We start from the raw sequence: 57671 nt of genomic DNA on the forward strand, positions 1-57671 counted from the left end.
CCGCTTTTGCGAAATATTTACCGTCTTCGATTACGAATTGTTCTTTCGCGATTTCGAAATTCTGAGGCAATAATTCGGAACCTGTTTTAGTATTTGCAAAAACATTCAATAAATATTCTGTTCCTTCTTTTGAATCAATTTTAGGCAAATCAATTTTAAATTGTTTTTTAGATTTCGGATCTAAAGCAACATTTAAATTTCCTTCTTTAATTACTTTTCCGTTTTCTAAAACTTCATATCTAAAGCTATATTTATTCAAATTGGTAAATCCAAAGTCATTATTAATTTCAATGATTCCGTTTTTGATGTCGATCGCTTTAAATAAAATATTCTGATAGACTTTTTTCACTTCAAAAGCTCCTTGATGTGGCGTTCTATCGGCATAGACCAAACCGTTATGACAGAAGTTTTCATCATTTAAATAGTTCTGACTTCCCATATCGCCACCGTAAGCCCAATATTCTCTGCCTGCATCATCTTTTCTTTTATAGCCTTGATCAACCCAGTCCCAGATAAATCCGCCCTGCATATTTTTGCTTCCGCGAATTATATCCCAATATTCCTGAAAGTTTCCGCTGCTGTTTCCCATTGCATGCGAATACTCACACATGATGTAAGGGCGGGTAACTTCTTTTCTCGCCGCGTATTCTTTCATGTATTCAATCGTTGGATACATCGGGCATACGATATCTGTATTTTCGTTTTCTTTTGCCTGCTCAAACTGAACCAATCTTGTATTATCTCTCTTTTTGATCCATTTGTACGCGTCATGAAAAACAGGTCCGTTAGCGCTTTCATTACCTAAAGACCAGATAATTACAGACGGCATATTTTTATCTCTTTCAACCAGACTATAAATTCTGTCCAAATGTGCTTCTCTCCATTCTGGAAGATAGCCTGGATTGGTTTTTGGATTCATCCATTTTAAAGGTTGTCCTTCTACTCCCATTCCATGACTTTCGATATTAGCTTCATCCACCAAAAACAAACCGTATTTGTTGCATAGTTTTACCCATAAAATATTGTTCGGATAATGACTGCAGCGAACGGAATTGATGTTCAGCTGTTTCATCATTTTGATGTCTTTCATCATTGTAGCTTCGTCCTGATAATGTCCCGTTTCTGGATTATGTTCGTGAATATTAACTCCATGAACCATTAATCGAACTCCGTTTACCAATAATTGACCACCTTTTAATTCGACTTTTCTGAATCCGATTTGTGTACCAACGGTTTCTACAATGTCTCTTTTTGCATTTTTTAAAGTCAGTACTAAAGTGTATAAATTTGGCACCTCACTGCTCCATAATTTAGGACTAGAAACACTCTGATAAAAATTTAAAGTCTGAATTTTTGAAGCTTCTAAATTGACATTCAATTCTTTTACAAATACATTTTTTCCAGAAGCATCAACTAATTTTGCAACTATTTTTTGATTGTTCACCGAAGTTGAAGTCAGATTTTTTAAAGTAATATCAACATTCAAACTTCCGTTTTTGTATTTCGCGTCTAAATCTGGTTTAGCAAAAAAGTCTGAAATACGAACATTATCTGTACTGTATAAATAGACATTTCTATCAATTCCAGAAAGTCTCCACATATCCTGATCTTCAAGATACGAACCGTCACTCCATCGGTAAACTTCTACGGCAAGATCATTTTTTCCTGGTTTTAAATATTTCGAAATGTCAAATTCTGCCGGACTTTTGGTATTTTCGGTGTAACCTACTTTTTCACCATTCACCCAAATGTACATAGCCGCTGTTCCTGCTTCAAAATGAAGAAAAACATGTCGGTCTTTCCAGTTTTCAGGCAACACAAAATCTTTTTTATAAGATCCAACCGGATTATCCCAATGATTAATAAAAGGCGGATTTTTTTCAAAAGGATATGTAATGTTCGTATAAATTGGCACTCCATATCCATTGAGTTCCCAATTAGAAGGCACCTGAAGTTCTTTCCAATGCAGTGTGCTAAAATCTGTTTTATAAAAATCCTTTGGGCGCTCATCTGGTGTTGGCGACCATGAAAATTTCCATTTGCCATTTAAAGAAAAATACCAAGGTGAGTTTTCATACTTATCTAAGATCGCCGAAGTTTCATCTGCATAAGGAAGAAAAGCTGCTCTTGCGGGTTCTCTATTTATTTGAAATACTTCGGGATTTTCCCAATCGTTACGATCTTTTTCCTGTCCTGAAACTGTTGTTAAACAAAGTACAAGAAGGCTTATAAAAAATATTTTGGTTTTGGTTTTCTGCATTATTTTGGTTTTAGATAGCAGGCAATTATTTTTCTAACACATAGAAACATAGTTTTTCTTTGTTTTTAAAGGCGTATCACTTATTTCAAAAAACATAGCTATGTGTGGAAAACTAGTTTATTTTAATAACTATTACGCTCAAAAAAAAATCTATGTTTCTATGTGTTTATATAAACTTTTAAAACTTCAACTTCTCAGGCAAATATTTAGCAACTAATTCTTTGTAGTATGGAAGTAGTGCTTTTACATCTGGTTTAACCGGAGCTTTTGTATACAAGTCATACGGATTGAATTTTCTAACCCAATCAAACATTTCGATGTCTTTTTCATTCATTAAATGTGCATAAGCATTTTCTTTATGCTGCGAATAAAATGAATGGTAACGAATCATATATAAAGCTGGTTCTGGCAAGTAGTCTTTCATAATCTGGTAGAGATATTCATCGTGACCCCAGCTCATTTTTACATTATCCAATCCGCAGTTTTCTGTATAAATTCCAAATTTGGTATTGAATCTTGGATCGGTATAATCAGGGTTCTCCTTAAAGAATTCTGAGTAAACAATTTTATCGGAATACGCACATCCAACTGGAAAAGTATCGCCAACAACTGCCCACTGCGGTTCTCCAAAAAGGCATAAAACTTTACCTAAATCATGAATAAAACCAGTAAGTACAAACCAATCTGGGTGACCATCTGCACGAATGGCTTCTGAAGTCTGCAAAAGGTGTTGTGTTTGATCTAAGTCAATATCCGGATCACTGTCGTCTACGAGTGTGTTTAAAAAATCAACTGCTTCCCAGATCGACATTTCTTTTCTGTTGAACTGTAAAAATTCTTGTTCTTTACTACATACAAAATCATACGTCTGATAGGTATGGTTTATTCTATAAAACTCCTTAACTGTTTCTACCCTTTCTGAATCGACATAATTCCTGAATTCTTCTTTCTGCTTTTCTTTTAAATTTTCTTCAGAAGGATCAGGATATCGCATAAGCAAATCATCTTCCCACTCATCTAAATTTTTCAACGGATTATCTGTGTCTATATGTTTTTTCATAATTCTAAATAGTTATAAGTTGTTAGACAAAAATAAAATTACGTACTCCTTTCAAAATGGATTAATACATCAAAAACATGGATAATTTCGAATATGATAGGTTTTTTATGCTTTTAATACCCTAAAAGACTGTGTTTTGTCATTTAGGCGGTTGAGAAATCATACTAAAATTTCAATTAGATAGATAATCAGTTTTTGTCGAATTCTGCTTAAGTTTCTTCGTTCCTTAGAATAACAAACCGTTGCGCAAAAAAAATCTTTGTCAAAGTTTAAAACTTTGACAAAGATTGCGACCTATTTTAACATAGCCCAAGGTTTTAACCTTGGGGACGTAGAGAATGGAATACATTGTGTACCCAAGGTTAAAACCTTGGGCTATGTTTTTCTTTGTCGAATTTCGAATATGATTCTTCGTTCAGAATGACAAAACGTTGCGAAAAAAATCTTTGACAAAGATTAATCAAATAATTAGTAGAAATTCGTGAATTCGTGGCTAAAAAAAATCCTTTTTAATCTATGTAATCTGTGGCAAAAAAACCTAATTAATAAGTTTACTCGGCGGGAAACCAAACTGTTTTTTAAAGCATCGGCTAAAATATAACGGGTCATTAAAACCAACAAGATTGGTTACTTCAGAAACGTTATATTTTTTACTTTTAAGCAGTTCTGCTGATTTTTTCAAACGGATTGTTCTAATGAATTCGTTTGGTGCCAAGTCTGTAAGCTCTTTTATTTTTCTGTAGAGTTTTGACGAACTAACTCCCAACTTATCACATAAAAAATCGGTAGAAAGCTCTACTTCACTCAAATTGTCATTGATTAAATTAGTTATCTTTTCCATAAATTCCTCATCTATTGGCGAATGAGTAAGCATACTTACTTTGCTTTCTACTTCTCCAGAGAATTTCTGTTTGAGTTCTAATCTCGATTTAATCATGTTTTCGATTACCGTTTTAAGCAATAATGGTTCAAAAGGCTTCACCAAATAGCCATCTGCTCCAGTATCATAACCCTTCACTTTATCCATATTTTCAGAAAGTGCAGTAAGCATTATAACAGGAATATGACTGATGAATTCATCATTTTTAAGTTCGCGACAGAATTCCAATCCATCCATAACGGGCATCATGACATCTGTAACACATAAGATTGGCTTAATTTGGCGGCAGATTTTCAAGCCTTCCTGTCCATTTTCTGCGTCGTAAACTTTGTAATAATCAGACAAATAGTCTACTAGATATTTTCTGAGTTCGCTATTGTCTTCAATAACTAATATTTTTTCTTTTAAATCTGTATTTTGAATGATTTTCTTCGCAGCTTTTTCTGGAATAAGCATACTCAGATTGTCATTTTTAATGGCATATTCAAACACTTCCTTATTTTCATAAGAATCGCGGTCTATCGGAATTTCAACTCTAAAAGCACTTCCTTTTCCTGGTGCGCTTTCTACAGCAATAATTCCTTTATGAATCGATACCAGAGATTTTACTAGCGATAGCCCAATTCCCGATCCTGTGTTGTTGGCTTTACTATTGGAAGCCTGATAGAAACGTTTAAAAATCTTCTCTTGGCTTTTTAACGGAATCCCAATTCCATCATCGGTTACTTCTATTACCAAAATATCCTCAACAGTATCTTTAAGTCTGACAGACAAATCTACGCTTCCATTTTTATTCGTAAATTTTAAAGCATTTGATAAAAGATTGTAAAGTATTTTATCATACTTATCATTATCCAACCATCCGTTTATTTCTTGATCTTCCGTGGTAAAATTGAGCTTAATTTTTTTGTCGAAAGCCATTTCCTTAAACGAATCGAAAATATTTTTAGAATAAGAAAGTATATCGGTGCGTGTCACTTTGAGTTTTAATTCGCCCGATTGCGCTTTTCTAAAATCTAAAACCTGATTCACTAGATTCAAAAGTCGGCTTGCATTCTGATAAATCAGATTGTATCGGCTTTTTTCATAATCTGTAGCATTGCTGTTTTCTTCAAGAAGCTGTTTTGCAGGTCCTAAAATCAATGTCAAAGGCGTTCTCAATTCATGCGAAATATTCGTAAAGAAACGCAACTTCTCATTGTTGAGTTTAATATCGTGCTCTCTATTTACTTTTTCAGTAAGCAGTTCTTGTTTTAAGCGAATTCGATTTTTAATTTCTCTTCTGATGAAATAGAAAACGCCAAACAGAATCGCGAAAAACATTAAAAATGAAGTTGGAGTAAGCCAAAACGGAGGCAGAATTTTTATTTTATAAGAAACCGTTTTACTCCAATATCCGTCGCTGTTGCTTGATCGTATTTTAAAAGTATAATTTCCTGGATACAAATTCGTGTACTGCACTATTCTTGAAGTGCTATTAGCCGTAATCCAATGTTTATCAAAACCTTCGAGCATGTATTGAAACCTGTTCAATTTTTCATTGGCAAATGAAGGAGTAGAAAATTGGATTGAAAAATTGCGGTTTTTATGCGTCAACTCTATTTGTTTGCCATAGTTCAAGTCTTTTGAAAGCGGGATTTCTCCATTGATTTCCATTTCTGGAAAAACTTCTTCATTCTGAATCTTAAATTCGGAAATAACAGGCATCGGCGACCAGTTATTTCTTTTCAATGCCGGTGGCGAAAAAGAAATGATTCCGTTTTTGCCTCCCAGAAAAATATTTGAATTATTAAAATAAAAGAAGCCACTTGAGCTAAAAACGTCCAATCTGTTACCGCTATTTACGTGGTAAATGCTGATATCACTCAAATCGGCTTTAACAAAAGCAATGTTGTTATTATTGATATTGAGCCACAAATTACCTTTTGCATCTGAGAGAATATCAGTAATCCATTTTCCTGAAAGTTCTTTTAGCTTCTTTATGGGTTCAAATTCGTTCTTTTTCGGATTGTACAAACAGAGTCCAAAACGTGTTGAAGCCCAAATTTTACCTTTTACATCAACTAAAACATCACTCACATTCTCATCGTGGGGAACACCTTTTTCTTTGATAAAAAGCGAAGAATACGTTTCTATTTTGCCTGAATTGATATTGTATTTTACCACTCCGGTTTCTGTCGCAAACCAGGCATTATTTTTAGCATCTCTATCTATGGCATTGATCTGAAAGTTTGGCAATAGCTTGCTAGAAGTCTGCATCTGAAGCGTTTTTGTATTCAAGATTACAGCTCCTTCTCCAAACGAACCTACAATCATCGACTCTCCATCAATTTTTGAAAAAGCAAAAACAGGCGATTTTTCAAACCCTGTGTCTATTTCTCGAGAAGAATTTGTGAGATAATTGTACACTAAAATATTTCCATCCCAAAGACCGCAATAAAAAATCTTTCCGTCGTCTGAATAAATGCTGGCAATATCTTTTCCTGTATTGTGTAAAGGAATTGAGCCTTTTGTATTCGAGATAAAAAGTCCGTTATGATAGGTCGCTACAATTACTTTTTCATCGTATGTTTTAGCAAAACCTCTAATTCTAGGCGCTTGATTGCCAATAGAACGCGATATATCTTTGTTTAAAGTAAACTGATTTTCATAAGGATCGTACTTATCCAAACCGTCTTCGGTTCCAATCCATAATACGCCAGATTTGTCAAAATAAAGTGATGCAATTAAATTATCAACAAGCGAACTATCATCAGATAAAATGGAATAATACCATTTGTAATTTCCTTTCTGAATATCTTCTAACTCATTACAAACCAACAATCCGCCTAGAGTTCCAACCCAATATTTACCATCAGGAGCTCTTGCAACAGATAGAAAATAAGGACCTAAAGCACCTCTAACTTGCTTGTTATCGATGTACAGATTGACAAACTGATTTCTGGCTTTGTCCAATTTATACAAGCCTTCTCTAGTTCCAATGAAAATATCCGATTTAGCATCTTCGTAAATAAAATTAAGATAGGGATTTTTGATATTTGAATTTGGAACAGAAAGTGTGTAGGTAATAATTCTAACAATTGCCCCTTTTGCATCCATAGTAATTTTGGCAACACCTCCTTTTTCATAACTTCCAACCCAGATATTGCCTTTTTTATCTTCAAAAATGTCTTTGACGTAATCGAAACCTTTAAGTTCGATTTTCTCAAATCGCTTCTCTTTCAGAGAGAAAAGATAGACTCCTTTATTCTTGGTGCCGACCCAAACTCTATTGAATTTATCTGCATAAACCGATCTCACTTCATCATCTGGCAGGCTGTTTGGATCGTTCTTTTTATGAAAAAAAGTGGCAAACACATGGGTATCCATTTTGAAGAGTGTCAATCCTTTTCGGGTGCCAATCCATAGATTATTAGAAGCTTCATCTAATTCTAAAGCTGTAATATCATCATTGTATAATTTATTTTTTCCTACAGCAGAGCTCATGTAGTTTTTGAATTGATAGCCGTCAAAACGGTTTAATCCAGAGAACGTTCCGAACCACATAAAACCTTTTTTATCCTGTACAATATGGCGTACCGAATTATGCGATAGCCCATTATTGTCGTTATAATGCGCAAATTTTATATTCTGTGAATAAGAATTATAAAAGATAGCAGAAAACAAGAATAATATAAGGAATTTGAGTCTCATAAAAATAAATTATAAACGCAATTTAATCTTTTTTGATCTAATAAAAATAAAATTATTTAACAGATAAATTATCAATCTTATTACTTTTTAAATCAATTTTAAAATGATCAGAAGGTTCACCATTCATGGTTTTATAGAATATCTCTGACCATAAGACCAGTTGCATATCATCTGATTTTTTTAACTCCTTGCAGATCAACACATATTGCTTTAATCTCTTATTTCCAATCTCCGGTACAGCGAGTTCACCGGCATTTTTTAGACGATAAAAATCGAAAATCATGTCAAATCCGTTCCATGATTCAAAATCAGAACGAGTTAATGAATTTTCTTTCAGCCCTTTATCTAGGTCAGAACTATTTTTATTTTTTTCTAACAAATCCCTTCCAGAAAGATTTACAATTGAGTTTAAAAATTCAGGTGGAAAATCTTCTGGCAAAAAACGCAGTCGCACTAATTCTTTTAAATGCCAAGTGGTAAAATCTTTATAATCATCTGTCTTTAAAGTTTCTTTGTCCCAAATTTCATTATTCTTAATTGCTTTTAAGTGAGCATATTCTTCTTCATAAAAAGGAAATAAACTATTGTATTTGCTGACTTTTCCCACTACAATGGTTTCCACTTCAAGATCTGAATCAGAATGAATCGTCAATATTTTATAAGCGGGCATGTAGGCGGCGAGCGATGGGGTTTGAATATTGAATAGTGTATTTCCGTTTGCTGTTGTGCGGATACCAGTATCGTTGATGTGCATGTGTCCGCCAAAATGAACCTGAATTCCAGCATCTGCAAACTGCTGTGCAACTTCTTCATTTGGAACACGCTGCAGCTGCATTTTATTGGCGCCGAAAAGTTTTTTTAATTCAGGTGAAGCATTATCATTAAACTCTACCATTGGATAATGACTGAATGCGATCAGTATTTTTCCTTTCGCTTTGGCCTCTGAAGCCACTTTTTTCACCCAGTTTAACAGATGGCTTTTATAAATCAGAACGTTATTGTACCCTGTATTTGCTCCCGAAAAATCATGCGCATTATCTGCTTTCCCTGATAATTTTTCATTTGGAACATAAGCATTGGCATCGATTGCTAAGAGCCAGATTCCTTTAACTGGTTCGATCAAATAACTTGCATCCGGCAGAAACAAATTGGTGTTTTTAACCGCATATATTCTTTTTTCTAAAGCAGCTTCTTTTTTGGCTTCTTCAAAATTATATTGTGAATAAGTGTATTTTGAAAATGGCGTTTCCCAATATAAATCAGTCTTTTTTGGAAAGAAACCAAAATCTCGCATTTCATGAATCGTTTCTTTGTAACCCCAATTTTTTATATCGGCAGTTATGATCGGAACGAGTTCGCTTTTACTTTTATTGAAATTATTTTCAGAACTGCTGATAATCTGCTCTTTTCCGTCTTTTCCTAAAAAATCAGTCTTAACAGCATCTTGTGCAAAAGGTCGCACAACATCATGATTTCCTGTGGTTACATAAAATGAAATACCATATTTCTGAGAATATTGATCAAGAATTTTTCGCAATCCACGAACATACACCGGCTGTCCGTCATCGCTGAAATCACCAGGAAGAACCACCTGTTTTATACCTCTTTTTACAATATCATTTAAAGCTTCTAAGAAAGCGAAATAATTTTCATTAAAAATTCGGGTAGAATGCAGCTGGGCATTCATGGTTCTGATATTGGCGTATTCGCCACTTACAGGGTTTTGAATGCCCTGATAATCATTATCTTCAAATTTGGCAAAAATATCCTGCAAATGGGCATCGGCAATAAAAGCAATCTTTATTTTTTTGTCATGAGAATGCTGTTCTGTTTTACAGGAAATCAGAACTGCAAAAAACAATAAGCAAAAGAAATTTTTAAATGCCATTTTATGGTTTGAGTTGCGAAAACATTTTATTAATCTACGACCTTAACCAACGTTGGATTGATACCTAACGGGTTATTGATTATTTTACAAATTAGCGGAAAATCTGGATTTTTTACAATCCACATTTCGGTTTCATCAATCTGAGCTTTTACATGTAAAGCATCAATTGGTTTTCCATCAATTTGAACACTTTCTGTATTTTTTTCATCTAAAACATACTTGGTATTATTATATACGAAGGATCCATTTTTTATTAAGTTTTGATATGCTAACCTTGAAATCATAAAAAAGGTTTCTGATGGTTTTAAATTTAAAACTGGCGCATATTCTCCTTGATTGAAACTTAATTCAGTTCCGTTCTCTATGGCTTCTGGAAGCATCACAATTTTACTATTTACTCCTCTTGTTTCCAATTTAAAAGCCAGTTTCTCAGCTGTCATTTCTGCCGTCAGCTGAAGGGTTCTGGTTTGTCCGTGAAGCTTGCAGACATAATGCAGCTGGGTATTGTTTTTTATTGTCGGAATGTAATGCTGTGCCTTCCCTTTCTGATAAACAATGCAGAAAAGAAGTATTAAGAATATATTTTTCATCTTGTTTATCATTTTTATTTAGTTGGCGGTAAAATTGTCGTTCCCCAAGCTGAAGGTTTTGAATCCATTTCTAAAACCAGTTCGCCACCGTTATTAATATCATCATGCATAATCCAAGCTTTGTTGTATGGTTTTCCATTTAGCAGAGCGCTTTTTATGTATTTGTTTTTATCGGTCATTTTTTTAGCTGAGATGGTAAACTTCTTGCCATTTTCCAACTGGATTGCTGTTTCTTTAATTAAAGGCGTATTGATCAGATAATACGGTTGCCCAGCGTTTGGATATAATCCCATCATGTGAAAAGCCAGCCACGAAGACATGGCACCTGAATCGTCATTTCCAGGTAAACCTTCTCTTGAAGTATTAAAATTACTTTTTATAATCGTTCTGATTCTGTCGCTGCTCAAATAAGGTTTCCCGATCCAATGGTACAAGCACGGCGTTAAAAATGACGGCTCATTGGCCACATTATATAAATTTTGATCGAAGAAAATATCCAAACGGTTTTCAAATGCTTTTTCTCCTCCAGATTTTTTAACTAATTCTGGAACGTCATGCGGAAGGCTGAATGAATATTCCCAAGAAGTTCCTTCATAGAAAAATACGCACCAATGGCAAACATACCAAGGCGATTCTATAATTACTGGCGTATATTTAAAAGTTGGTTTCTGGATTTTAGATTCTCCAAAAACAACATCATCCAACCAGTTTCCGTCTTTATCTTTTGGCATGATAAATCCTTTGGCACCATTATTTTCATAATCCGAACGCCATAAATTCTGCCAGCTTTCTGCCTGTTTCATGTATTGATTATAGAGTTCCGTTTTACCTAAACCCTTGGCTACTGTGGCTATATTATAATCATTGTACGAATAGTCAATCGTTCGGTTTCCTGCACGATCAGTGCCATAAGGAACATATCCTAATTTAAGATAATCGATCAAACCGCCTCTTCCTTCTTTTTCTTCATTTCCTCCTGGCGGAACTGTTGCATCTTTAAGCATCGCCTGAAGTGCCAGCTCGTAATCAATTCCTTTTAAGTTTTTTACAAAGGCGTCGGCAATAACTACCTCAGCATTTGATCCTCCTTGAGTTCTTCCATTATCGTTGCCACTTCTACCTTCGGGCATATAGCCTTCGCGTTTGTAAATATTAAGCATGGCATTTATAATGTCTACTTTTCGTTTACTGTCAATCAGCGTGATTAACGGACTTGAAGTTCTAAATGTATCCCAAATGGTATAAAAATCATCATAATACGGTTCATCATTGGTCCATAATGGATTCTCGCCTGTTCTATCTACAGGCATAATCATAGTATGATACAAACCTGTATAAAACATTTTTTTATATTCGTCTGAAGTGTCTTTTGAAAGCTGGATACGACTTAATAAATTCTCCCATTTGTTCTGCAATGCGCTTAATACGTTATTAAAACTCCAGTGCGGAATTTCAGCTTCTATATTGTTTTTGGCTTTTAATTCGCTTAAGAAAGATATTCCTATTTTGACATTCAATTCTTCTTTTCCTGCATTTCCAAAAGAAAGAAGCGCGGCAGTTTTCTTTCCTGAATCAAACTGGGTTTTCTGATTATTGTAGAATTTTCCGTCTTTGAAAGTTACATATTTCGATATCGGCTGATCGAAAACGGCACAGAAATAAATCGTGTAAGCTCTTCCGTTGTTCCATCCGCCGCGAATTCTGCTGTAACCCCTTATTTCTGTATCTGAAACTATCTCGATCTGAGAACCCACAAACTGCTGGGCTTCTCTGGCATCAGGAATTTTTTCTTCTCCTAAAAAAAATCCTGGGTCTATTTTTAATTCTTTGGAGCTGTTTTTTGGATATGTAATTCTGTAAAATGAAACTTTCTCTCCAGTCGTAATTTCAGTTTTAATATTATTTCCTTTGAAAACAGTTTCGTAATACCCCAGTTTTACATTTTCTTCAGCTCTGAAAGAAGTCTGATCCATTTTATCTAAAGTACCCGAAAAAGGCATTATGAGTATATTTCCATACTTTGGCCCTCCGCCTGTTCCGCTCACATGCACTTGGCTAAAACCTGTAACTTCTTTCGGCATTGGAAGCCAGCCGCTGTTTGGACTAGAAGTACAATCGGGACTTGGTTTTACCATTCCGTACGGACAAGATGGCCCAATAAAAACTCTTCCAACACCTTCTGAACCAATCATCGGGTCGACGTATTGATTTACGGTTTGAGCGTTTATCGTTATTGTAAACAAAAATGATATTCCTAAAAGTATATTTTTACTGTATATTTTCATTATTTATTTATTTCTTAAACTTTCAATTTCATGTTTTTTGCCACAGATTTAAGGGATTACAGTAATTTTTTTTAATAATCTAAGTAATCAGTGGAATCTGTGGCAAAACTTTATTTTGACATTTCTAAAATTAACTCTCCGCCATTCGTAATTTCCTCATGCGAAAGTGTAAAATTTTCAACTTTTTTATGGTTAAATTTGATGTCTTTTATATAAACATTTTCTGAACTGTTATTTTGGGCTTTAATCACAAAGTTTTTTCCTGAATAATATTTTGGATTCAAATCTATTGTAATTTTATTGAAAATTGGGCTTCCTATCTGGTAAACGGCGTCTTTATCTGTTCCTCCATTCATTTGAAATAAACCTAATTTAAGCAAAACGTTCAGACTTCCCATCAAGCCTTGGTCTTCATCACCGTTGTATCCTGTTGCAGGAGACAATCCGCTGAAAGTCGTTTTAACTACATTTCTCGTCCAGAATTGCGTTAAATCGGGTCTTCCTAAAAGGATAAATATATTAGACGTTTGCATAGAAGGCTGGTTTCCGAAATTAATCGGAATTCTGCTGAATTCTGGGTGCAATTCGGCATCATGTGAAGTGCCTGAGGTATAATTTAGCTTTTGAGCTGTTTCAAACTGGAGATTTAATTTTTCTGCTGCTTTTGCTTTTCCTCCCATTAAATTGGCTAACCCTTCGATATCATGCGGAACAAACCAAGTTGACTGTGCACCATTGGATTCTATAAATCCGTTTTCATACTGATACGGATCATAATTTTCGCGCCATTTCCCGTCTGCATTTTTCGGACGCATCCAACCAATCGAAGAATCAAATATATTTTTATAATTCTGCGACCTTTTCATGAAATATTCATAATCGTCTTCATGATTCAGTTTTTTAGCCAACTGGGCCAAAGTCCAATCCTGATACGCATATTCTAAAGTCTGGCTTGCTCCATCTTGATGGCTTCCAAAATCGCCATCGGGAAGCGGATACGGCACATATCCTTTCTGCAAATAATATTTTAGTCCGCCTCCAATATTCGTATTGTGTTCATATCCTGCTTTTTCCATAATACCGCCAGGCATATGATTTTTTTTGAGTGCTGTGTAAATCTCTTCTAAATTTTCTTTTACAATTCCTTTTTGAATGGCGCTGACAATAAATGGAGTTGCCGAAGCTCCTGTCATTACGTAAGTATCATTTCCGCCAGCAGGACCACGCGGAATGATACCACCATCTTTGTAATACTGCATCAGCGAATACACAAATTCTTCCATAATTTCAGGATAAACCAAACCCCAAAGATTGTTGATTGTCCATTGGGCTCCCCAAAAGGCATCGGAATTATAATGGTTGAATTTGGGTTTTCTATCAGCATTTAAAGGTAAATGTCCTATCCTGAATTTGTCTCCTGTATTATCAGGGTAGGCTCCATTTGCATCGCTGATCATCTTTCTACCTTGCAGAGCATGCCATAAATCGGTGTAAAATCTTCTCTGATCGGTTGCTGTGCCTCCTTCAATTTTTATTCTTCCTAATAAATCGCTCCATACTTTTCTTGAATCGGCAACGGTCTGGCTAAAATTCCAGTGAGGCAATTCTGTTTCCATATTGATAACGGCATTTTCTATTGAAGTATAAGAAATGCCTACTTTCATTAGTATTTGTTCTTTCGCATTGCTGAAATGGATTAAATAATTCCCTGTTGCAGGATCTCTTTCCAAAGAAGTAAATGGCTGATTTGTTTTGACTTTGAAAAATACGGTCAGTGGTTTGGGACGTCTGAAATTAGTACTCAAAACTAATGACCCAGAAAGTTCGTAATCATTATTTTTTTCTAATATACCATTGGTATTTTCGCAAGGGCCTAAAACGGTATTGAGATTAAAAAGAACTGCTTTTTGCGTTTTTTTTGGAAAAGTATATTGATGAAATCCGACTCTTGGCGTACTGGTCAATTCTGCAGTTATTCCATATCTGTCTAATTTCAACAAATGATAACCTGGTGTTATCATTTCGGTCTGATGGCTAAATTTAGAATAAAAATCTTTAAAAACAGTTGATTTATTCGTGTCAGAAATCGTAACAGGCATTACCGATACGCCAGACAGCTGCCATTCGTGAACGTGGCTAAAACCCTTAACTGTATCTGTGGTATATTTATAACCGCCTCCCCAATCGCCTTTAATCTCAGTATCGGGACTTAAATTCACCATTCCAAACGGACGGCTTGCTGATGAAAAGTAAAACCATCTTGAATTTTCGGTGTCCAACAACGGATAAACCATATCTGAAACTTGTTTCTTTTGTAAAGAAATGGTTTTCTGAGCATTGCACGACAATAAAAACACTAGAGTCAAACTTATTGCAATATGTCCTATTTTAAAGATTTTATTTAGTTCCATTGATGCTGTTTGTATTGATGGGAAAAGATTGGGCTGATAATGAGTTGTATATTTTACAATCAAGAAGTTAATCACATAAAAAGAATGTTAAAGCCTAATCTTCATTCGATCTCAGGAACTACATTTGATTAGGCTTTGTATAACATTCAAAAAATAAAAATGAAACAGAACTGTTTATCATGAGCAACAAAAAAAACAGTTTTCTTTTAGTAAAAAGGAGAAGATTTTTAAGGTTCTTCTCCTTTTCAAAAATTATATTAGGTTACAATGCGTACTTAACTAAATTCTTGTTTTTAATATCCATCATTCTGAAGTAAGGCTGGATTTAAAACCATTGCATTGGTTGGAATCGGGAATACTCGGCGATAAACATCTGTATTGGTTTTATAGCCCCATGATCCTTCATATTTTCCAAAACGAATCATATCGTTTCTATGCCATGCTTCCCAAGCAAATTCACGGCTTCTTTCTTTGTAAAGCTCTTCTAAAGTCACACCGCTTACAGGTGCCGTTGTTGTTCTGTTAGAACGAACCATGTTTACTAATGCATCTGCACTTTGTCCTAAAGTCGAAGCGCCTCCGCGAAGGATTGATTCTGCTTTCATTAAAAGCACATCTGAATAACGCAAGAAAGGAACGTCGTTCTTTTGGTTACGATTTGTTGAAGTAGCATCAGGATAGAATTTAATATTTCTATATCCCATGTTCCATGCAATTTCGTCATTTCCAAGATCAAATAAAGTTTCACTTTGACGAGGTACAATATCTGGCGTCAAATTGACTTGATAAGTGTAGGTTGCTCCTCCATCAGATCCTGTATAGAACTGATCGTATCCTTTTTTAGTTGTCGTAACCATAACTGGAGTAACGCCGTCATTCATATATTGAAGACCTGTTAGCCACTGTCTGTTACGAATATCGTTAACATCATCAAAATTTGCATAAAATTCAGGCAGTGTACTTCTAGGCGCACTTGGCGTAAAAGTAAGACCGAATTTAGCTCTCTCAGAACGTGGCACATCATAACGTGCGTGGTACATTTGTCCGTTGTAGCCAACTGTAACTGCTGCTGGATCATAAGGAACAGCAAAAATAAATTCTTTCATTTGCGGTCCATTAGTTGGATAAAACATCTGCAAATAAGTTGCTCTTGGCTCAACAGCATACAATCCAGAATTAATTACCTCATCACAAGCTGCAATACAATCTGTAAAACGTTGCGTTCCTGTATATATCTCAGCATTCAAATATAATTTGGCCAGCATAGCATTGGCAGTCTGTTTGTTTGGTCTACCATAAGTACTAATTCCCGATGCAGGATTTAAATTAGGAATTGCGCTTTTTAATTCCTTTTCAATAAAATTAAAAACTTCTTTTCTTGGTGTTTTAGCATGCGCAGTAAAATCTCCATATAAAGTGTCCAATGGCACATCTCCATAACTATCCATTAACATGAAATATGAAATAGCACGCATTGTTTTAATCTCTGAAATCAAAGTTTTTTTCTCTGTTCCTTCTGGCATTGTTTGTCTTAAAATCGAAATCGTCTGATTGCTTGTTCCAATTACTTTAGACGTCCAATCCCAAAGGCTTCCAATAATTCCATTGTCAGCATTCCAGTCATGGTAATGCATGGCAATATAATTCCTGTTATCAAACCAGTTTCCTCCTCTTGCAGGTAATATAGATTCATCTGTACTTAAAGATTGAGCCCACCACCAAGCAAAAGAAAATTCTCCTCTAAAAGCTGCATAAACAGGGCCTGTAGCTTGAATGTACTGTGCTGAATTTTGAGGAAATACCTCTGGTGTCAATTGTGTTGTAATAGGCACATCAAGGTCATCGCAAGACCATATTAGACCAGCCATAAGTACTGGGAGTCCTAAATATTTTAATATCTTTTTCATAATTTTTAGCATTTGATTTTTAGAAGGTCACATTTAAACCGAACAAGTATGTTCTTGTTTTAGGATAGAAGTTATTTGAATCTACTCCAGGAGCTGTTCCTCCTTGTTCTACCTCAGGATCAATTCCAGTGTATTTAGTTATCACAAATACATTGTTTACAGTGTGATAAAGGCGAAGACTGCTTATATATCTGCCTACTTTACCAAAATTATATCCTAATGTCATGTTGTCCAACCTTATATAACTGCCGTCTTCTATAAAACGATCTGAATATTTAAAAGAGTTTAAATCATTTGGAGATTCATTTCCTGCATCTACCAAAATATTATTAGTCATTGCAGTGCTTGGTCTAAATAAATCGGCACGGGTTGCATTGAAAATTTTATTGCCAAAAACTCCTCTAAAGAAAACACTTAAATCAAATTTTTTGTATTGGAAATTATTTGCCCAACCCATCAATAATTTTGGCTGTGCGCTTCCTGCATAATGGTAATCTACTCCAATTTGCGGTGTAGTAGTCAAATCGCCATTTTTGTCATAATACTGAGAAACTCCAGCAGCATTTTTGCCCGCATATTTCAAAGTAAAGAATTGTCCAAGAGGTTTTCCTTCTTTAAAAATCTGTAAAGTGCTTCCTGTCTGTCCGCCTCCATCTGGCTGAACACGGCGGATAGAATCTCCACCAACAAAAAACGGACTAGTCAATTTAACGATCTCATTTTTGTTATGAGCCAAGTTCAGACTAGTATTCCAGCTGAAAGTTGCTGTTTTAACTGGAGTTGCGCTTAAACTAAGCTCTATACCTTTGTTAGACATTGTTCCTCCGTTTGCTACAATTGTTCCTACTGGCACCAATGCTGGATTAACATTATAGTTGAAAATCATATCTGTTGTCTTCTTGTCGTAAACATCAACAGAACCTGTTACTTTTCCTTTTGCAATAGAGAAATCAAGACCAATATTCGATGTAGCCGTTTTTTCCCATTTCAAATCAGGATTTGCTGCCTGGTTAGGTCCGTAAGCACCAATCTGCTGTCCGTTGTAATAAAAAGTTCCTAAACTTCCAGATATAAATTGAGCCGTATAAGCATTAAATCCAGAAGAATTTCCTGTTACCCCCCAACTTGCGCGTAACTTTAGATCACTAAAAACACCCTGATTCTGCATAAAGCTTTCTTTATCTAATCTCCACGCACCACCTACAGATGGAAAATATCCCCATTGGTTATTGCCACCAAACATAGATCCACCGTCTTTTCTAATTGATCCCTGCAAAAGATATTTGTCTTTGTAATTATAGTTTAAACGTCCAAAGTAAGAGATTAAACGTGTCTGCTGATACGCTTTACTATCTCCAAAATTTACTACATAACCATTAACCGAAGTATAATTGCTTAAAGCTAAGTTGTTATATCCTACATTGTCTACAGGAAAATTTGTAGTGGTAGCCTGAAAACCGTCTCCTAAAGTATTTTCCTGCCATGAATAACCCAAAACAGCTTTTAATTTATGCTCTCCTAGAGTTTTATCCCATGTTAAGTAACTCTCAATAATATTGTTTCTGGTTTCGTAAGAATTTCTCAATGCAGAACCATTTACACCAAAATTAACCAATGTTTTTGTTAAAGGCGGATCTGGGTTATTGTAAAAGTTGGCACTGTTGTATTGAGAATAATAACTGTCATAAAACTCTCCATGAGTTGCAGTTAATCTCTGGTGCGCTAAATTCAAATTATAAGTAAATCCGAACGGAAGCTTTACTTCTGCAGTAAGGTTACCCACAAGATTATCTGTTTTAGTCTCGTCAGTTCCATGTTCAATTAAAGCTACTGGGTTAAAATATCCAGGGCTCACAAAATTTTCAAAAATACTTCCATCAGCATTTCTTACTGGAGAAACAGGAAGATAACTTGCTGCCTGTAAAAGAACCGTATTACGTTGCGGTACATTTTGATATTTTGTAGTTGAATTAGTAACATTCAAACCAAATTTAACTTTATCATCAAAAGCATATTGATCAACAGATAAACGGGCAATAATACGAGAGAAATCACTTTTTAACATCACACCTTCTTTATTGATAGAAGTAATACTTGCTGTGTAGCTTCCATGATCTCCTCCACCGCTCATAGACAAGTTATGACTGCTAGATTTCGCACGTCCAGGTCTTAAAATTTCTTTTTGCCAATTTGTGTTGGCACCTTTATCATTCTCTGGAGTAAAGTTTAAATTATTTCTTGTTGTAAAATCTCTCAGCTGATCTGCATTCATCATATCCAGATTGTTAGAAACTTCCTCAAGACCAAAATATCCATTGTATGCTACTTGCGTTCTTCCTTTGCTTCCTTTTTTTGTTGTTACCATGATAACACCATTTGCCGCACGGTTACCATAAATTGCCGTTGCAGCAGCATCTTTCAAGACATCAATAGTAGCAATATCATCTGGTGAAATCACAGAGATGTCAACACCAGGAATACCATCAATTACATAAAATGGTCCTTGAGAACTATTTAATGTAGAAGCTCCACGCAAAACTACAGAAGCCGTTTTTGTCGGATCTCCGCTTGACGAAATATTCAAACCAGAAACCTTACCCTGCAATAATTGTCCCACATCGCTGATTGCTCCTCTGTTCAAGTCTTCAGCTTTAACAGATGCAACTGCAGTCGTTAAGTTTTTACGAGATCCTTTACCGTAACCTACAACAACAACCTGTTCCAAATTGGTTGTAGTAGACATCATTTTAATTGAGTAATTTGTTTTCGTTCCGTCTAATTTTAGCGCCTGATCGTCAAATCCGATAAATGAAAATGCAATCGTTGCGTTTTTGTTTGAAACCGCAATTTTAAATTTTCCGTCAAAATCTGTCGTTACAGTATTATTTGTACCTTTCTCGAGTACATTAACAGCTGGCAGAGGAATACCTTTGTCATCCAATACCACACCAGATACATCTGTTTTCTGTGCCCAGGTATTAATTGAGAAGCCAAAGAAAAAGGCTAATAATAAAAGTTTAAGTTTTTCCATTGTAATGTTGGTTATTTAGTTAAAGTGTTGACGAAATTAGTGCTAAAGAAATGTTAACAAATGGACAAGTTATTCATAAACATGGATAATTTCTATAAAGTCAATGATAATAAGGCTTAGCAAAGTTTTTTTCTTAGAATTATATAATCAAAAACTGACTAATATATCGATTTCGAAGATTTTTCTTTTTCATAAACAGGGTTTGTTTTAAGTTATTTTATAAATATGATATTAATTATCTTTATATACGAAGTAATTATAATTTAAGGATCTATTTTTTTTAGTTTGTCCAATTAATTTCCCAATTTTTAATTAATTCTCTTTCTTTATTTTCATCAAAAAGAGTATTGCTAACGGATGCCTTTTTTAAACCTTCTAAAAACATTTTCCATCTTGGCCAGTAAAACCCTTTATACATTCCTTTCCACGATCTTGAAGCATAGTCATTTAAATGCCCTTCTCCGCCCCATAGGGTAATTAATGTTTTGGCATTCTTAACATATAATGAAGAAACCTCTGGCGAACTTCCGTAATCAGATGCTGATTTTACCCATTGATCTAAACTATTTAACGGCTGTCCAGACATTATAGCATCTATATGTAAAGCTTGTTTTTCTATCTTTTTAAATAACTGGTCTCCTTTTGCAATATCTTTCTGTTGATAGGCTTTTACGCATTCAATGAGATCTTCATCAATTGAAAGTGAATAATAATGTCTTGAAACATCTATTAAATCGTATTGAATAAGATTCTTTTTATTGTATTTTTTAGCTTCTTTACTTAAAAGGCCCAATGCTTCTTTGAGCTTTTCTTTGTCTCCAGGGTTTCCTTTAAACTCAGTAATTTTGACTGTTGGACGTTTGAAAAACAGATATGCTCCAGCCCAATCGTTCCACCAGCGTGTTTCCCAATATTTAACATTGTAAACCGATTCAAGTAATAATTCCCAAGCTTTGAAAGCAGATGGTGAAGTCTTTCCGTATCTTGCATTTAAATATGTAGCCAGCCAATCATTTAGAGGCTGTTCTGCCTTAGTCCACGGAAGATCATATATATATTCGTAAACAATCGAATTATTGTTTAATCCTTCAGGCATTGCTCCGTATCCTACAATATTTCCTTTATTTGGGTTTTTCAACAGGCTTGCCAATTCTTCTTTATAAAAATTCAAATCTCCATATACAGGATTGGATCCTCCATAATTATGCACATAACCGTAAGTCCACTGCTTGCCATAAAAAGCTTCTTGATTTTCCCATACCTTATATCTATCGTTGGCATAATCCTGAACCATTAGTCTATCATTTGGAACTTTACTTAGAAAAGCGCTCGTTGCTTCCTTTGTCCAGAATTCCTTATTATCTCCAAAAAGCCATCCTTGCATAACCCAAACTGCTCCAAGTGCTGCTTCATTGATGGTTTCATAAATAGCATTTCCGTAACTAGCAAGTTCTTCATATTTATTATGTTCAGAGACTGGAGGTTCAATCTCGTTAAAAGAATCTGCCAGATAGAAATTAGATTTCCCATACTTTTGGGTATAGATTTCAATAAATCGCTTTCCAATTTTTTTAAATAAGGGATCTTTGGAATCTAAAAGAAAAGTGCTTGCAAAACCACCGCCAGACCATGATTTTAATTCCGTGATTTTTGCTTCAGGATGTTTTTCGGCGAAAGCCTTTGGCACATAACCGCTAAAAGCAGGCACAACAGGATGCATATCCAGCGCTTTCATCCTTTCAAGGATTTTCTTCTGAAGCTCTTCTTTCTTTACAAACCATTCCTGAGGCAAAGGCCCTTCCAGAGTATTAATATTCCCCATGCGCTGCCACGGCAAGTAGGCTGGTCCTGCAAAATGAGATTCTAACTGCGAGTTGGTTAAACCATATTCTTTCCATAATTCCTGCCATACCGCTTCTTGGCCTTCCATTGCAGTGGGAAGGTTTATCCCGTGGACAGCCATCCAATCAATTTCCTGTTCCCAGCGTTTCCAATCCCACCACGGAGTTGTATAGCCAAAAGTGCAGGCATTCAAATATTCTCTATACTGAAAAGGCGTGTCTCCCTTTTTTGAGTATTTAGGCCATGTCTTTGGAAGATCAATTCTGTTTCCTTCCCAACTCACTAAAACTGCTCCTATATCTCTTAAAAAACTATAAGCTGCATAACAGAGTGCCGTATTACTCGAAGCTTTTATTTTTACCAGATTATTCTCTGCTTCAATTTCAAACCATTCAGATTTGCTTTTTTTATCTTCAGCAATAGTTAGCTGAAATTCACTAGCGCGACTCCCAACAAGCCTTTCAATAACCCCGAAAGCACTATTTGTTTTTTCTTCATTTTGGCAGAATCCTTTTATTGAGCCAAAAAATAATAGCAAAGCCATTACAATCAACTTTAAGGAACTGTGCCTAATTTTAAAATTCTCACTTTTCATATAAATCATGTATTTATTAAATTATCTTCATTGACTCTGGCCTGATAAAACAAAGGAGATTAAATACTTAAATTAATCTCCCTGTTCAAACTAAACCTAACAAAATTTTTTTACTAATACCTAACAGTATTAACGAACAAACCAAAGAACCAATAATAGGCTCTAGAACCGAAAATAAAATTATACATAATAGAATTCCATAAGATGGATTTATCAGTCAAAAGCATAGACATATTTCTCTGTCCTTTATTTGGCAGTGGTCTATCTTATGTCATTATCAAGAAGAAAAAAGATTTTGCTACTGGCTGATCTTTCCTGTTATGTTCCTACAGCACATTTTCAATCATTTTTATAAATTATAAGTGCTTTAGAAATTTCATCAGCTTTTAAAATCTGAATATAGCAATTGCGAAAAAAAATACACAGTACCAGTAAAATCTTTGCAATTTAAGAAAGGGCGATTGGAAAAACCCGTCTTAAAAAGATAAAACGGGCTATCCAGCGCAGAAATAATCCCCCAAATTATGTTCTGCGATTATTAGTAATGCATCAAAAATGCTAGTAGAAAAAGTGCTGTTTTAAGAGAAGAAATCATGTCGCAAGATTATGAACTTTAAACCTGTTTCTATTATAATTTTATTTATAAAGCATAACTAAATGTTATAATTTATATCCCTAGAATAAAGAGCATAAGGATATTGAAAGGTTATATTTACAACTTTTAAGTATACCCATAATGTGCTACAGAATAATATAGTTTTAGGACTAACTATTACCTTTATACTTCTGAAATATTCTTATAAAAACAACTTTAGAATTTTACTTTTATTTATTTGTATTTATTCTAAATAAACTTAACTTTGGCGCTTCAAATCTTAAATAACCATCATGAAGTTCATTTATTTATTGCTGTTTTGTGCTGCCTTTAATATTAGCATGGCGCAAAATGCAAAAATTAGCGGAAGACTGACCTCCGAATCTAATGAAGCTGTTTCTTATGCTTCTATTGCCATCAAAAGTCCTAAAAAAAATGCGGTTTCCGATGATAAAGGAAATTTTGAAATTACAAACCTATCTCCTGGAAGCTATACTGTTTACTTTTCTGCGATGGGCTTTTCTACACAAGAAAAAACAGTAGAACTGCATGAAAATGAAAATCTTGAAATTTCAATAATTTTACAGGAAAACATAAATACACTTCAGACTGTAGAAATTACTGGAAGAAAAGAAAAATCATACCGAAATACAAAATCTTTTATAGGTGCAAAAACAGAAATTGCGTTAAAGGATCTTCCTCAAGCAGTCTCATACGCTACTAAAGAGCTTATTGCAGATCAGGGTGCCATCCGTGTTGGCGAAGTTGTAAAAAACTTCAGCGGGGTTAGCCAGTTTACATTTTATGACGATATATCAATAAGAGGATTTAGAATTAACGGAGGAAGCAATACGCAGTTGCTTAACGGAATGCGTACCTCAACGGGCTTCTGGAAACAACCTCTTGCCAATTATTTAGAACGTGTTGAAGTTTTAAAAGGCCCTTCATCAGCATTGTTTGGAAATGCATCTCCTGGAGGAGTTTTAAACCGTGTTACTAAGAAACCGCTTGATCAGGCGGCTAACAGTGTCAGTTTTTCGACAGGAAGCTTTAACACACTTCGAGCATTGGCAGACTTTACCGGACCATTAACAGAAGATAAATCACTTCTTTACCGTTTGAATTTGGGTTATGAAAATGCCAATTCATTCAGAGATTTACAATTTGATAAAAATATCGTTGTTGCTCCTTCCCTTTCATTTCTTCCTAACGACAAAACAAGTGTAAATTTTGATTTGATTTACAGCAGTTCAAATGGAAACTTAGACAGAGGACAATCTACTTATGAAGACAATCTGTATTCTACAAAAACTTCAAATTCGCTAAACTCAACAAACGATTATTTGAAAGAGGAAACATATGTTGTTACTACTTCTTTAAACCATCAGTTTTCAGATCGCCTATCATTTTCTGGATCGTACATAAGAACAGGATATAATGAAGATCTTTTAGAGCATCGCGGTGCCAATAAATATGCATCTGCTGGAGACGGAAGCACAATTCCGACAGCAATCGAAATGCAGGTTTTTATGCGTAAACGTAAACGTTATATTGATAATCTTTCTACTTTCTTTAAATATGAAGCTAAAACAGGCGCTTTAGACCATAATTTAATTGCTGGTTTTGATTATGCTCAGGAAGAGGTTCCTGTGGGTGGTTCGCAATTAACGGCAAGCGGCTACAGAAATGCTGCCAATAATGGTTTTATCGCTACTTACAATCCTGCGAACAAAGCCAATTATTTATTGGACAGCAAAGGAAATCCTGTTCCAAACGTAGCTCATTTTGATTTGAGCAATCCATTTGCTTCACAGCAGTTAAAGGATATGAGCAAATATTTCTATGTGGCGCGTCAGGTTGATCCGACCTATTATTCATTATACGGAATCTACCTTCAGGATCATATTAAATTTGGTGCTTTTCAGGCTTTAATTGGTATTCGCTACGATGAATATTCAGATAAAGTGAATTACAAAAAAGCGACAGAAACAAAAGTAAAACAACATTCGTTTTTACCTCGTTTTGGTCTTACTTATACTCTTAACCCAAATATCAACTTATACGGAACTTATGTACAGGGCTATAACCCTCAAACAGCTTCTACTTTAGCTAATCCAAATGCTGGAGGTCCATTTAATCCGTTAGAAAGTAATATGGTTGAGTTTGGAGGTAAATCATCATGGTTTAAAGAAAAACTTTTTGTGACAGTTGCTGTTTTCAAGATTCAGCAAAAAAATACTTTGTATCCTGCTAATGACACAACAAATCCTGATTTAATGAGATCAATTGGTGAGGAAGAATCTAAAGGTATCGAAATTGATTTGAACGGAAACATTACACGAAACTGGAGTATTTCTGCAGCTTATTCTTATAATGAAGCTTTTATTACAGAAAGTCCGATTGAAGTTGAAATTGGAAGACAAAAAGCAAACACACCGAGACAACAGGGAAATATCTGGACTCGTTATAATTTTACCGATGGCGCTTTAAAAGATTTCGGTATTGCAATGGGATCGAATTTTGCAACTACGCGTACTATGAGTCAGACCACTACAGAAACGCTTCCTGGATACACCTTGTTTAATGCTGCTTTTTACTACAACATCAATAAGTTTAAAATTCAGCTGAACGCCAATAATATTTTAAACAAAACGTATTGGGTTGGTGGATACGATTATATTCGTTTATTCCCTGGAGCACCTTCAAACTGGCTGTTAACATTAGGATATTCATTTTAAAAAGCATTGTTTATATTTGAAAAAAATGCGAAAGAAATAAAATGAATAAAACATTTAAAAAAAATATTGGTTTACTGCACCTTTGGCTCGGACTTACATCCGGGCTAATTGTGTTTATAGTGGCTCTTACAGGAAGCATATTGGTATTTGAAGAGGAGCTGGATGAGTTTTTCAACCCTGAGTTTTATAAAGTAGAAGCTGTTGCAAATGAAAAACTTCCAATTGATGATATCGTTTCTAAAATTCAGAAAGAATATCATATTGAACAAATCGAACGCATTCATTCTTTTCACGATCGTGAGAGAACTTTAATAATTACTGGTACCGATTCGAACAAAAAAGATCTATTTTTTTCGGTTGATCCTTACACAGGAAAAGTGCAAACTTCAATTCCTGAGAAAGGCCGTTTTTTCTCTGTTGTTCTCGACTTGCATCGTCATTTAATTTTAGGAGAATTTGGAAAAGCAGTTACAGGAATCAGCTGTCTTATTTTTGTTTTTATGATTTTGTCGGGACTGATTTTGTGGTGGCCCAAAAAGCTTAAAAATCTTAAGCAGCGATTAACCGTAAAATGGAGCGCATCATTTAAAAGAGTCAATTGGGATTTCCATTCTACTTTTGGGTTTTATACCTTTTTAGTTTTACTAATCATTTCTTTAACGGGCTTAACTTGGTCTTACAAATGGTTTGAAAGCGGCATTTATTTATTAGCAGATGGAACGGCTAAAAAGCCTTCAGCCAAAGTAGAAAATCCGACTAAGATTGATCCTAAAACCGAGAAAGCTTTTTTTTATCAAAAAATATTTTCGCAGACAGACAGCATTTATCCTTTTAAAGGAGATACCCAGATCAGAATACCTTCTGACACGATCAACAGTCTAATGGTAATTAAACTTAATACTGAAAAATCTATTCCGAATATCTCCAGCATGGCCTATTTTGATAAATATACAGGTGAAATTGTAAAGACAAAACCCTATGAATCTTTTAGTAATGGAGATAAATTAAGACGCTTGATTTACCCAATCCATACGGGCAGCATTTACGGATACCCAACAAAAATACTGGCGTTTTTAGTCTGTCTTTTTGCAGTTACACTTCCGATTACTGGATTGTTGATCTGGATTGGAAGAAAGAAAAAAAGATTATCTTCTTAGTTTCCTGATTGCTAAAAAAAATTAATAAAAAAGAGCCAAAATATTAACTACTAATATTTTGGCTCTTTTTTTAATTTATATTTTTTTGTTCTCTTTATTTCGCGAAGCAGAAATAAAAATCAAATGCATTATCTATTTCCTCCAGCACCAGTGATTTTTCCAAGTTGTAATCTGAAATCTGGTCTTTTAGGATTGAACATATCGATGAATGTCTCTTTACTATCGCTTTGCGAATGAACGTTAAAAAAACCACCTCTACCATACCAGCTTTCTAAATCTTCATTGTTCGAATTGAATTCTGTAAAGATGTTACCATTGCACAAATTGAAATACATTTCCTCAATTTTGATTTTTTTAAGATTGGCATCATTGATATCTATTTTGCTGTCTAATAAGACCGCTGGGCTGAATCCTGAGATTACGCTTCTTTTCATTTCAAGAGAGGCACTTTCAGCCACATAAACAGCTTCTTTTACCAATCCAGCCTGAATGTCGGCGTTAATGTTTTCACTGTCATTAACCATTGTAATATTTCCTGCAACAACTAAAGTCTGTTTTTTAGTAAAATCAGTTTCGCTTTTCTTCTCAAAAGATCTTACTTCCATACAGCGTGATCCGTCTTTTGTGCTAGAGAAGTAAGAAGATCTAACAGCTAATGAGTTAGCGAATCGGCATTGTACTCCCTGAGAAAATTTAAAATCATCATTTACCGATTTATAGGAAACCAATTTCGAAACATTAAGATCTCCGCCATAGAAAGTAAATGAATCGCCTCCTGAATAGCTCACCATAACATTTTCAAGAATGGTTTTGTTTCCAACGCCAGCAAGTGTCAATCCGTTAAAGCTGTCCATTCCTTTCACCTTTTTGCCGGCAAACTCAATTCTCACGAACCTTAAAACTCCAGAGCTTGAAGCCGTGTTATCTCCTCCATAAGTAGTCATTGAAGGATCAAGATCTGCATTATAAGAAGATACATTGCCGAATTTGTTAATTGGCGCATCTCCAAGCATTACGATTCCGCCCCAATCACCAGCTTTCTTTTGGCTTTGGTTTGATGTGAAAACGATTGGATCTGTTTCTAAACCATCAGCCACCAATTGTGCACCTTTTGTAACTATCAACGTTCCTTTTGTTTCGAAATCACCAATAATTACTGTTCCAGGTTCAATAGTTAAAACAGCATTATTTGTAATGTATACGTTTCCTTCCAAAACATAGATATTTCTTTTTAGCAATTTGGTATTAACCGTAATATTTCCTGCCAAAATTTGAGTTGCCTCTCCATAGTCAATTTTATTAGGTTTGAACTCGGTCCAACCGTTCAGCCAATTGTTGTAACCTATTATTCCTTTTTCCTGTTGAGCGCTCACGCTGGCAACTGTAAAAAGAACGCAGATTAATAAAGTAATTTTTTTCATGATAAGGGGAATGGGATTTATAATTTTAATAAATTTGGAGCTAGGTATTCTTGATAGATTCTACTGGATTGAAATAATAATATTTTTAATCTATATACCGTAAAAATGTTTTTTTTTATTCAAGCTAATTTTGCTAGGTTAATACATTCCTGTGGCGAGCGAAAATATAAAAAAGCACTTATTTAAAAAAAGGAACTTTTATTTTTGCACATAGTTTATTTTTAACAATCTTATAATTAGAATTGCTTAAATAAAACCTGCGTTTTTCTTGAAACACCAGTCAAAAAGATCAAAATACTCCGAATACAATAATCCGATTTTTTCTAAATCCTAATAAAAACTGTTTCTGAAAGCTGCTTAACATTAATAAAAGTAGAAACGTACTGCTAGATTTCATTTCTCTGTTCTTAAGAGGTTTTCAAGCATATTGATATGTAGTTCATCATCATCAAATAAATTCCAACAAAAAGAGCCAAAAACATTTAACTAGCAATGCCTTAACTTTTTTTGTTTTGCGTTTCTTTTTTTCAGAATCGATGTAGGATCATATATAGATTTCCACTTTTTTTCCATTAAATAGCATCGCTTGTATTATGTGCCCTAATTCGTAGATTATGTATTTATAAGAGAACAATTCCAAATCATATTTAATCTCTAATATTCCAACTTAAATATTTAACTAAAAAAGAGTTTTATTTCCTGAATAAGACTTTTTTGTCCTTATCTGATAACTGTTTGTAGAAGAAGCCTTAATAAATTTGAAACAAATTAACTTTATGTTTTCAATATTTAAGTCCAAATACTATCTAAAAGAAATATTGCCTGATGGCTATATCGATATTCATAACCATTTACTTGCCGGTATTGATGATGGTGCTAGAACACCTGAAGAAACGAGCTTCCTAATAGCGCAAATGAAGGCCCTGAATATTAGTGCAGCTATCGCTACGCCTCATACTTTTAACGGGATTTGGAATAATACTTCTCAAAGCATAAAACAAGCTTATGAAATAGCTCTTGAAAACGATGCTAATAAGATGTTTTTAAAAGGATATTCTAGCGAATATATGCTAGATAATACTTTAATAGAAAAAAGCAATAACGAGAATTTTATAGGCTTACCGCACAATTATCTTCTAGTAGAATTAAATATCTTTAGTAATCCTTTGAATTTGTATGAAATGCTGTTTGAATTAAAAGCAAAGAATTACAAAATAATTATAGCGCATCCTGAACGGTATATTTATCTCCATAAATCTATGGACAAATATGAAAAATTAAAGCAATTTGGAGTGTTTTTTCAATTAAACTTACTCTCATTAACAGGATATTACGGAAAAAGGATTAAACGCCAGGCATTACAATTACTTAAAAATGATTTGTATGATTTTACGGGATCAGACATTCACAGTAAAACTGAAATTAATCAATTTAAAACTGTACCTCTTAAAATTTATAACAAAAAGAAAATGGACGGTTTACTTGAAAATAATAAAATTTTTCTTTAGCCTAAAACTCTAATTTATATAAGTAGTCTGACTAGTCCTAAATAATCGATACAGATTATTAGACAAATATATTTAATTAAACACCTGTAATATTTTTTATTGCGGGTGTTTTTCTTTTATAAGTTCTCATCTTTACTACACTTTGTTGATGCATTTGACTTGGAGTGAGCATATAATTGGAATAATGTGGTCTTTTGTTATTATAAATGTCAATTGCATTTTTTACTAAAACCTTCATTACATCAAGTTTTAGATTAAACTTGTCAATATTAAATTCTTGTTTTAAAATTCCATTTATTCTCTCAGCTACTGCATTCTCATAGGGATCGGAGTTTTCTGTCATACTGCATTTTATATTGTTTTTATGTAATAGTTTTTGATATTGATCAGAACAATATTGTATTCCTCTATCTGAATGATGTATTAATGTTTTGCCTCTATCTCTGCGTTTTTTTATTGCATTTTTTAAAGCTGTTAAACTACTATGAGCATTCATATTATCTGCGACATTAAAACCCATTATTCGTTTAGAGTAAGCATCAGTTATTAGACTTAAATAACATGGATTCTCTTTTTTTCCAATATAGGTTATGTCTGATACCCAGACTTGCTCCGGCCTGCAGATCTGTAGCTCTAATATTTGATTTTGATGTTTTCTAAATCTATGATGAGAGTTTGTTGTTATATGATAAGAACGTTTTGGCATTATCAGTAAATGATTTGCTCTAAGTATATCTATAAATTTATCTCGGCCTATTTTAAGTTGATTCAACTCGCTTTTTAAAAGGTAATACAGTTTTCTTGCTCCAATTCGAGGCATTGTATTTCTAATTTTCAAAACCATATTAACAACTTCTGAAGCCAAAAGCTTCCTGGAGTTACTTTTTTTTACTCGACGATAATAAACCTGCCGGTCAATCCCGAACAAAGTACAGGCAAACATTATTGTTTGTTGGTGTTCTTTTTTAAAATGGTCGATTGTTCGGGTGGTGAGTTTTTTCGAATGTCAATTTGATATTCTTTTTCTGCTATATCAATCATCATATCGAAAATAATAGCTTTTTTATCAGCGACGAAAGCCTGCTGTTCTAAAAATGCTTTTTGTTTTTCTAACAACTTCACTTTGGCTTCAAGTTCCATTATTTTCTGTTCAGGAGATTTTTGCATAATAGAAGGTGTTTGATTGTCCCAATCAAAGTTACCAAATTTTCGCAGCCACTGAACAATTGTTGAACGGGATTGAATAGCATAATCTTTTTTAACTTGAGTAATTGAGGTTCTTCCTTGTTCTATTTCTTGAACAATTTGAAGTTTAAAAGACATACTGTAATCTTTCTGGGTGCGCTTAATATATCGCAATTCTTGATCTTTTTCCATAATGATACTTTTTGTGTATCGCTATTTCAGGACAAGACAGTCTTTCAAAAAAAAAAAGCTGTTCTAAATAGAACAGCTTTTTTACCAACATAACTAAATTGCATTTTACTATTGACCAATAATATGCTGCCTTAAATTAAACTAACTTTATAGTGATATAATTTCTAAAATCTTTTTTTAATTAATCTGTTTGTTATTCCAATTGCATCGAGGCGCTGATATTTTTTATTCTTTCAATCAGCATATCTTCAATAACCTTAAAGTTTTCATTCCTATCTAATTTTTCGTTAACGCTGATGTAGAATTTAATCTTAGGTTCAGTTCCGCTTGGTCTGGCGCAAATTACAGATCCATCTTCGGTATAATAAATCAGAACATCCGCTTTGGGCATGTTTATAATATCCGATTCGTTATTCAACAAATTAAATGATACAGATGATTTATAATCTTCAACTTTCACTACTCTTTGATGGTTAATTTCCCTTAACGGATTTTCTCTTAAATTCTCCATCATTTTATTGATCTCAGCCAATCCCTCGATTCCTTTTTTAGTAATAGAAATTAAATGCTCTTTATAAAAACCGAAATCTACGTAATGCTTCAATAATTCGTTATATACAGAGCTGTTATTCGATTTGGCATGTGCGGCCACTTCGCAAATTAATAAACTTGCTGCAACTGCATCTTTATCACGAACATTATCTCCTACCATATAGCCGAAGCTTTCTTCACCACCGCCAATGAATTCGAGTTCTGGAAAATCTTTAATCATTTTGGCAATCCATTTAAAACCTGTTAAACCACTTTTATAGGCAACGCCATACGCGTCTGCCAATTTTATAATCATTGGAGTCGAAACAATAGTTGAACCAATGAATTGTTTGCCGTTTATTTTTCCCGCTTTTTTCCATTGTTCCAACAAAAATGCAGTCATTAAAATCATAGATTGATTTCCGTTTAGCAAAATCATTTTTCCTTCATTATTACGAACTGCAATCCCTAAGCGATCACAATCGGGATCAGTTCCAATAACAATATCAGCATTCGTTTTTTCTGCTAATGCCAAAGCCATTGTCAAGGCTTCCGGTTCTTCTGGGTTTGGAGATTTTACAGTTGGGAAATCTCCATTTGGGACTCTTTGCTCTTCAACAATATGTACATTTTTATATCCTGCGAGCGCCAATGTATCTGGCAAAACGGTAATTGAAGTGCCATGCAATGGCGTAAAAACAATGCTCAAATTATCTTTGGCTTCTGTAGAGGTATTAAAACTGGCATTTTGAACAGACGATTTCACAAAAGCCTGGTCTATTTCGGTATCGATATATTGAATTAAATCATCGTTTGCTTTAAACTTAATTTGATCGTATTTTAATTCTTCGATAGCTTTTATAATTTCTGTATCCTGAGGAGGCACAATTTGGCCTCCATCTTCCCAATAAACTTTATAACCGTTATATTCTGGTGGATTATGTGAAGCAGTAAGTACTACTCCGCATTGACAATTGAGGTATTTTAAAGCAAAAGATAATTCAGGTGTAGGCCTAAGGCTGGAAAATAAGTATACCTGAATGCCATTTGCCGAAAAAACATCTGCGACAGTCTTGGCCAGGGTATCACTGTTATGACGACAATCGTATGCAATAACAGCTTTGAGTTTTTGATCTGAAAACACCTTATGCAAATAATTAGATAGTCCCTGAGTACTTTTTCCTAAGGTATATTTGTTAATGCGATTATTGCCAACACCCATTATTCCGCGCATTCCTCCTGTACCAAATTCAAGATTTTTATAAAAACTTTCTTTTAATTCTTTCGGATTTAAAGCAATCATTTCATTTACTTTATCTTGCGTTTCCTGATCAAAAAAAGGCGTTAACCATTCCTCTGTTTCTTTTAAAATATCTATTGCTAGCTCCATATGAATTGCTGTTTTTTTTTAATTTTCGAATTGGGTTTCCTCCTATTGCATTTTATTTCTTTATTATTTTTTTCAGCTTATTAAACCATGATTTTTTTTCAACTTCTTTTCCGTAACCATAGCCATAACCGTAATTATATCCGTAACCATAACCTGAACTAAAATCAATATCATTGAGCACATATCCCATATTAATGATTTTTTTATCCTTATAAAGTTTTTTAGAATATGATATTAGATTTTTTTCTGTAACTCCAGAACGTACAACAAACAAAGTTGTGTCAGCATATTTAGAAATCATAAGAGTATCGCTGACCAATAAAGTTGGAGGTGTATCAAATATAATGATGTCATAAACTGCTTTTACTTCATTAATAAAAGTTGCAAAACGCTGACTGGATAATAGCAGAGTTGGATTTGGCGGTATAATTCCTGATAGAAAAAGATCAAAAGGAAATTCTTTATCTCCGTTAGTAATCAATAAATCTTTCCATTGCAAAGTACTGTCATGCAAATAATTACTAAACCCTGTAGTCTCTTTACTTATATTATCCAAGTTTCTATGCAACTGTGGATTTCTGAAATCAGTACCAATAACAATTACTTTTTTATCCAGATGTGAATAAGCCGCAGCTAAATTGTACGAAACGAAAGTTTTTCCTTCTCCTTTTATAGAGGATGTAACAAATATTACTTTACCCTCGCTATTTTCGGCATAAGGAGCAATAAAATTAGTGTTTTGCGCTAAAGTTCTAAAAGCTTCAACATTTTGCATTTGGGAATCTTTATTTTCTTTCAGCGAAGGCAGTTCAACTAAGATAGGTACATTGCTAGCCAGATTTTCAACATCTGATGTCGTATATACTTTATTATCTAATTTAAAAATTATAAATAAAATAATAAACGGAATAGCAATTCCTAAAAACAAGGCTATCAAAATAATCTTGCCTCTTTTAGGAGAGATAGGATAAATATCTGTGATGGCATAATCTATAATTTTAGTATTAGCTACTGTAACGGCTAAATTAATAGATGCCTCTTCTCGTTTTTGAAGCAGCAGCAAATACAAACTTTCTTTTAGGTTTTGCTGACGCTCAATGCTTCGTAAAACTTTTTCTTTTTCAGGTATAGAAGCAAAACTTCCGTCAGCTACTCTTTGCGCTGATTCGCTCTGAACAAGACTTGTTTTCAATTGCTGTTTGAAACCTTTTACTGAGTTGGTAATATTACTTTTTAAACTCAATAATGTTTTTATCAAAAGCTGCATAGAAGGATTACTGCTTCCTGCGCTTGTTTGTAGCTTTTGATAGGATAAAACGGCCGTATTATAATCTCCTACCAATTGATTTATAGTAGGATTTTGTATGCCTATATCTGCAGGTAAAAGTTCAAATTCCTTTTGAGACTCCATACTTTTTTGCAGCAAATCTGCTAATAGCAATTGAGATTCTATGTCAAATGAAGCTTGCTCTTTTGCTGTTTTCTGGAGAATACTTGAACCGGCATCTTCTTGGATAAAACTTAGATTATTGCTTTTTTTATAATTTTTTTTCGAACTTTCTATAGAGTCAAGTTCTCTTCTTAAATAAACAAAACGATCGTCTACAAAATTAATTGTTCTTCGCGAGACCTCCTGTTTATCTTTAATGCCATCAGCCTCAAAGACATGAATTAAATTATTGATAATTGCTTCAGATTGAGGCCCATTAGTTCCTTCTAGTGAGATCGAAAGAATATCACTGTCTTTTCCTTCTGCATCAATTTCAAAAGCATTGCTGAGCTCTAAAGAGGTTTTAGCTAGAGGTTTTAATACGACATTATAATTAGTATCTATACTATTTGTAATGACTGATCCTAAAGCTGGTTTAATGCTTATTGGGAAATTTGCAATTTTTTTATCTAAAGTATACCCTTTGATTTCAAACTTTTGTCCAGATAAAACATCCTGAATTGTATATCCTGTTGAAGTTACCTTTATTGTATATGATAAGTCTTCTTTTAAGTTTGATATATCATCATTATAGCTCACAACAAATGGAGCGTTATATATCTGCTTGGATTTCACCGTAGAATTATAATAATATTCTACGTTCAGCTTTAGATTCTTAACTACTTGTTCTGATATGTGAACTGATTTAAATAAAGCAATTTCATTTTCTAAATTGATGTTTGACTTATTAAATAATTTCGTAACATCTAATGTAAAATTCGAACTTTCCTTATCAACCAATAATTTTACTTTCGCTTGTGATCTATAGACAACGTCTGCATATCTCAAATAGAGAAAAACAGTTAAAAGTGCTATTGCAATTGTAATTAAAAACCAAGGCCAAAACCTTAAATATTTAACCACTATTTCTTTTAATTGTACTGAATTCTCGTCTTCTATTGTGTCAAAATATTCATTTTTATCTGTAAGCATAAGAACTTTTATCTTGTTAATAATATGACCGTACTTAGTATCAATGAAGCAATTGTAAGCACAGTGCCTGTACTGCCTATGTACCCGGCCGTTTTTACTTTTGCCGTATTTGGACTAACAACCAATACGTCGTTCTGGCGAATCTGATACTGAGGATTATTCATCCAGTCTGCTGTGGTCAAATCCACATTCATCATCATCCTCTTGCCGCCTGATTCTCTAATTAACAAAATATCATTTCGCTTGGCGCTTATCGTTAAATCTCCAGCATAGCCTAAAGCTTGCGGAACAGATAGCGACTGCTCTAGAAATGTATAAGTACCGGGTGACTTCACCTCACCGAGAACAGTTACTTTAGCATTCAAAATTCGAATTGCAACTGTAGGATCTACTAAATGCTTGCCCTTTTCGAGCTCTGATTTAATCTTACTTTGCAAATCATTTACAGATAATCCTGCTGTACTGACAGTTCCTAAAATGGGCAGTACAATTGTTTCATCACGAGATACTAAATAGCCTTGAATTTTTAGTAAATCTAATGTAGAATTAGTTGCTTCATTTCCTGTTTGTATATTATACGGTAATGCTGTCTCAGGAACCAGAGCGCCAATTCGAATACTAAGTATATCGTTTGGCTGGATTAAAACAGCTGGAATTGAAGTCGGAATTGAAGTATAATTAGCTGCATCTTGAAAATAAATGATGTCTTTTTTTGATGCGCAGGATGAAAATAAAATAACGATAATAAATATAATGTAGGGACGATTCATATAATTTGTATAAATAATTAAAAATAATGGCGTTTAAAAGACGGAACTAGTATTGTCTTTTCGAAATACTCGAAAAAGTGTGCGTTCAACTGATTAGAATCTGCTAATCAATTAATTGATTCTTTTCAATTGAAATTCTTCTTTATATTTCATGTTGTCATTCATGTTGTCATTCAATTTTGACAATCGATCCAGTTGTTTTTTTTGCAATTTGTCTTTTATATAAAAACGGTATAATTCCTTTCCAATAAAATAACCAGCAATAGAAACGCCAGTGATCAAACCCGCTAAATAATATGCAATAGTGATATTCATAACATTTTTTTTTTTAGTTAAAAAGCATTTTCATCCCCTTTCAGGGTTACAATTATGGTTAATATGCAGATTTTAATATCTTTAATGAGACTCCAACTTTGTAAATAATCGATATCTGCCTTTACTCTTCGCTGCATATCGGAGACATGTTTAGTTTCTCCTCTGCAGCCTGAAATTTGAGCCAAACCAGTGATACCAGGTTTTACAAAATGGCGAACCATAAAATTATTAATCTGTTCATTATAGTCCTGCGTATGCTTAAGCATATGAGGTCGAGGCCCTACTACACTCATCTTTCCTAATAAAACATTAAAAAACTGAGGCAGTTCATCAATACTAGTTCGTCTAATAAATTTTCCTATGGGTGTAACTCTTGCGTCTCCTTTTTGAGCTTGTAAACTATCACTTTGACTATTTACAGTCATGCTTCTAAATTTATAACACCAAAAAGGTTCATTTTTTTTTCCTGTACGAAGCTGTTTGAACAAAACAGGTCCCCTACTTTGCATTTTGATTATTATAGCCATTAATGGGTACAGCCATGATAAAATAAAAACGAGTACGGCCAAACTAAATACAATATCAAATATGCGTTTGACCAATCGATTATATGCGTTTTGCAAAGGTTCATAACGAGGACGTATGATATGAAAGTTTTCGTAAGAAGAACTGCTGAAAGAAGATTTTGAAATTGCAGATAAATCTGGAACAAATTTCAAACGCATGCAATGGCGGTCGGCCAATTCAAAATAGCTATGCAAATCATTTATAAATTGTGGTTTTACTACAATATATAATTCTTGGATGCCGTTTCCTGAAGCTTTCGATATAGCATTTGAGAGCGCTTCTCCAAAAGTCTCTTTATCGGTAAAAATCTCTTCGTCAATATCATTTATAATTCCAGGAAAATCATAAAAATAAGCGTTGCTCTCCAGTTTTGAAGCTAATTGTATACTCGTAGCATTAAACCCCCAAATGGCTACTATAAAAGGTTTTCTTATAAACTTTTTTATATTGTTTAAAACCAGCGTAAAAATAATTCTGGACAATAAAAGATATACAAATAAATAACTAAGCTGCAGTAAATTAGCGCTTACTACTAATCGATAATCCTTTATTCCCTGAAAGACCAGAAGGTAGACTTGCCAAGATAAACAATGAACCAAAAATACATTCCAGCTTTTATGATAAAAAGTAGTCAGGATAAAAATAGTATCCAGTCGGTACAAATTAAAATATAACGCTGCTAATAGCCATCCTACTACAGCGTAGAGATAACTGTTTTCAAAAGCAAAAACATTCCATTGAATAGAAGCCTGCTCTGAAAAGTTGAAAAAAAGATAGATACCCCCGATTATCGCAAAAAAATCAGAAATGATACTGCAAAAAATAAAGGTAAATTTATGTCTGTTACGCATTTTTTCTAAATGAAAAATTGATTTTTTGAATTAAATGATATAGTAAACAACCGAAAACACCTCCCAAAATTCCAAAGAAAACATCTCTAAAATCGGGCTGGCGTGTGGCTACAAAAAATTGGCCACCCTCTGCCAGACAGACCACTACAACAATTATTATTAAGTTTTTTGCTCCAAAAAGAGATCTGTTTTCGGTCGCTGAAACATTAGTAAACTCTTGCCATACTTCTAATAAATAGCCAAGAACTACAAATGGAACAGCAGTTCGTAAATTATAATATTGATTACTCCACTTCCTGATCCAAAGTGGCAGATAAGTTTCGGTTTCTAAACCTGGGCTATGAATCCATGAATAGTAAAAAATACTGCAGATACACAACAATAAAAAAATGATATTGATACTTTTTTTATGCACATTTTTTATTTTCATTCGGAGATAAATCGAGTAATTAATTTAGCTGACGTACATGTATTGTCTGAGAGCGATTAACTTCTTCAGAAAAACTGCTTTAAATGCTGGCAGACCATGATATTTGTAAATACGATAATCTTCAATAAATACCTCAAAAGCTCTTTTATAAGAAGTACTTAGTCCGCCCATTCTCATTTTGACAATATACTTGCTCAGGTACACCAGTTTTATTTTATTGACAAATAAATAGCGAAGAAGCAATTCTGTATCAGAAGCAATTCTAAAGTTTAGATTATAACCGCCTAGTTTCTCTATCACAGATTTTCGCAAATAAACAGTAGGATGCAAAGGAAGCCAACCTGACTTCAATTTTTCGAAAACAAATTTCCCTCCTATTCTATTGCGAACCACCTTTTCTTCGGCATCGTTGGTAACATATATGCCATCTCCATAAACTCCCGCTGTTTGAACATTTCCTTGAAAAGCAGTTACAATTTTACTAACAACATCGGCATCATAAAACTCATCATCCGAATGCATTAAGCCGACAATATCTCCAGTTGCCATTTTTAAACCTTTATTAATGGCATCATACATTCCTTTATCGGGTTCTGAAATGTATTTGGTTATTTTGTCGGCGTAGGATTGAATAACATCTTTTGTACCATCTGTCGAATTTCCATCGATCACAATGTATTCAATATCATTATAGTTTTGATTTAAAACACTTTCGATACATTTGCCAATAGTATTTTTTCTATTGTAGCAAATAGTGATTATTGAAGCTTTCATAAATTATATTATTTATATAAATTAATAGTTTAATGCCTGATAAGAATAATAGATCTGATTCCTGCTGAAAAGCTTTAATCGTAAATTGAAAAAATGAAGTAAAAAATTATAGCTCTTAATTATTAACTATAATTATTAGCCATCCATTCAACTGTTTGTTTGGTTCCTATATTTCTGGATACAGGCAAATTAGGTGCTAACTCTTTGATCTCATTTAAGTCAAAAAAGTTATTTGTAGTCATATTTTTTAATCTAAAACTTGTCATTGGAAATTTAATTCTGACTAGTTTTAAACAATCACCAATAAAAGCGGCTGCAACAAAAGCAGAATATGGAATATTTTGAATTTTTATATTTTTAGTGCCTGCAATTTCGTCTGCCCATGAGGTAATATTATAAGGCTCGTAATCTCCCAGATAAAATACTTTTTGATCTACTTGAGCTTTATTTGAAAAAACAATTGATTCTATCTGATAAATAAAGTTGTCGATATAACCATATGTTTTTTTACAAGCTTTACTGCCCATATGAAAGTAATTTCCGGAAAGTACGATTTTAAAAAAAAGATTGTAGGGTTCATCAAAATATGGCCCCCAGATAGAAGTTGGCCTTACAATAGTCCACGTATATTTAGGATTCCAGTCCGTGATGCTTTTCTCAGTTAAAACCTTACTTTCTCCATAAATGGTATGAGGCATAAAGTCCTTAAAATCTTTAGGCGTGTAACCCGGCTGACAAACATACATGGAGGAAGCAAAAATGACTTTTTTTAAATTTTTCAATTTATCTAAGACAAGAAGCAGGTTTTTTACGCCGCCAATATTAGCATCATAATCCTCTAGTGTTTTTCCATTTAAGTCTGTTCGGGCTCCTAGATGAATTACATATGCCGGATCATAAGAAAGTATCACGCTCTCTAATTCTTCCGCACTGCATAAATTTACCATTCTAAAAATCGCTTGATGCTCCTTTGATTTAGGTTCTTTGATATCGATACTCAATACTTGATGACTATCCTTCAGTAATTTATTGATCAAATTGGTGCCAATAAATCCTGATCCTCCGGTAATTAAAAACTTTGCCATTTTTATAATTTTATAATCTGTCTTTTATTGGAACAGCAGGAGTTCCTACACATATTTTTCCTTCTGGAATACTCTTTAACACTGAACTTCTTGCTGCGATTATTGATCCTTTGCCTATGGTTACTGCTGGAGCCACATAAACATCATTTGTAAGCCAGCATTGATCTTCAATAATTACTGGTTTGGAAAAAATATCAAAAGAAGTTTTATCATATTCGTGTCCGCCAGTATTGATGTAGACTTTATGTGACAAGGCAACATTGCTGCCTATTTTAATTTTGCCAAGGCTATACAAAACGCTATCCTCACCTACCCAGCTATAATCTCCTATTTCTACATTCCATGGATAAGTAATCCTGACAGTAGCTCTTAGCAACACACCTTTTCCAATTTTGGCCCCAAACGATCTAAGAAGAAAACGGCGCCATCCATAAAAAAACTGAGGAGACATTGCGAAAAGTGTCCCTTGTACGATCCACCATAATTGTACGGTAATTTTAGATTTTCCGCGAAATGTCTTAGGGACAGTAAATTCTTTTAAATTCTGATAATTCATTTTAAATAAGTGATTTTAGGACTTTATTTAATCGTTCTGCAGTGCTTTTTACATCAAAATGTTTCTGATATAATGCCAATGCATTGGTACCCATTGCTTTTTTTTCATCTTTACTCAGTGCTTCCCATTTTTTCAGAATTCCAAGAATACCGTTAAAATTATCAGCACCAACAAAACCGCCACCGCCATCTTCAATCTCACGATAAATATTAATCTTATCCGTAATTAAAACTGCTTTTTCGCAAGCTAATGCTTCGACAATGGCAATACCAAAATTCTCCTGATGGCTTGGTAAAATATACACCTCGCAATTGTAGAAAGCGCCCCATTTTTCATCACCTTGAAGCATTCCTGAAAAATGAATTTTTGAATTCACTGCAGCCATTTTTATCATTTCCTGTCCATATGCAGACTCATAAGGGCCAGCAATTACTAGATCTGGAAGAGCTTCATTATTTAGAGAAAGTAGATTATATGCCCGAATCAATAAGTCAATTCCTTTTTTCTCGTGAATACGGCTTAAAAAAAGCCAATATTTTTTATTTTCCACTTCGGGACATTTTTTAAAGAATGCAGTATCAAATTCTAGTTTTCTGATTGGCGGTGCCTGAATTCCATAACTCACATTAATTGTCTTTTTCGGACTATAGCCTTTAAATGTTGTGGCTGCTAATTGCAATTCTTCCTGACAAGTATAAAAAAGGGCATCTGCTTGATTAATGCATTTTTTTTCTATAAAATGCCAAACAATTTCATTTCTCAATGCCTTCCATTTTCTATCTGCTGCTGTTTGAAAATAAGGATCTAACATTCCATGTGGCATGATTACAACTTTTGGTACTTTTTGATACGATTTTTTCAAAGAGCTTACCGCCTTGTACACCATCAAATTGTAATGTTGCCAAAGACCATGAACCATTACAACATCATATTTCAAAGCATTCTTTATTAACCATTTATATAATAGAGGTTTATAATGATAAGAAGTTCTGCCTTGTCCTATTTTATGAATAATAAAATCATCTTTTATGGCATACTCTTCCTCTGCATTATCCAAACACACTACTTCGACCTCTGTACCTAATTGTTTAATAAAAGGATTCACATTGCGTATTCCCTGGCACGGACCTCCAGTTTTTGGATTCATGGAGGTTATAATTCTAAGTACTTTCATTTCCTGTCTATGATTGTTTATTATAAATCGTGATGATACTTCTAAGCTATTCTACAGTGATAGCTGTCTCCTTATGATCGCTTTTTTTACTTGATGGGTAAAAACGATCTCTCAAACTCAATGAAGGCCATTCGATAATAGTTGAAGTTATATATCCTAAAAATAAACTTAGAAATAACTGAAACAGCACAACGGCAATTAGAATAGTCAGCTCATTATGGCCTTGAGCAAAAAGTATCTTTTGGATTTTTTTTGAAGGCCCAACAGACACCGAATGCCATAAATAAATTCCGTACGAATAAATTCCGATCCATCCTATAAAGCGATAAATCAAACTCTTTTTAAGACTGGATTTAGAAGTCACAGCCTGAACAATTAACAATGTAAAACCAATAGCCTGAACAAAATATCCAATTCTTCGGTCTAGATATGGATTATCTACAGTTAACAAAATGGTTATCACCAAGACTATAAATGAAACATTTAGTAAAAATCTCTTAGAAGCGAGATGATCAAATGATTCTTTATAATAAATATTCACTACAGATAAAATAACACCAAACAGCAGGCTATCCATTCTATATTGCGTCTGGCGAAAAGTAGCGTCCAAATAGCCATAATTTACGGCAATTAAACGTAAGGCTACAGATATTGCAATGACTATTGATAAATTCAGTATTATTTTCTTCGGTGGATTTTTTGCCTGATATGCTATAAAAAAGGCAAGAAATAGATAAAAATGTTCCTCTACCGCTAACGACCACGTTTGATTAATTGATGAGCCAAAATAATTTTGCAAATGAAAAACATTTTGCCACAAAAAAGTATTCATGTGATGGTGGCCAGAAACCAAATGAACAATTAAAAGAAAATACAGAGGTGGCCAGATTTTTATAGCTCTTCGAATTAAAAATCTTGGAGCATTGATTTCTCCTGTGTTCTTTAACTCTTTCAATAACAGTCCTCCTACTAGAAAACCACTTAAAGAAAAGAAAAGGTTAACGCCAGTTCCTCCAAAGGATTTAACAATTGTAATCACTTTATCTAAAAAGTATATGCCTGAAGCAGGCGTATGAAAATGTAATCCCAAAACCAATAAGATGGCTAAACCCCTTAGGAAATCCAATTCAATTTTCCTGTTGGCTACTTTAGGCTGATTGAAGAATTGTATTTTCATTTTTTTCAGTATTTAAAGAATATGCAACAAGAAATAATCTTGTTATTCTATTATTAATTTGTACTGCTCTTCTAATTGATTTAAAAAAAATTCAGTGTCAAATTTCTTAATTGACTCTAATCCTTTAGCAATACATTGTTGTCTTTCATCTTCTGAAAGATTTATAATTTTGGTAATTTGCCTAGAGGCTTTTTTGCTCCATTGTTCAACTAATAAAGCATCAAAAGGCCGGCGTTCTATTAGAAAAGAATCAGCCAAACCAATTATTTCAGTCATTGGAGCTTTATTGGTCGTAATTACAGGACATCCGCATGCCATTGCTTCTGCTATTGGCCAGCCAAATCCCTCATCTAGAGACGGAAACAGTAAGCAGGTTGCACCAGAATAAGCCGCGTTAATAAATTCGTCATCAAGACCTATTACGAAATGGATATCTTTTTTATAAGGAGATTTTTCATATACCTCTTTTAGTTTGTCTGTAGGTTTGGCTCCTACCAATAGAAGCGGTAAAAAAACATCTGAAGAATCTCTCCAAGCATTGTAAATTTCAATAACTCCTTTTCTATTTTTATAAAACTGATTCCCTCCAACATGAAGAATATAACCTGATGTTAAATCAATATTCAAAAGATGTTTCAAAGAAGTGCGCGAAGAATAAGGATTTAAAACCTTGAAATCTCTGTTTAAACCATTATAACAAACTACTGAGGATGAAATTTTACCTTTGTGGAGTTCATGCAAATCCTCTTGAGTTTTTTTTGATATCGATATAAAATGTTTTCCCTTAGAAAACCCGTTTCGAATAAAACCCTGATATATTTTGCCAGTTCCTCGAGTTTGATTTTCCGGAATTTTACCTAAAGCAGAATTCAATGCTAAAAAATCATGACAATGAATAACGTGAGGTTTTGCTTTTACTAATGGCACCCAAGGGCCTAAAGCTTGATCGGCAAATACGAAAATTGTATCGTTAGAACAATATCTGAGTTTTGATCTTACTTTTAAAGGAAAAACAAGGTACTGATCTATATATCCTAACCATTTTTTTATTGGTGAAAAAGGCAATTTATGAAAGAAAGCCTCTGGTTGCCAAGTCAGCACTTCGTAGCCTTTTTGCTGCATCCCGTCAGCCAGCATTTTTGCATATCTGGGCATGCTTTGCGATCCTATAAAACTAGGATGGGTAAATAATACTATTTTCATGATTATATGGTCTAAGTAGGATTGATTCACCAATATTGACTGCTTTTAACAGTTTCAAATAGGTTTCTTTATGGAATTATTTAGAAAATTAGGACCGTTTACATTTGGGGCTGCGATCTAATTATCTTCTGTTTTCTTGATGGCAATTGTATCATTTTTATAAAAAAAACCAATATCCAAAAAATAAAACATTGCTGCCAAAACCCTCGTAAAATGTAAGCCAGCGGAACAATGCTACTAATAGAATTCCTGAAAATGCCTAAGAAACCAAATATATTTATCAGCCCTAGCGTAGAGAATAATATGTCGCCATTTTTGAACAGAACGAGACTGTCCATTAGTGTAAATGATGCAAATAGCAATACAAATACTATAGGAAAACACCAATAACCAAATGTCGCCAGACCATCTCCTACAAGACTTGTAACTCGGAATCCTCCTAATGCAGAAGGAGAATGCGTACCCGTAAAATAAAGCTTGTCGCCAGGAGAATACTCTAATTCTTCTTTGTCAACTGTAATTCCTAGTAGAGATAAAAAAGGAAGCGGATATATAGCCAAAATCTTTTCATAAAAACTTTGTTGCATTTTTTCATTGCCATAACCTATTTTATCAGCATAGTATAAGGTCTGATCAACAACTCTAGCATTTCCATATCGGTTAATCATGAAATTATTCAGATATGTTTCATCCCAGCCTCGGCTGTAGCTAAAGACATTGTCTTGTGCTTCTATTGAGGTATTTCTAAGCTTTTCCATCAGCTTATCATTTTGCATGGTTTCTATAGTATTATCCAATAGCTCACTCCTACTCACATCATTACGAATTTTTCTGTTCGCAAGCATTGCTAATGAGATATCCGACAGAAACCCTAAACCAAAAAATATAAAAAATACTATCACTCCCATTTTCCAAGGAGAAAGAAAGCTGAAAATGGAAATATTGTTTTTTATAAGATAAAGCATAAACAGCAGCAGAACCGTAAAAATGGGATAGATCATCTGCTGGCGGCTATTTGAAGCAAAACTTAAAATAAACACGAATGAAACATAAACAATTACCATATTATTACGCAGCTTGTTATAAGGCAATCCTGACAAACTAGGAAAAAACATAATTATAGGAGCATATTGTAAATATATTAATCCTTCTAAAAACTTGTTTCCTGCATCTCCATACTGCACTTCGTTTACAACTGCAAGACTTTTTATCCTAGCCAATAAGCCTATTATTCCTAAAATCCATAAAGTAGAAGCTTCTGTTTCGAAAAAATTCAGCTTGTATAATGTGCGCTGTATGAAATTATTGCGTCTTCTTTTTCTATAAACTGCTGCATAAAATGCTAATGAGGCTGTAATGAAAATCAGTGTTTGATAAAAAAAAGTCTCATACGGGTTTTGAAAACCATACGTTATGGGTTTTGATTCTATAAGGGTTGCTGTTAAAGGAATAAAGCTTGCCAGAAAAATAGATGAAAATGCCAAAAATGAAAAAGGATGCAGCAGTATTATTTTCTTCTTAAAGAAAAAATTGCGAAAGATTATCCAGACAACAACTGTCATCACACAGCCCGCAAAATTATACCAAGAAGGGAAAAAAAATATTTCGCCAATTACAGAAAGTACTACAAGTAAATCAATATAATAAGTCACCGATTTTAAAGCAGCTCCTTTATTTCGTGTTCTCGGATTTTTAATCATTTTTAAGTACAGTTTTCAGCATTCTTATAACAGACTCTTCGTTAGAATATCCAGAAGTTTTACATCTTTCTATTCCTCCTTCAATTATATGCCTGCGTTCTTGTTCATTATTTAAATAATAGCGGCATTTTTGCAATAGCTCTTCATCATTTGAAAAAAAAACGGCTTCCTTATCTTCCTTAAACAATTCTAAATGTTCTGCTGTTCTCTCGGCAAGCATAAAACCGCCGCAAGCAGGAATTTCCATCGTTCGGGAAGTTTGGGTGTCAGAGTTCATTTTTCTTAAAAAACACAAAGAAATTTTAAATGCCTGCAATGCCTTAGAATAATCTTCTGAATAAATTCCAGGCTCTATTTCTAAGTTTTCAATTTTATAATCATTCCATTTTTTTTCTCCAAAAACCTTAACTTTTATTCCATTCTTTGCTAAATATAAAATGCTGTCACATCGTTCTTTTTCCCAAGCACCGATAAATCCGACATCGCCTCCCAACCGCTGTATTTCATCTTCGTTAAGAATTCTCGGATAATGGAAAGTCTGTTCATAATGCTTGTTCGTAAATTCGATTCTTTTGGCTCCAAGACGCCGCATGTCCGAAAAAATATAAGATTTTGTTGTAAAATGCACATCATAAAGCGGAATACAATCAAGATAATTTTGACTCTGATTGTGTCGTAATGCCATATTATCTGGAGAATAGCTGACAATCTTTGTTTTTGGTGAAAACTTCCTGATATATGTCAAAGTCTTCCTGTTTATTGTAATTCCTTTATCGATCCAAACAACGTCATAAGGAGACTGGCTAGCTTTATTTATAAACTCCTTTATTTTTTTGTTGGCTGATGAATTATCAGGCAGACTGATCCCCAGACCCCATTGGAACAGACGATGTGCAACCCGATACCAAATCGAAAAAGGCTTCATACGTGTATTAACCGTATCAATTTCATCTGAAATCTTTTCTAGCGCCCAATGACGGTGCAGACATGTATTTGACAAGCCTGACATACCTCCTACAGATAATATCTTCACTTTCTTATATGTATTATAAAGGTTTTTTGATAAAAATGAAACAGCTTAGATTGCAGCTCTTTAGTTATTAAAGTGCTTGTTTTCTATTAAAAGTTTTATATCCTGAACAAACTCATCTGTTAGAGCACGACTTTCTTTTAGTGCATCAGGGTAAATGACAGCCTGAGAAATATCTTTGGCCAAATCTCCGGAAAACAAAACCGGTGGATATTTATAAAAATCATACTTTTCAGATCTTGGGGCAAACAGGACACATTTCTTTTTCATTAAAATACTCCAGTAAACGGCATGGTAACTATTGGTTAAAACAACTTCAGAATTACCTATAAATTCGATCATTTCTTTTAATGAAGCACTGTTTGTAATTTTATCAAATTGATGTATTTCATCAGGAAGATGGTGCGGAACGTCTTTATGTGCCACTACCCCAATATTTCTGGTAATCGGATACGTTTGGTTTAATTCTGGCAAAGCACAAGTGGCACAAGGCACATAACGAAAATCATTGTATTTGAAATCGCGGACAGCTACCAGATCAAAAGCTTTGAAATCTATTTTTTTATTGATTTTCTGTTTTGAATTAGAATTGAATCCTGCGGACCATACCACTGCTTTTCCTGCTTTTTTTGCTGCTTTATTGATATTATAATTCCACTCAGGCATAGCATTAAGCAATCCTCCGCCCCCTACAAGTATGACATCATTGTTTTTTATCAATGAGATATCCACTTTATTCACATCGTGAACAATGCACTTGTAATGTTCAAATTCCGAAAGGAAATACTGATAGTATCCGCAAACTTTGTCGCCCGTGTTATTGGTGATATATCTGTGTATGAAATGAATGGTAGGTGTCGCTGTAACGTAATTGCTGTTTAATGCTTTTGAGGTGTATTTATTTCCGGATCTCCAAATTTGAAACACAGTAAATAAATCGTACTTATTTACTAACTGTCGGTAAGTGTTTTTGATTGACATTTTTCTGGATTTAGTTGTATTGTTTCAGCGGTTAGCTGGCTGTAAAAGTTGTTTTACTTTTTTTTAAAATAAATTTTGCTTGTTGCCATAGTCCAGCATACATTTCTTTTATGCTGATATTAAGAAACTTATTATTATTTCTTAAGGTATAGACAAGAAGGGCAAATTCTGTAATTGCAAGTGCTAACGGAATTAAATTCATATTGGGTTCAATCTTCAGGAACACATAACACAATAACACTCCCGCAAGCTGAGAAATTAGAAATACTATCGTAAAGCGAACGTGTGTATTTGTAGAAAGCGGAATAACACTTGACAATCCTGAAAGACATGAAATCAAGAGTACAAACAACATTCCTATAAAGAAAACTTCATTGAATACTACAGCATGTTTTGTCCATTCGACATAGATAGTTTTACCTGTAAATAGAAGTAAAACAATACATAGTAAAGTGGCTGTAAATGTAATGACCATCGATTTGTTATAGATACTCAATATGGTTTTATAATCCTTTCTGCCATAAGCTGCACAAATTTCAGGATTAATAGAGATCGATAACATATTCATCATCTGACGCAAAAAATTTACTAGTGTTCTTGTTGTCGTAAAAACGACCAAAAAAGCTCCTCCTAAAAGCATATTGACAACAAACACCATCCCTTGACTTGAAATAGCCTGACCTAAGGGAAAAAACATAAAGGCTAGAGACGGTTTCATAATCGATTTAAAAACTGCTCGGTCAAAATTGCGCAGTGAAAGTCCTGATGCAAATGTTTTTCTAGAAATAAAATGCTTAAACAAAATCCCTGCTAAAGAAGGAAGTAAGTATATGGTAAGTATTAAAATTATATCTGCTTTAAAAAAGATGCCACAAAATAATATAAACAACTCAGCCATACGTATCAGGTTATCTGCAACAATAACAACATGAGTCTGTGATATTGCCCTGAAAATTCCATGATAAACTCTGCCATACATCATAGCAAAAACTTCACACAATAATAAAACAAACACAATAGATGTTTCCTTTCCTGTAAAATGCTCTACTCCTAGTATCTCCTTAAACCCCCAAAGCGCTGATATTAAAAGATATAATAAAAGAAACACACCAAATACCGATAAGACAAATAAGAAAGCATTGGTCTGCAATTTTAAGCACGTCTGATAATCCTTTTGATTGTATTTAATTACAAATTCATTGTTGCTTGCTCGGTTGAGCCCCATATCTGTCATTGCAAAAAAAGAGGAAAGAGCTGTAATTAATATCCAATCAGCATATTTATCTATTCCCCAATACATAATAAATAAAGGAACCATTGCTATCTGGTTAAGAAAACTAACCCCCATTCCAAATGCACTTGCCGCTAAATTTTTTACTATCGACTGATATACTGACATAATTGCGTATAATTTTAAGATTATAATTGGTGACTGGCCTGGAAATGCATCGTTTTAATGCGGTTTAAAAAAGAACAAAAAAAGACCCAAAAGAATACAGCATTCATTATACTTAGTTATCATCTAAGCACATGTGCATGCCTAACGATTTAATTATGCCCCCACTATAATTAAATGAAAATTAGACCTATCATGAAGAAAATTGATCTTGTGCAACAGCATGTGAGACTGCTAACTCATTGGGTCATTTAATGTTCCTTATTATTTAAAATTCGTTTTAACGTCAACATGGCCTCGTCTTTTATGCGTATTTAGTATTGACAAATTTTTGATTAAAGTAAAATCGTAAATCTTCTCTATATCCCATCTTTGTCTCTAAACAATCTAATACCGCTATATTTTTTATATTTGAAAACTTATTCATGAATCTCGGGCAATGATTACAAATTAATAGCTGAATTCCGTGAGCATATAATCTTAATAAATCGATTAAATCGTCTTCAGAATAAAAGACAAAAACAACTAAGGAATGATCTGCTTCTATTCCATTTCCATCAATAATTGCCTTTCTGTCTCCAGTGGTAAATTTGATGTCTTTAAACTCATATTTTAGAAATCTCGAAAAATAATGAAAGTCATCAAAAACCAATACTTTACTTTGATCCATATTTTTTAGTTTTAAAAATCAAATGATTCATTAGAAATATTTGAATCCAGTCTTATCACTTCAATCGCATTTTCATCAGATATGAAAATAAAAACCTGAAATTTTACTTTTAAGTGTTTTTTAGAATCTGACTAAAAAGTTTTTTGTTTAACATTTTCTACATTGGCTACAAACCAGTTGTATGTTTTCTCAATTCCTTCTTCTAAGCTTACTTCATGCTTCCATCCCAATTTGTTCATTTTGGAACTGTCTATTAATTTTCTTGGTGTACCGTCTGGTTTTGTACTGTCCCAAATAATAGTCCCTTCATGTCCTACAGTTTTTTGAATCATTTGAGCTAACTCCAGAATACTTAAATCCTCTCCTGTTCCAACATTATAAAGATGTTCTGGCAGTTTATTCTCCAGAGCAAAAACTACTGCTTGAGCAAGATCATCAACAAAAAGAAATTCTCTTAATGGCTTTCCAGATCCCCAAAGTTGTACAGGCGAGTGATCATTTTCTTTAGCTTCATGAAATTTGCGCATCATAGCGGGCAAAACATGAGAACTAGTCAAATCGAAATTATCATAGATCCCGAATAGATTAGTTGGCATCAAACTCACATAATCTTTTCCAAACTGTTTTCGGATAGCCTGACAAGCTTTTACTCCCGAAATTTTTGCCAGAGCATACCATTCATTTGTTGGTTCTAAAAAATCGGTTAGCAAATATTCTTCAAGTATAGGTTGCGGAGCCATTTTTGGGTAAATGCAAGAACTGCCTAGAAAAATAAATTTTTCAACTCCTGCCTTTAAAGCTGTATCAATCAAATTATTCTGGATCAGCATATTCTCCATAATAAAGTGATATGGATAATCGCTATTCGCTAGAATACCTCCTACTTTTGCCGCAGCATCAATAACCGCATCTGGTTTTTCCTTGTACATAAATGCTCTTACGTCTTCCTGACTGCGCAGGTCCAATTCGTCTCTGGACTGACCTATTAGATTCGAATATCCTTTCTTTTCTAATGCCCTCCAAACTGCAGAACCAACCATCCCGCGATGACCGGCAATATATATTTTTGCTGATTTATCCAAACTCGTTTTATTCATAATAGTTCATTGTTTGGTATCCTGCACCTTCAAGATGATGGTCCTTTTTCATTAATTTCACATCCGATTCCATCATATCGGTAACTAAATCCTGTAGATCGTATTCTGGAATCCAGCCAAGTTTAGTATTGGCTTTGGTCGCGTCACCAATTAATAAATCGACTTCAGTTGGACGGAAATAACGCGGATTTACTGCCAAAACTTCTTTTCCTATTTCGATTTGATATTCAGGATTACGGCAAGCTGCAACATAAGCTTTTTCATCTGCACCAATTCCTACAAATGCCAATTCGATTCCAACATGAGCAAAACTCATCCTTACAAATTCACGAACCGGAGTTGTAGTGCCTGTTGCAATAACCCAGTCTTCTGGTTCATCTGCCTGAAGTATCATCCACATCATGCGAACATAATCCTTAGCGTGTCCCCAATCTCTTTGTGCATCCAGATTACCTAGATATAATTTATCTTGCAATCCTAAAGCAATTCTGGAAACCGCACGAGTAATTTTTCGGGTCACAAATGTTTCTCCACGAACAGGAGATTCATGATTGAATAAAATTCCATTACAAGCATACATTTGGTATGCTTCTCTGTAATTAACCGTTATCCAATAGGCATACATTTTTGCAACGGCATAAGGAGAACGAGGATAAAAAGGCGTTGTTTCCGTCTGCGGAACTTCTTGTACTTTTCCGTATAATTCAGACGTAGAAGCCTGATAGATACGAGTTTTCTTTTCTAATCCCAATAAACGAACGGCGTCTAAAACTCTAAGTGTTCCTAAACCATCGGCATTTCCTGTGTATTCTGGTATTTCAAAAGACACCTGAACATGGCTCATTGCTGCAAGATTATAAATCTCGTCTGGTTGGATCTGCTGAATTAAACGAATTAAATTCGTGCTGTCAGTCATATCACCGTAATGCAAAATAAAACGTTGGTTATTTACATGCGGATCCTGATACAAATGATCAATACGATCTGTATTAAATAAAGAACTTCTTCTTTTTACACCGTGAACGACATAGCCTTTTTTTAATAAAAACTCGCTTAAATAAGCTCCGTCTTGACCGGTTACTCCTGTGATAAGTGCTACTTTAGCCATAATTATTTATGTTTATGTTTTTATTTTTACTTTTGAGAGATCAATTCTGATTTTCTTTGACTTTGATTTAGTTTTAATATAAACTGATTGCTAAATCAAGCAAGAACCAGATAACTCTAATTGCTGATAAACTTCTTTAACGTCTTGTGAATTCTTTTTCTGTAAAACCAAAAGAGCGTCTGGAGTATGAACCAATATGCAATTTTCTAAACCTACAAAGGCCGTATGCACATTAGAACCAATTACGATATTTCCATTAAGATCTGCCGTATGTCCGTTTTCCATTAAATAATCGTATACTGCTTCAAAAGATCCCAAATCTGACCAATCAAAATGAGCGGCAACAACTTTTATGTTTTTGCTACGTTCCATTACAGCATAGTCCACACTAATAGAAGGTATTTGAAGCGATAATTCATAATTTAATGAACCATTGACATTATCTTGCCAAACCAATTCGGCATACTTATAAAGCTCTGGCTCCTGTGCTTTTAACTCTTGTAAAAAGATTCCAGCTTTGAAACAGAACAAACCGCTATTCCACAAAAAACTGCCGCTTTCTGTAAAAGATATTGCCTTTTCTAAATTTGGTTTTTCATGAAATGCCAATACTGCATCTCCGTCAAATTCAATATATCCATAGCCCGTTTCCGGTCTTAAAGGCTGAATTCCAAAAGTCACTAAAAAATCATTTTTAGCTAGACCTATAGCCTGATCTAACGCTGCTTTATATTTCACTTCTCCATCAATGATATGATCAGAGGGTGTTACAATCAATATATCATCAAAATCAGCATTAAATGCAGCAAAAGCAATTGCAGCGGCCGTATTTCTTGGTGTAGCTTCGATGATATGCGTAAAAGGAATTGCTAATTTTTTCATGACCTTTTCCGTCAGATGGCTATTATCTCTGTTTCCAACAACTACAACATCATCCGCAACAGCGGCATTTCGTTCTAAAGTCAACTCAAATAATGATTTACCTTCAAATAAATCGAGATATTGTTTTGGCTGGCTCTTACGGGACAGTGGCCACAGTCTGCTTCCAACTCCTCCCGTGAGAACAACATGTACTATTTTATTTCTTGAGTTCATATTTTCTCATTTAATAATTCAATCTGAAAAACCTCTCTTCTTAAATTAGAACTCGAAAAACGATGGTCTCTCGTATTAAAATAGAGCGCAATGCCTTTTTCTTCGCAATAGGCTCTGCCTGTAAAATCTCTTTCTTTATATTCATCACCTACAATTCGCACATCAATTTGAAAAGCTTTTAAAATATCTTCTAAATCCTGTTCTGTAGTGTAAGGGACAATTTCATCAACAAACTTGCACGCCTTCAATTGAATATAACGTTCAACAACTGTCTGTGTGGGTTTGTTTTTTGTAGGTCTGTCTATGGTTGGATCAGTCTGCAATCCAACAATCAAATAATCACAATGTAATTTCGCTTCTTCTAGCATTTTCACATGCCCCGCATGCAGTAAATCAAAAGCACTAAAGGTTATTCCTGTTTTCATAATGACTAAATATTGGTTGTGAATTTTCTATATGAGTTCAAAAAAATGAGGGATGTAAGGGTATTTTGCAGAAAATATTTCAGAATTGGACAGGGGTTCCCCGTGAATAGTTCCATTTTTACTATCCCAAAAAAATAAAAGTTATTTTTTTTAAAAACTGATTAAGTTTATAAAATGTGGAAATTGACTACAAAAAGCAACTGCCAACAAGACAAAATTAAGATAGTGTAGGAGTAATTGAAACTTAATTTAGTGGTTAAAAAGTCTTAATAAGGAATAATTACAATTGAAAAGAGACTGAAAAAAACTGAAACAGAATTAATTTCACTAACCTATATTAACTAATTGAAACAAAAAGTCTCTTTAAGACGATTGCCCTAAATACAACAAAAAACTCTCAAAAATTAATATTGAAATTTTACCTATATATAGTAACGCATTCAAAAAAACAAATAGCAATAAATAATCAATTAACATTAAAAGAAGAACAGATAAAATATTATGGAAAATAAAATCACTAAAATTTGCTGTATAGGTGCCGGTTATGTTGGCGGACCAACAATGGCTGTAATAGCTAAAAAATGTCCACACATACAAGTTACGGTTGTTGATTTAAATGCAGAACGTATAGCTGCATGGAATGATAAAGATGTGGCAAACATACCTATATACGAACCAGGACTTAGTGCTATTGTAGAGGAAGCCAGAGGGAGAAACTTATTTTTCTCAACAGATGTTGAAAAAGCAATAGAAGAAGCCCAAATCATTTTTATTTCTGTAAATACTCCGACCAAAACGTACGGTAAAGGAAAAGGAAAAGCGGCCGACTTAAAATATATTGAACTCTGCGCCAGACAAATTGCTAAAATTTCAAAAGATGATAAAATTGTAGTAGAAAAATCAACACTACCCGTACGAACAGCTGAGGCAATCAAAAGTATTTTAGATAATACCGGAAACGGAGTCCAGTTTCAAATTTTATCCAATCCTGAATTCTTGGCAGAAGGAACAGCTGTTAGCGATCTATTAAATCCTGACAGAATCTTAATTGGCGGGGAAACAACTGAGGAAGGACAAAAAGCAATACAGGCACTGGTTGATGTTTATATGAATTGGGTTCCAGAGGAAAAAATACTAACCACAAATGTCTGGTCTTCAGAATTGTCGAAACTTACTGCGAATGCTTTTCTAGCACAGCGAATTTCTTCAATAAATGCCCTATCTGAACTTTGCGAAAAAACCGGCGCCGATGTTAATCAAGTGGCAAAAGCAATTGGAATGGACAGCAGAATTGGATCTAAATTTTTAAAAGCTTCTGTAGGATTTGGAGGCTCTTGTTTTCAAAAAGATATTTTAAATTTAGTCTACATCGCAAACTCATACGGATTAAATGAAGTAGCTGATTATTGGGAACAGGTTATTATTATGAATGATCATCAGAAAAGAAGATTCTCTACTAAAATAACACAGACCTTATATAATACGGTTGCTGATAAAAAAATAACTTTTTTTGGGTGGGCTTTCAAAAAGGACACTAATGATACCCGAGAATCAGCAGCTATTTATGTTGCAGATGACTTAATTGCAGAGCAAGCAAAAATTGCTGTTTACGATCCTAAAGTAAGCAGAGAAAAAATACTTGCAGATCTAGATTATTTAAAAACCAGATCAGAGGCTGAAAACAAAGCGAGTTTAGGTTCCTATCAAAATCCTTACGAAGCTTGTGAAGAATCGCACGCAATTGCAGTTTTGACAGAATGGGATGAATTTATTGCCTACGACTGGCAGAAAATATACGATTCTATGCTAAAACCAGCTTTTGTATTTGACGGCAGAAATATTTTAAATAAAACTGAACTGGAATCTATTGGTTTCATATATAAGGCTATAGGTTCTTAATATTTTAGAAACAAAGACAAAAAATTATATTTTAAAATATCAAAACAACATAAAATGAACTGGTACGTTATATACACAAAACCAAAATGGGAAAAAAGAGTCGTTGACCAATTGACAATGTTGGGTGTAAACTGCTATTGCCCTTTTATAAAATCTGTTAAGCAATATTCAGACCGAAAAAAAACAGTGGAAATACCGCTTTTTAACAATTATATATTTGTTCAATTAGCTGATAAAGACCGAAATTTAGTTTTTTTATCTCGTGGAGCTATCCGTTATTTATATTGGTTGGGAAAGCATGCTGTTGTAAAAGATAAAGAAATCAGCACCATAAAAGAATGGCTTGCTGAAGACGGAGCGATTAGTGTTACCCAATACAATGTAGGAGAAAAAATTAAAGTAGATTCAGGCCCTTTTTTAAATCATTCTGCTGTAATCAAGGAAGTGACTAACTCTCACTACGTCCTTGTTTTAGAATCTCTGGGATGCATTTTAAAAATTAAACACAAAACGCAAAAAGCTGTCGTGGCGAATTAATAAAAATTATCTATAATCAATTAAAGAAATCAACAAAGCAATACTTATTTACAAAATATTGCTTCTGTTTCACAACTAAATTTAGTACAAATCTTTGAATGAATTATCAAAATTTTAAAACCGATATTCCATCATCTCGAAGATAAAAGAGAAAGATTTATCAGTATTTTATAAAATATATTTTAAATGATATTTGTTTTTCTCAACTGTAATAAAATTTATTATAACTCAAATACAGAAAATTTTAATCAATTTTATTTATTTTTACCAAAATATTGATTTTCATGCAATTAATTTTATTTTATAGCGTTGCATTTTATTTAGATCTAAAAAAATAATAAAAAGAGTATTTAATAATATTTTATTGACAAATAAAATATTATTTTTAGATATATTTTAAATAAAAAAAAATCTGACTACAAGCCATCATTTTAGTATCAAAATGTCCTTAATCAGGAATTAAAAGTTCAATCGTAGTAAAAAATAGAAATACGAAATATTTACATTTGAATTAATGTAGCTAAAGTAAGCCCTTAAATTTACGTTTAACAAGATGAATCCTACTGTGTATAGAAATATAAAAAAAATAAGAGAATTAAAAAACCTTACTCGGGAATATGTCGCCGATGAACTTAAAATGAGTACGAGTGGCTATGGAAAAATTGAACGAGGTGAAGTAGATCTAACTGTTTCCAAATTGGAAAAAATAGCTACTGTATTAGATGTATCGATCGAGTTTATATTTAGATTTGATGTCGCTGTATTATTTGAAAATAAAACAAATAGAAGAAGAGATCATTTTTAAATAAAATCTACAAGTTATTTTCTTTTTTGTCTAAGCGGCAAAAAGTGATTGTAAGAAATAAAAAATCCATTATAACAATAAGAAATTCAACTGCCCAAGTAATTAAAAGCATTGCTCTGATTTTTGCACTGCTATATAACTGGGCAGTAACTTCAATTCTGTTTTTCACTATATTAATTTTGTCCCTTTAGAAAGGAATAACTTCAACTCATTTTGAATTATCCGCTTCTTTTTATTCCTTGCATTTCTATCTAAATGCATCAATACTCTACAAGGGCATCCTGCCCTATTTAATGAAAATTTGAATATAGTCCGCTTCTAAAAAGTTAGAACAAAAATAGTGTAACCAAAACTATTCTATAAAATCTGATAAAATAGAGCCATATTTTCCTTTCCAGGAAATATTAAATGTCCTTCAATATTCTTTCTAAAAAGATACCTCCAA

Annotated in this window: 40 protein-coding genes (1 of these 40 running past the window's edge); 6 read left to right on the top strand and 34 right to left on the bottom strand. The window is 33.8% G+C overall.

Features of this window, described 5'->3' with window-relative positions; all coding sequences use genetic code 11:
- From lacZ to QLQ96_RS18190, 10 genes are all read right to left on the bottom strand, one after another.
- Nucleotides 1-2260: the 5' portion of a beta-galactosidase, LacZ type gene (lacZ, locus tag QLQ96_RS18145; RefSeq protein WP_482492298.1), read on the bottom strand. 878 nt of this gene lie to the left of the window's left edge; only the first 2260 of its 3138 coding nucleotides appear in the window; the start codon lies at nt 2258-2260; its stop codon lies off the left edge, out of view.
- A gap of 178 nt (nt 2261-2438) precedes the next feature.
- On the bottom strand, nt 2439-3320 hold the full coding sequence (locus QLQ96_RS18150; RefSeq protein ID WP_482492300.1) for an inositol oxygenase family protein: 882 nt from the start codon (nt 3318-3320) through the stop codon (nt 2439-2441).
- Nucleotides 3321-3858: 538 nt separating this feature from the next.
- On the bottom strand, nt 3859-7893 hold the full coding sequence (locus QLQ96_RS18155) for a hybrid sensor histidine kinase/response regulator transcription factor (protein WP_482492301.1): 4035 nt from the start codon (nt 7891-7893) through the stop codon (nt 3859-3861).
- 52 nt (nt 7894-7945) lie between these two features.
- Nucleotides 7946-9781: a metallophosphoesterase family protein gene (locus QLQ96_RS18160; protein ID WP_482492303.1), complete on the bottom strand. Its 1836-nt coding sequence runs from the start codon at nt 9779-9781 to the stop codon at nt 7946-7948.
- A 29-nt stretch (nt 9782-9810) separates the two neighbouring features.
- A complete protein-coding gene (locus QLQ96_RS18165) occupies nt 9811-10371 on the bottom strand; it encodes a hypothetical protein (protein ID WP_482492305.1) in 561 nt (186 codons plus the stop codon).
- A gap of 14 nt (nt 10372-10385) precedes the next feature.
- The gene (locus QLQ96_RS18170) at nt 10386-12656 is read right to left on the bottom strand and encodes a GH92 family glycosyl hydrolase (protein ID WP_482492307.1); all 2271 of its coding nucleotides are present in this window, start codon (nt 12654-12656) and stop codon (nt 10386-10388) included.
- 110 nt (nt 12657-12766) lie between these two features.
- Complete coding sequence (locus QLQ96_RS18175) at nt 12767-15067, bottom strand: GH92 family glycosyl hydrolase (protein ID WP_482492309.1); 2301 nt, start codon at nt 15065-15067, stop codon at nt 12767-12769.
- 293 nt (nt 15068-15360) lie between these two features.
- Nucleotides 15361-16974 carry a RagB/SusD family nutrient uptake outer membrane protein gene (locus tag QLQ96_RS18180; RefSeq protein WP_482492311.1) on the bottom strand — a complete coding sequence of 538 codons (1614 nt, stop codon included), beginning with the start codon at nt 16972-16974 and terminating at the stop codon, nt 15361-15363.
- A gap of 19 nt (nt 16975-16993) precedes the next feature.
- The gene (locus QLQ96_RS18185) at nt 16994-20005 is read right to left on the bottom strand and encodes a SusC/RagA family TonB-linked outer membrane protein (protein ID WP_482492313.1); all 3012 of its coding nucleotides are present in this window, start codon (nt 20003-20005) and stop codon (nt 16994-16996) included.
- A 280-nt stretch (nt 20006-20285) separates the two neighbouring features.
- Nucleotides 20286-22391 (bottom strand): alpha-N-acetylglucosaminidase, encoded by a 2106-nt coding sequence (locus QLQ96_RS18190; protein ID WP_482492315.1) that lies wholly within the window; start codon nt 22389-22391, stop codon nt 20286-20288.
- Between the two features lie 939 nt (nt 22392-23330).
- On the opposite strand from QLQ96_RS18190, the gene QLQ96_RS18195 reads away from it, so the two are divergent.
- On the top strand, nt 23331-25775 hold the full coding sequence (locus QLQ96_RS18195) for a TonB-dependent siderophore receptor (protein WP_482492317.1): 2445 nt from the start codon (nt 23331-23333) through the stop codon (nt 25773-25775).
- 41 nt (nt 25776-25816) lie between these two features.
- Nucleotides 25817-26932 carry a PepSY-associated TM helix domain-containing protein gene (locus tag QLQ96_RS18200; RefSeq protein WP_482492319.1) on the top strand — a complete coding sequence of 372 codons (1116 nt, stop codon included), beginning with the start codon at nt 25817-25819 and terminating at the stop codon, nt 26930-26932.
- A 128-nt stretch (nt 26933-27060) separates the two neighbouring features.
- Here QLQ96_RS18200 and QLQ96_RS18205 read toward each other — a convergent pair whose 3' ends face one another.
- Complete coding sequence (locus QLQ96_RS18205; RefSeq protein WP_482492320.1) at nt 27061-28353, bottom strand: hypothetical protein; 1293 nt, start codon at nt 28351-28353, stop codon at nt 27061-27063.
- Between the two features lie 776 nt (nt 28354-29129).
- On the opposite strand from QLQ96_RS18205, the gene QLQ96_RS18210 reads away from it, so the two are divergent.
- Complete coding sequence (locus tag QLQ96_RS18210; protein WP_482492322.1) at nt 29130-29861, top strand: tyrosine-protein phosphatase; 732 nt, start codon at nt 29130-29132, stop codon at nt 29859-29861.
- A gap of 76 nt (nt 29862-29937) precedes the next feature.
- Here QLQ96_RS18210 and QLQ96_RS18215 read toward each other — a convergent pair whose 3' ends face one another.
- From QLQ96_RS18215 to QLQ96_RS18325, 23 genes are all read right to left on the bottom strand, one after another.
- Nucleotides 29938-30804 carry an IS3 family transposase gene (locus QLQ96_RS18215; protein ID WP_482492323.1) on the bottom strand — a complete coding sequence of 289 codons (867 nt, stop codon included), beginning with the start codon at nt 30802-30804 and terminating at the stop codon, nt 29938-29940.
- Nucleotides 30804-31238 carry a transposase gene (locus QLQ96_RS18220; RefSeq protein ID WP_482490792.1) on the bottom strand — a complete coding sequence of 145 codons (435 nt, stop codon included), beginning with the start codon at nt 31236-31238 and terminating at the stop codon, nt 30804-30806. Before QLQ96_RS18220 ends, QLQ96_RS18215 begins: the two co-directional genes overlap by 1 nt.
- A gap of 193 nt (nt 31239-31431) precedes the next feature.
- Nucleotides 31432-33159 carry a phospho-sugar mutase gene (locus tag QLQ96_RS18225; RefSeq protein ID WP_482492325.1) on the bottom strand — a complete coding sequence of 576 codons (1728 nt, stop codon included), beginning with the start codon at nt 33157-33159 and terminating at the stop codon, nt 31432-31434.
- A gap of 52 nt (nt 33160-33211) precedes the next feature.
- Nucleotides 33212-35581 (bottom strand): GumC family protein, encoded by a 2370-nt coding sequence (locus QLQ96_RS18230; RefSeq protein ID WP_482492326.1) that lies wholly within the window; start codon nt 35579-35581, stop codon nt 33212-33214.
- An 8-nt stretch (nt 35582-35589) separates the two neighbouring features.
- A complete protein-coding gene (locus tag QLQ96_RS18235; protein ID WP_482492327.1) occupies nt 35590-36351 on the bottom strand; it encodes a polysaccharide biosynthesis/export family protein in 762 nt (253 codons plus the stop codon).
- Nucleotides 36352-36462: 111 nt separating this feature from the next.
- Nucleotides 36463-36666, bottom strand: a complete 204-nt coding sequence (locus tag QLQ96_RS18240; RefSeq protein WP_482492328.1) for a hypothetical protein — start codon at nt 36664-36666, stop codon at nt 36463-36465.
- Between the two features lie 17 nt (nt 36667-36683).
- The gene (locus QLQ96_RS18245) at nt 36684-38084 is read right to left on the bottom strand and encodes an exopolysaccharide biosynthesis polyprenyl glycosylphosphotransferase (protein WP_482492330.1); all 1401 of its coding nucleotides are present in this window, start codon (nt 38082-38084) and stop codon (nt 36684-36686) included.
- On the bottom strand, nt 38077-38514 hold the full coding sequence (locus QLQ96_RS18250) for a VanZ family protein (RefSeq protein ID WP_482492331.1): 438 nt from the start codon (nt 38512-38514) through the stop codon (nt 38077-38079). The genes QLQ96_RS18245 and QLQ96_RS18250 overlap by 8 nt, the downstream gene beginning before the upstream one ends.
- A 24-nt stretch (nt 38515-38538) precedes the next feature.
- The gene (locus tag QLQ96_RS18255; protein ID WP_482492332.1) at nt 38539-39288 is read right to left on the bottom strand and encodes a glycosyltransferase family 2 protein; all 750 of its coding nucleotides are present in this window, start codon (nt 39286-39288) and stop codon (nt 38539-38541) included.
- 122 nt (nt 39289-39410) lie between these two features.
- Nucleotides 39411-40373, bottom strand: coding sequence for an NAD-dependent epimerase/dehydratase family protein (locus tag QLQ96_RS18260; protein ID WP_482492334.1), 963 nt, complete (start codon nt 40371-40373; stop codon nt 39411-39413).
- Between the two features lie 10 nt (nt 40374-40383).
- Nucleotides 40384-40929: a WcaF family extracellular polysaccharide biosynthesis acetyltransferase gene (locus QLQ96_RS18265; RefSeq protein WP_482492336.1), complete on the bottom strand. Its 546-nt coding sequence runs from the start codon at nt 40927-40929 to the stop codon at nt 40384-40386.
- A 1-nt stretch (nt 40930) separates the two neighbouring features.
- Complete coding sequence (locus QLQ96_RS18270; RefSeq protein ID WP_482492338.1) at nt 40931-42103, bottom strand: glycosyltransferase; 1173 nt, start codon at nt 42101-42103, stop codon at nt 40931-40933.
- A gap of 46 nt (nt 42104-42149) precedes the next feature.
- Nucleotides 42150-43280: an acyltransferase family protein gene (locus tag QLQ96_RS18275; RefSeq protein ID WP_482492339.1), complete on the bottom strand. Its 1131-nt coding sequence runs from the start codon at nt 43278-43280 to the stop codon at nt 42150-42152.
- Between the two features lie 42 nt (nt 43281-43322).
- Entirely contained in the window at nt 43323-44483 is a 1161-nt protein-coding gene (locus QLQ96_RS18280; protein WP_482492341.1) for a glycosyltransferase, read from the bottom strand.
- Nucleotides 44484-44581: 98 nt separating this feature from the next.
- Nucleotides 44582-46135, bottom strand: a complete 1554-nt coding sequence (locus QLQ96_RS18285) for a hypothetical protein (protein WP_482492342.1) — start codon at nt 46133-46135, stop codon at nt 44582-44584.
- Between the two features lie 40 nt (nt 46136-46175).
- Nucleotides 46176-47216, bottom strand: coding sequence for a CgeB family protein (locus QLQ96_RS18290; protein WP_482492344.1), 1041 nt, complete (start codon nt 47214-47216; stop codon nt 46176-46178).
- Nucleotides 47217-47276: 60 nt separating this feature from the next.
- Nucleotides 47277-48194, bottom strand: coding sequence for a polysaccharide pyruvyl transferase family protein (locus QLQ96_RS18295; protein WP_482492346.1), 918 nt, complete (start codon nt 48192-48194; stop codon nt 47277-47279).
- 31 nt (nt 48195-48225) lie between these two features.
- Entirely contained in the window at nt 48226-49593 is a 1368-nt protein-coding gene (locus tag QLQ96_RS18300; protein ID WP_482492347.1) for a lipopolysaccharide biosynthesis protein, read from the bottom strand.
- Nucleotides 49594-49894: 301 nt separating this feature from the next.
- Nucleotides 49895-50260: a hypothetical protein gene (locus QLQ96_RS18305; RefSeq protein WP_482492349.1), complete on the bottom strand. Its 366-nt coding sequence runs from the start codon at nt 50258-50260 to the stop codon at nt 49895-49897.
- A gap of 131 nt (nt 50261-50391) precedes the next feature.
- On the bottom strand, nt 50392-51342 hold the full coding sequence (locus QLQ96_RS18310) for a GDP-L-fucose synthase family protein (protein ID WP_482496980.1): 951 nt from the start codon (nt 51340-51342) through the stop codon (nt 50392-50394).
- 7 nt (nt 51343-51349) lie between these two features.
- Complete coding sequence (gene gmd / locus QLQ96_RS18315; protein WP_482492350.1) at nt 51350-52465, bottom strand: GDP-mannose 4,6-dehydratase; 1116 nt, start codon at nt 52463-52465, stop codon at nt 51350-51352.
- Between the two features lie 90 nt (nt 52466-52555).
- The gene (locus tag QLQ96_RS18320; protein WP_482492351.1) at nt 52556-53560 is read right to left on the bottom strand and encodes a mannose-1-phosphate guanylyltransferase; all 1005 of its coding nucleotides are present in this window, start codon (nt 53558-53560) and stop codon (nt 52556-52558) included.
- Entirely contained in the window at nt 53557-53985 is a 429-nt protein-coding gene (locus QLQ96_RS18325) for an adenylyltransferase/cytidyltransferase family protein (RefSeq protein WP_482492352.1), read from the bottom strand. The genes QLQ96_RS18320 and QLQ96_RS18325 overlap by 4 nt, the downstream gene beginning before the upstream one ends.
- 501 nt (nt 53986-54486) lie before the next feature.
- Between QLQ96_RS18325 and QLQ96_RS18330 the strand changes: the two genes are divergently transcribed.
- The 3 genes from QLQ96_RS18330 (at nt 54487) to QLQ96_RS18340 (ending at nt 57226) form a co-directional block, all read left to right on the top strand.
- On the top strand, nt 54487-55884 hold the full coding sequence (locus tag QLQ96_RS18330) for a UDP-glucose 6-dehydrogenase (protein WP_482492354.1): 1398 nt from the start codon (nt 54487-54489) through the stop codon (nt 55882-55884).
- 54 nt (nt 55885-55938) lie between these two features.
- Complete coding sequence (locus tag QLQ96_RS18335; RefSeq protein ID WP_482492355.1) at nt 55939-56421, top strand: UpxY family transcription antiterminator; 483 nt, start codon at nt 55939-55941, stop codon at nt 56419-56421.
- 553 nt (nt 56422-56974) lie between these two features.
- Entirely contained in the window at nt 56975-57226 is a 252-nt protein-coding gene (locus tag QLQ96_RS18340) for a helix-turn-helix transcriptional regulator (protein ID WP_482492356.1), read from the top strand.
- Nucleotides 57227-57671: the final 445 nt, after the last annotated feature.

This window comes from Flavobacterium sp. B167r, from assembly GCF_056824315.1.

Excerpts from the sequence above, each read along its gene's own strand:
- QLQ96_RS18150 (WP_482492300.1), bottom strand. The coding sequence starts at position 3,320 with ATGAAAAAACATATAGACACAGATAATCCGTTGAAAAATTTAGATGAG.
- QLQ96_RS18155 (WP_482492301.1), bottom strand. The coding sequence starts at position 7,893 with ATGAGACTCAAATTCCTTATATTATTCTTGTTTTCTGCTATCTTTTAT.
- QLQ96_RS18160 (WP_482492303.1), bottom strand. The coding sequence starts at position 9,781 with ATGGCATTTAAAAATTTCTTTTGCTTATTGTTTTTTGCAGTTCTGATT.
- QLQ96_RS18165 (WP_482492305.1), bottom strand. The coding sequence starts at position 10,371 with ATGAAAAATATATTCTTAATACTTCTTTTCTGCATTGTTTATCAGAAA.
- QLQ96_RS18170 (WP_482492307.1), bottom strand. The coding sequence starts at position 12,656 with ATGAAAATATACAGTAAAAATATACTTTTAGGAATATCATTTTTGTTT.
- QLQ96_RS18175 (WP_482492309.1), bottom strand. The coding sequence starts at position 15,067 with ATGGAACTAAATAAAATCTTTAAAATAGGACATATTGCAATAAGTTTG.
- QLQ96_RS18180 (WP_482492311.1), bottom strand. The coding sequence starts at position 16,974 with ATGAAAAAGATATTAAAATATTTAGGACTCCCAGTACTTATGGCTGGT.
- QLQ96_RS18185 (WP_482492313.1), bottom strand. The coding sequence starts at position 20,005 with ATGGAAAAACTTAAACTTTTATTATTAGCCTTTTTCTTTGGCTTCTCA.
- QLQ96_RS18190 (WP_482492315.1), bottom strand. The coding sequence starts at position 22,391 with ATGGCTTTGCTATTATTTTTTGGCTCAATAAAAGGATTCTGCCAAAAT.
- QLQ96_RS18195 (WP_482492317.1), top strand. The coding sequence starts at position 23,331 with ATGAAGTTCATTTATTTATTGCTGTTTTGTGCTGCCTTTAATATTAGC.
- QLQ96_RS18200 (WP_482492319.1), top strand. The coding sequence starts at position 25,817 with ATGAATAAAACATTTAAAAAAAATATTGGTTTACTGCACCTTTGGCTC.
- QLQ96_RS18205 (WP_482492320.1), bottom strand. The coding sequence starts at position 28,353 with ATGAAAAAAATTACTTTATTAATCTGCGTTCTTTTTACAGTTGCCAGC.
- QLQ96_RS18210 (WP_482492322.1), top strand. The coding sequence starts at position 29,130 with ATGTTTTCAATATTTAAGTCCAAATACTATCTAAAAGAAATATTGCCT.
- QLQ96_RS18215 (WP_482492323.1), bottom strand. The coding sequence starts at position 30,804 with ATGTTTGCCTGTACTTTGTTCGGGATTGACCGGCAGGTTTATTATCGT.
- QLQ96_RS18220 (WP_482490792.1), bottom strand. The coding sequence starts at position 31,238 with ATGGAAAAAGATCAAGAATTGCGATATATTAAGCGCACCCAGAAAGAT.
- QLQ96_RS18225 (WP_482492325.1), bottom strand. The coding sequence starts at position 33,159 with ATGGAGCTAGCAATAGATATTTTAAAAGAAACAGAGGAATGGTTAACG.
- QLQ96_RS18230 (WP_482492326.1), bottom strand. The coding sequence starts at position 35,581 with ATGCTTACAGATAAAAATGAATATTTTGACACAATAGAAGACGAGAAT.
- QLQ96_RS18235 (WP_482492327.1), bottom strand. The coding sequence starts at position 36,351 with ATGAATCGTCCCTACATTATATTTATTATCGTTATTTTATTTTCATCC.
- QLQ96_RS18240 (WP_482492328.1), bottom strand. The coding sequence starts at position 36,666 with ATGAATATCACTATTGCATATTATTTAGCGGGTTTGATCACTGGCGTT.
- QLQ96_RS18245 (WP_482492330.1), bottom strand. The coding sequence starts at position 38,084 with ATGCGTAACAGACATAAATTTACCTTTATTTTTTGCAGTATCATTTCT.
- QLQ96_RS18250 (WP_482492331.1), bottom strand. The coding sequence starts at position 38,514 with ATGAAAATAAAAAATGTGCATAAAAAAAGTATCAATATCATTTTTTTA.
- QLQ96_RS18255 (WP_482492332.1), bottom strand. The coding sequence starts at position 39,288 with ATGAAAGCTTCAATAATCACTATTTGCTACAATAGAAAAAATACTATT.
- QLQ96_RS18260 (WP_482492334.1), bottom strand. The coding sequence starts at position 40,373 with ATGGCAAAGTTTTTAATTACCGGAGGATCAGGATTTATTGGCACCAAT.
- QLQ96_RS18265 (WP_482492336.1), bottom strand. The coding sequence starts at position 40,929 with ATGAATTATCAGAATTTAAAAGAATTTACTGTCCCTAAGACATTTCGC.
- QLQ96_RS18270 (WP_482492338.1), bottom strand. The coding sequence starts at position 42,103 with ATGAAAGTACTTAGAATTATAACCTCCATGAATCCAAAAACTGGAGGT.
- QLQ96_RS18275 (WP_482492339.1), bottom strand. The coding sequence starts at position 43,280 with ATGAAAATACAATTCTTCAATCAGCCTAAAGTAGCCAACAGGAAAATT.
- QLQ96_RS18280 (WP_482492341.1), bottom strand. The coding sequence starts at position 44,483 with ATGAAAATAGTATTATTTACCCATCCTAGTTTTATAGGATCGCAAAGC.
- QLQ96_RS18295 (WP_482492346.1), bottom strand. The coding sequence starts at position 48,194 with ATGTCAATCAAAAACACTTACCGACAGTTAGTAAATAAGTACGATTTA.
- QLQ96_RS18300 (WP_482492347.1), bottom strand. The coding sequence starts at position 49,593 with ATGTCAGTATATCAGTCGATAGTAAAAAATTTAGCGGCAAGTGCATTT.
- QLQ96_RS18305 (WP_482492349.1), bottom strand. The coding sequence starts at position 50,260 with ATGGATCAAAGTAAAGTATTGGTTTTTGATGACTTTCATTATTTTTCG.
- gmd (WP_482492350.1), bottom strand. The coding sequence starts at position 52,465 with ATGGCTAAAGTAGCACTTATCACAGGAGTAACCGGTCAAGACGGAGCT.
- QLQ96_RS18320 (WP_482492351.1), bottom strand. The coding sequence starts at position 53,560 with ATGAACTCAAGAAATAAAATAGTACATGTTGTTCTCACGGGAGGAGTT.
- QLQ96_RS18325 (WP_482492352.1), bottom strand. The coding sequence starts at position 53,985 with ATGAAAACAGGAATAACCTTTAGTGCTTTTGATTTACTGCATGCGGGG.
- QLQ96_RS18330 (WP_482492354.1), top strand. The coding sequence starts at position 54,487 with ATGGAAAATAAAATCACTAAAATTTGCTGTATAGGTGCCGGTTATGTT.
- QLQ96_RS18335 (WP_482492355.1), top strand. The coding sequence starts at position 55,939 with ATGAACTGGTACGTTATATACACAAAACCAAAATGGGAAAAAAGAGTC.
- QLQ96_RS18340 (WP_482492356.1), top strand. The coding sequence starts at position 56,975 with ATGAATCCTACTGTGTATAGAAATATAAAAAAAATAAGAGAATTAAAA.